Source organism: Micromonospora sp. URMC 103, from assembly GCF_051386435.1.
GTDB lineage: Bacteria > Actinomycetota > Actinomycetes > Mycobacteriales > Micromonosporaceae > Micromonospora.
In genome coordinates, this window is record NZ_JBPQTR010000006.1 from 625,211 (window position 1) to 680,713 (window position 55,503).

General features: G+C 72.5%; 56 protein-coding genes, 4 tRNA genes and 3 pseudogenes (1 of these 63 running past the window's edge). 22 read left to right on the plus strand and 41 right to left on the minus strand.

The annotated features are described in order from the left end of the window. Positions 1-11 precede the first annotated feature (11 nt). From nusG to ACSNOA_RS29225, 10 genes are all read right to left on the minus strand, one after another. The gene (gene nusG, locus ACSNOA_RS29180; protein WP_436662972.1) at positions 12-734 is read right to left on the minus strand and encodes a transcription termination/antitermination protein NusG; all 723 of its coding nucleotides are present in this window, start codon (positions 732-734) and stop codon (positions 12-14) included. A gap of 38 nt (positions 735-772) precedes the next feature. Next, entirely contained in the window at positions 773-1,165 is a 393-nt protein-coding gene (gene secE, locus ACSNOA_RS29185) for a preprotein translocase subunit SecE (RefSeq protein ID WP_436662973.1), read from the minus strand. Between the two features lie 212 nt (positions 1,166-1,377). Continuing rightward, positions 1,378-1,450, minus strand: a tRNA-Trp gene (locus ACSNOA_RS29190). A 129-nt stretch (positions 1,451-1,579) separates the two neighbouring features. Next, positions 1,580-1,972: a MaoC family dehydratase gene (locus ACSNOA_RS29195; protein ID WP_436662974.1), complete on the minus strand. Its 393-nt coding sequence runs from the start codon at positions 1,970-1,972 to the stop codon at positions 1,580-1,582. Between the two features lies 1 nt (position 1,973). Then, positions 1,974-2,420: an FAS1-like dehydratase domain-containing protein gene (locus ACSNOA_RS29200; RefSeq protein ID WP_436662975.1), complete on the minus strand. Its 447-nt coding sequence runs from the start codon at positions 2,418-2,420 to the stop codon at positions 1,974-1,976. A gap of 127 nt (positions 2,421-2,547) precedes the next feature. After that, on the minus strand, positions 2,548-2,715 hold the full coding sequence (gene rpmG / locus ACSNOA_RS29205) for a 50S ribosomal protein L33 (protein WP_007073056.1): 168 nt from the start codon (positions 2,713-2,715) through the stop codon (positions 2,548-2,550). Positions 2,716-2,848: 133 nt separating this feature from the next. After that, positions 2,849-2,921 (minus strand) — tRNA-Met (locus tag ACSNOA_RS29210). 24 nt (positions 2,922-2,945) lie between these two features. Then, positions 2,946-3,018 (minus strand) — tRNA-Thr (locus ACSNOA_RS29215). Between the two features lie 93 nt (positions 3,019-3,111). After that, on the minus strand, positions 3,112-5,640 hold the full coding sequence (locus ACSNOA_RS29220) for a putative bifunctional diguanylate cyclase/phosphodiesterase (protein WP_436662976.1): 2,529 nt from the start codon (positions 5,638-5,640) through the stop codon (positions 3,112-3,114). A gap of 56 nt (positions 5,641-5,696) precedes the next feature. Further along, entirely contained in the window at positions 5,697-5,924 is a 228-nt protein-coding gene (locus tag ACSNOA_RS29225; RefSeq protein WP_436662977.1) for a hypothetical protein, read from the minus strand. A 485-nt stretch (positions 5,925-6,409) separates the two neighbouring features. On the opposite strand from ACSNOA_RS29225, the gene ACSNOA_RS29230 reads away from it, so the two are divergent. The 3 genes from ACSNOA_RS29230 (at position 6,410) to ACSNOA_RS29240 (ending at position 8,153) form a co-directional block, all read left to right on the plus strand. Continuing rightward, positions 6,410-6,790, plus strand: a complete 381-nt coding sequence (locus ACSNOA_RS29230; RefSeq protein WP_436662978.1) for a VOC family protein — start codon at positions 6,410-6,412, stop codon at positions 6,788-6,790. 283 nt (positions 6,791-7,073) lie between these two features. Then, entirely contained in the window at positions 7,074-7,373 is a 300-nt protein-coding gene (locus tag ACSNOA_RS29235; protein ID WP_436662979.1) for a hypothetical protein, read from the plus strand. A gap of 36 nt (positions 7,374-7,409) precedes the next feature. After that, positions 7,410-8,153, plus strand: a complete 744-nt coding sequence (locus tag ACSNOA_RS29240; RefSeq protein ID WP_436662980.1) for a methyltransferase domain-containing protein — start codon at positions 7,410-7,412, stop codon at positions 8,151-8,153. 69 nt (positions 8,154-8,222) lie between these two features. Here ACSNOA_RS29240 and ACSNOA_RS29245 read toward each other — a convergent pair whose 3' ends face one another. The 4 genes and pseudogenes from ACSNOA_RS29245 to ACSNOA_RS29260 all read right to left on the minus strand — a co-directional run. Further along, positions 8,223-8,597, minus strand: coding sequence for a hypothetical protein (locus tag ACSNOA_RS29245; RefSeq protein WP_436662981.1), 375 nt, complete (start codon positions 8,595-8,597; stop codon positions 8,223-8,225). A 95-nt stretch (positions 8,598-8,692) separates the two neighbouring features. Then, entirely contained in the window at positions 8,693-9,052 is a 360-nt protein-coding gene (locus ACSNOA_RS29250) for a hypothetical protein (protein ID WP_436662982.1), read from the minus strand. A 510-nt stretch (positions 9,053-9,562) separates the two neighbouring features. Continuing rightward, positions 9,563-11,224 (minus strand): hypothetical protein, encoded by a 1,662-nt coding sequence (locus ACSNOA_RS29255; protein ID WP_436662983.1) that lies wholly within the window; start codon positions 11,222-11,224, stop codon positions 9,563-9,565. A gap of 378 nt (positions 11,225-11,602) precedes the next feature. Then, positions 11,603-11,746, minus strand: a pseudogene (locus ACSNOA_RS29260) (haloacid dehalogenase); the annotation flags it as partial. A 4-nt stretch (positions 11,747-11,750) separates the two neighbouring features. Here ACSNOA_RS29260 and ACSNOA_RS29265 point away from each other — a divergent pair. Beyond that, a pseudogene (locus ACSNOA_RS29265) lies at positions 11,751-12,371 on the plus strand (integrase); the annotation flags it as partial. Between the two features lie 41 nt (positions 12,372-12,412). On the opposite strand, the gene ACSNOA_RS29270 reads toward ACSNOA_RS29265, so the two are convergent. The 3 genes from ACSNOA_RS29270 to ACSNOA_RS29280 form a co-directional block, all read right to left on the minus strand. Then, positions 12,413-13,030, minus strand: a complete 618-nt coding sequence (locus ACSNOA_RS29270) for a hypothetical protein (RefSeq protein WP_436662984.1) — start codon at positions 13,028-13,030, stop codon at positions 12,413-12,415. After that, positions 13,023-13,319 (minus strand): type II toxin-antitoxin system HicA family toxin, encoded by a 297-nt coding sequence (locus tag ACSNOA_RS29275; protein WP_436662985.1) that lies wholly within the window; start codon positions 13,317-13,319, stop codon positions 13,023-13,025. Before ACSNOA_RS29275 ends, ACSNOA_RS29270 begins: the two co-directional genes overlap by 8 nt. Before the next feature lie 104 nt (positions 13,320-13,423). Continuing rightward, positions 13,424-13,507: transfer RNA gene (locus ACSNOA_RS29280), tRNA-Tyr, on the minus strand. Between the two features lie 147 nt (positions 13,508-13,654). Between ACSNOA_RS29280 and ACSNOA_RS29285 the strand changes: the two genes are divergently transcribed. After that, entirely contained in the window at positions 13,655-14,149 is a 495-nt protein-coding gene (locus ACSNOA_RS29285) for a YajQ family cyclic di-GMP-binding protein (RefSeq protein WP_436662986.1), read from the plus strand. A gap of 202 nt (positions 14,150-14,351) precedes the next feature. Here ACSNOA_RS29285 and ACSNOA_RS29290 read toward each other — a convergent pair whose 3' ends face one another. Beyond that, positions 14,352-14,753, minus strand: coding sequence for an Rv0361 family membrane protein (locus tag ACSNOA_RS29290; protein WP_436662987.1), 402 nt, complete (start codon positions 14,751-14,753; stop codon positions 14,352-14,354). Between the two features lie 550 nt (positions 14,754-15,303). On the opposite strand from ACSNOA_RS29290, the gene ACSNOA_RS29295 reads away from it, so the two are divergent. Beyond that, entirely contained in the window at positions 15,304-15,912 is a 609-nt protein-coding gene (locus ACSNOA_RS29295; RefSeq protein WP_436662988.1) for a class I SAM-dependent methyltransferase, read from the plus strand. A 154-nt stretch (positions 15,913-16,066) separates the two neighbouring features. Here ACSNOA_RS29295 and ACSNOA_RS29300 read toward each other — a convergent pair whose 3' ends face one another. The 9 genes from ACSNOA_RS29300 to ACSNOA_RS29340 form a co-directional block, all read right to left on the minus strand. Continuing rightward, positions 16,067-17,326, minus strand: coding sequence for an MFS transporter (locus tag ACSNOA_RS29300; protein ID WP_436662989.1), 1,260 nt, complete (start codon positions 17,324-17,326; stop codon positions 16,067-16,069). A gap of 144 nt (positions 17,327-17,470) precedes the next feature. Next, positions 17,471-18,346, minus strand: coding sequence for a zinc metalloprotease HtpX (htpX, locus tag ACSNOA_RS29305; RefSeq protein ID WP_436662990.1), 876 nt, complete (start codon positions 18,344-18,346; stop codon positions 17,471-17,473). Positions 18,347-18,472: 126 nt separating this feature from the next. After that, entirely contained in the window at positions 18,473-19,957 is a 1,485-nt protein-coding gene (locus tag ACSNOA_RS29310) for an NADH-quinone oxidoreductase subunit N (RefSeq protein ID WP_436662991.1), read from the minus strand. After that, a complete protein-coding gene (locus tag ACSNOA_RS29315; protein ID WP_436662992.1) occupies positions 19,954-21,462 on the minus strand; it encodes a complex I subunit 4 family protein in 1,509 nt (502 codons plus the stop codon). Before ACSNOA_RS29315 ends, ACSNOA_RS29310 begins: the two co-directional genes overlap by 4 nt. Further along, a complete protein-coding gene (locus ACSNOA_RS29320) occupies positions 21,459-23,435 on the minus strand; it encodes an NADH-quinone oxidoreductase subunit 5 family protein (protein WP_436662993.1) in 1,977 nt (658 codons plus the stop codon). Before ACSNOA_RS29320 ends, ACSNOA_RS29315 begins: the two co-directional genes overlap by 4 nt. After that, positions 23,432-23,863 (minus strand): NADH-quinone oxidoreductase subunit NuoK, encoded by a 432-nt coding sequence (gene nuoK, locus ACSNOA_RS29325; RefSeq protein ID WP_436662994.1) that lies wholly within the window; start codon positions 23,861-23,863, stop codon positions 23,432-23,434. The genes ACSNOA_RS29320 and nuoK overlap by 4 nt, the downstream gene beginning before the upstream one ends. After that, positions 23,860-24,387 carry an NADH-quinone oxidoreductase subunit J family protein gene (locus ACSNOA_RS29330; RefSeq protein ID WP_436662995.1) on the minus strand — a complete coding sequence of 176 codons (528 nt, stop codon included), beginning with the start codon at positions 24,385-24,387 and terminating at the stop codon, positions 23,860-23,862. Before ACSNOA_RS29330 ends, nuoK begins: the two co-directional genes overlap by 4 nt. Further along, positions 24,384-25,001 carry a NuoI/complex I 23 kDa subunit family protein gene (locus ACSNOA_RS29335; RefSeq protein ID WP_436662996.1) on the minus strand — a complete coding sequence of 206 codons (618 nt, stop codon included), beginning with the start codon at positions 24,999-25,001 and terminating at the stop codon, positions 24,384-24,386. Before ACSNOA_RS29335 ends, ACSNOA_RS29330 begins: the two co-directional genes overlap by 4 nt. Positions 25,002-25,148: 147 nt before the next feature. Further along, complete coding sequence (locus ACSNOA_RS29340) at positions 25,149-25,580, minus strand: ester cyclase (protein WP_436662997.1); 432 nt, start codon at positions 25,578-25,580, stop codon at positions 25,149-25,151. A gap of 97 nt (positions 25,581-25,677) precedes the next feature. Between ACSNOA_RS29340 and ACSNOA_RS29345 the strand changes: the two genes are divergently transcribed. Next, entirely contained in the window at positions 25,678-26,748 is a 1,071-nt protein-coding gene (locus tag ACSNOA_RS29345; RefSeq protein ID WP_436662998.1) for a glutathione S-transferase family protein, read from the plus strand. Between the two features lie 41 nt (positions 26,749-26,789). On the opposite strand, the gene ACSNOA_RS29350 is transcribed toward ACSNOA_RS29345, so the two are convergent. Both ACSNOA_RS29350 and ACSNOA_RS29355 read right to left on the minus strand, forming a co-directional pair. Then, the gene (locus ACSNOA_RS29350) at positions 26,790-27,752 is read right to left on the minus strand and encodes a complex I subunit 1/NuoH family protein (RefSeq protein ID WP_436662999.1); all 963 of its coding nucleotides are present in this window, start codon (positions 27,750-27,752) and stop codon (positions 26,790-26,792) included. Then, positions 27,752-28,609, minus strand: coding sequence for an NADH-quinone oxidoreductase subunit C (locus tag ACSNOA_RS29355; protein ID WP_436663000.1), 858 nt, complete (start codon positions 28,607-28,609; stop codon positions 27,752-27,754). The genes ACSNOA_RS29350 and ACSNOA_RS29355 overlap by 1 nt, the downstream gene beginning before the upstream one ends. Positions 28,610-28,768: 159 nt before the next feature. Between ACSNOA_RS29355 and ACSNOA_RS29360 the strand changes: the two genes are divergently transcribed. Next, positions 28,769-29,815: a glucose 1-dehydrogenase gene (locus ACSNOA_RS29360; RefSeq protein ID WP_436663001.1), complete on the plus strand. Its 1,047-nt coding sequence runs from the start codon at positions 28,769-28,771 to the stop codon at positions 29,813-29,815. 12 nt (positions 29,816-29,827) lie between these two features. Here the strand turns inward: ACSNOA_RS29360 and ACSNOA_RS29365 are convergent, their stop codons facing one another. After that, complete coding sequence (locus ACSNOA_RS29365) at positions 29,828-31,144, minus strand: DUF2252 domain-containing protein (protein ID WP_436663002.1); 1,317 nt, start codon at positions 31,142-31,144, stop codon at positions 29,828-29,830. A gap of 48 nt (positions 31,145-31,192) precedes the next feature. Further along, a complete protein-coding gene (locus ACSNOA_RS29370) occupies positions 31,193-31,771 on the minus strand; it encodes an NADH-quinone oxidoreductase subunit B (RefSeq protein WP_436663003.1) in 579 nt (192 codons plus the stop codon). 186 nt (positions 31,772-31,957) lie between these two features. On the opposite strand from ACSNOA_RS29370, the gene ACSNOA_RS29375 reads away from it, so the two are divergent. Together ACSNOA_RS29375 and ACSNOA_RS29380 are read left to right on the plus strand one after the other, a co-directional pair. After that, on the plus strand, positions 31,958-32,518 hold the full coding sequence (locus tag ACSNOA_RS29375) for a SigE family RNA polymerase sigma factor (protein WP_436663004.1): 561 nt from the start codon (positions 31,958-31,960) through the stop codon (positions 32,516-32,518). Next, on the plus strand, positions 32,511-33,731 hold the full coding sequence (locus ACSNOA_RS29380) for a hypothetical protein (protein WP_436663005.1): 1,221 nt from the start codon (positions 32,511-32,513) through the stop codon (positions 33,729-33,731). The genes ACSNOA_RS29375 and ACSNOA_RS29380 overlap by 8 nt, the downstream gene beginning before the upstream one ends. Positions 33,732-33,772: 41 nt before the next feature. On the opposite strand, the gene ACSNOA_RS29385 is transcribed toward ACSNOA_RS29380, so the two are convergent. From ACSNOA_RS29385 to ACSNOA_RS29395, 3 genes are read right to left on the minus strand one after another with little or no spacing between them, the layout of a single operon-like run. Then, entirely contained in the window at positions 33,773-35,278 is a 1,506-nt protein-coding gene (locus tag ACSNOA_RS29385; protein ID WP_436663006.1) for a pyridoxal phosphate-dependent decarboxylase family protein, read from the minus strand. A 27-nt stretch (positions 35,279-35,305) separates the two neighbouring features. Further along, positions 35,306-36,694, minus strand: a complete 1,389-nt coding sequence (locus ACSNOA_RS29390; protein ID WP_436663007.1) for an MFS transporter — start codon at positions 36,692-36,694, stop codon at positions 35,306-35,308. Between the two features lie 32 nt (positions 36,695-36,726). Next, positions 36,727-37,041, minus strand: coding sequence for an MGMT family protein (locus ACSNOA_RS29395; RefSeq protein WP_436663008.1), 315 nt, complete (start codon positions 37,039-37,041; stop codon positions 36,727-36,729). Between the two features lie 13 nt (positions 37,042-37,054). Between ACSNOA_RS29395 and proB the strand changes: the two genes are divergently transcribed. From proB to ACSNOA_RS29435, 8 genes are all read left to right on the plus strand, one after another. Further along, positions 37,055-38,212, plus strand: a complete 1,158-nt coding sequence (proB, locus tag ACSNOA_RS29400) for a glutamate 5-kinase (protein ID WP_436663009.1) — start codon at positions 37,055-37,057, stop codon at positions 38,210-38,212. Positions 38,213-38,222: 10 nt separating this feature from the next. Continuing rightward, positions 38,223-39,476: a glutamate-5-semialdehyde dehydrogenase gene (locus ACSNOA_RS29405; RefSeq protein ID WP_436663010.1), complete on the plus strand. Its 1,254-nt coding sequence runs from the start codon at positions 38,223-38,225 to the stop codon at positions 39,474-39,476. A gap of 115 nt (positions 39,477-39,591) precedes the next feature. Continuing rightward, a complete protein-coding gene (locus tag ACSNOA_RS29410) occupies positions 39,592-39,993 on the plus strand; it encodes a YbaB/EbfC family nucleoid-associated protein (RefSeq protein WP_436663011.1) in 402 nt (133 codons plus the stop codon). A gap of 2 nt (positions 39,994-39,995) precedes the next feature. Next, positions 39,996-40,322, plus strand: a complete 327-nt coding sequence (locus ACSNOA_RS29415) for a hypothetical protein (RefSeq protein ID WP_436663012.1) — start codon at positions 39,996-39,998, stop codon at positions 40,320-40,322. 61 nt (positions 40,323-40,383) lie between these two features. Then, positions 40,384-40,878, plus strand: a complete 495-nt coding sequence (locus ACSNOA_RS29420) for a hypothetical protein (RefSeq protein WP_436663013.1) — start codon at positions 40,384-40,386, stop codon at positions 40,876-40,878. Next, complete coding sequence (locus tag ACSNOA_RS29425; protein WP_436663014.1) at positions 40,871-41,500, plus strand: hypothetical protein; 630 nt, start codon at positions 40,871-40,873, stop codon at positions 41,498-41,500. Before ACSNOA_RS29420 ends, ACSNOA_RS29425 begins: the two co-directional genes overlap by 8 nt. Next, positions 41,497-42,114, plus strand: a complete 618-nt coding sequence (locus ACSNOA_RS29430; protein WP_436663015.1) for a hypothetical protein — start codon at positions 41,497-41,499, stop codon at positions 42,112-42,114. Before ACSNOA_RS29425 ends, ACSNOA_RS29430 begins: the two co-directional genes overlap by 4 nt. 27 nt (positions 42,115-42,141) lie before the next feature. After that, positions 42,142-42,657 carry an SUKH-4 family immunity protein gene (locus ACSNOA_RS29435; RefSeq protein ID WP_436663016.1) on the plus strand — a complete coding sequence of 172 codons (516 nt, stop codon included), beginning with the start codon at positions 42,142-42,144 and terminating at the stop codon, positions 42,655-42,657. On the opposite strand, the gene ACSNOA_RS29440 is transcribed toward ACSNOA_RS29435, so the two are convergent. The 6 genes and pseudogenes from ACSNOA_RS29440 to ACSNOA_RS29465 all read right to left on the minus strand — a co-directional run. Further along, on the minus strand, positions 42,641-43,492 hold the full coding sequence (locus ACSNOA_RS29440) for a squalene--hopene cyclase (RefSeq protein WP_436663017.1): 852 nt from the start codon (positions 43,490-43,492) through the stop codon (positions 42,641-42,643). The genes ACSNOA_RS29435 and ACSNOA_RS29440 overlap by 17 nt on opposite strands. Before the next feature lie 84 nt (positions 43,493-43,576). After that, on the minus strand, positions 43,577-44,797 hold the full coding sequence (gene moeZ / locus ACSNOA_RS29445) for an adenylyltransferase/sulfurtransferase MoeZ (RefSeq protein ID WP_436663018.1): 1,221 nt from the start codon (positions 44,795-44,797) through the stop codon (positions 43,577-43,579). A gap of 113 nt (positions 44,798-44,910) precedes the next feature. Then, positions 44,911-45,840 (minus strand): DUF3152 domain-containing protein, encoded by a 930-nt coding sequence (locus ACSNOA_RS29450; protein WP_436663019.1) that lies wholly within the window; start codon positions 45,838-45,840, stop codon positions 44,911-44,913. Between the two features lie 119 nt (positions 45,841-45,959). Further along, positions 45,960-46,955 (minus strand): DUF3152 domain-containing protein, encoded by a 996-nt coding sequence (locus ACSNOA_RS29455; protein ID WP_436663020.1) that lies wholly within the window; start codon positions 46,953-46,955, stop codon positions 45,960-45,962. Positions 46,956-46,960: 5 nt separating this feature from the next. Further along, entirely contained in the window at positions 46,961-47,935 is a 975-nt protein-coding gene (locus ACSNOA_RS29460; protein WP_436663021.1) for an alpha/beta fold hydrolase, read from the minus strand. Between the two features lie 23 nt (positions 47,936-47,958). Continuing rightward, positions 47,959-49,365 (minus strand): annotated as a pseudogene (locus ACSNOA_RS29465) (hypothetical protein); the annotation flags it as partial. Positions 49,366-51,306: 1,941 nt separating this feature from the next. Between ACSNOA_RS29465 and ACSNOA_RS29470 the strand changes: the two are divergent. Next, positions 51,307-51,945 carry a TetR/AcrR family transcriptional regulator gene (locus ACSNOA_RS29470; protein ID WP_091594816.1) on the plus strand — a complete coding sequence of 213 codons (639 nt, stop codon included), beginning with the start codon at positions 51,307-51,309 and terminating at the stop codon, positions 51,943-51,945. Between the two features lie 64 nt (positions 51,946-52,009). Next, positions 52,010-52,237 (plus strand): DUF3107 domain-containing protein, encoded by a 228-nt coding sequence (locus ACSNOA_RS29475; protein WP_120780983.1) that lies wholly within the window; start codon positions 52,010-52,012, stop codon positions 52,235-52,237. Positions 52,238-52,318: 81 nt separating this feature from the next. Here ACSNOA_RS29475 and ACSNOA_RS29480 read toward each other — a convergent pair whose 3' ends face one another. After that, positions 52,319-52,966: a ferritin-like fold-containing protein gene (locus tag ACSNOA_RS29480; RefSeq protein ID WP_436663022.1), complete on the minus strand. Its 648-nt coding sequence runs from the start codon at positions 52,964-52,966 to the stop codon at positions 52,319-52,321. 338 nt (positions 52,967-53,304) lie between these two features. On the opposite strand from ACSNOA_RS29480, the gene ACSNOA_RS29485 reads away from it, so the two are divergent. Both ACSNOA_RS29485 and ACSNOA_RS29490 read left to right on the plus strand, forming a co-directional pair. Beyond that, positions 53,305-54,984, plus strand: coding sequence for a DEAD/DEAH box helicase (locus tag ACSNOA_RS29485; protein ID WP_436663023.1), 1,680 nt, complete (start codon positions 53,305-53,307; stop codon positions 54,982-54,984). A gap of 415 nt (positions 54,985-55,399) precedes the next feature. Then, positions 55,400-55,503 carry the start of a class I SAM-dependent methyltransferase gene (locus tag ACSNOA_RS29490; protein WP_436663024.1) on the plus strand. It continues 1,045 nt past the right edge of the window, so 104 of the gene's 1,149 nt are visible here — the first part of the coding sequence; its start codon is at positions 55,400-55,402; the stop codon falls past the right edge of the window.

Consider the following 55,503-nt stretch of genomic DNA (forward strand, 5'->3'; position numbering starts at 1 on the left):
CGACCGGACGATCAGATCTTGGCGACCTGGTTGAAGTTCAGCTCGACCGGCGTCTCCCGACCGAAGATCGACACCAGCACCTTGAGCTTCTGCTGGTCGGCGTTGATCTCGCTGATCGTGGCCGGCAGCGAGGCGAAGGCGCCGTCGGTGACGGTGACGGAGTCGCCGACCTCGAAGTCGAGGACCTTGATCTCGGGCTTTGCCTTCTTCTGCTCGGTCTCCACCGCCGGGGCCAGCCACTTGAGCACCTCGTCGAGGGAGAGCGGCGCCGGCCGGTCCGCCCGGTCGGTCGCGCCCACGAAGCCGGTGACCCCGGGCGTGTTCCGCACGCAGGAGTAGGACTCGGCGGTCAGCTCCATGCGGACCAGGATGTAGCCCGGGAAGACCTTGGCCTGGACCTGCGACCGCTTCCCGTTCTTGACCTCGACCTCTTCCCGGGTCGGCACCTCGACCTGGTAGATGTAGTCCTCCATGTCGAGGCTCGTGATCCGGGTCTCGAGGTTGGTCTTGACCTTGTTCTCGTAGCCGGCGTAGGAGTGCACCACGTACCAGTCGCCCGGCGCGTAGCGCAGCTTCTGGCGCAGCTCGGCGACGGGGTCGAAGTCCTCGTCCGAGGCGGGCTCGGTGGTCGCGAATTCCGGCTCGCTGGCGGCCTCGACCGACTCGTCGTTCGCCGCCGTCGCCACCGTGGACTGCTCGTCCGCGGGGCCGGCGGTCTCGTCGTACTCAGGCACGCTCGCTCACTTCCGTCACTATCGGCTGGTACAGCCGGTCAGCTGGGGTTGCCGAAGACCCACAGCACGCCCTTGGCGAAGCCGTAGTCCAGGACACCCACGATCGTCAGCATCACCGCGACGAAGGTGATGACCACGGCCGTGTAGGTCAGCAACTCCTTGCGGGTCGGCCAGATGACCTTACGCAGTTCGGCAACGACCTCGCGGAAGAACCGGGCGATGCGGCCGAACAGGCCCACCCGGTCGGTCTCCGTCCGGGTCTTCGGCTTGTCGGCCGACTCGGCACGCGCGCGGGACCGCGTCGCGGTGCCGCCTCGGGAGACCGGCTCGTCCGCGCCGGTGGCGTCGTCGTCGTCGGCAACGTCGTCGACGATCTCGTCGTCCAGACGGTCGTCGCCGGCGTCCTCGCCGCGCCGCTTGTTGTCGGCCACTTCGCCCTCCGTCGCGGGATCTCGGGTTCGCACGTCGGGCGACGTGCGCGGCGTTGGTCACGCCGGCCGGACCAACCGTCCCGCGACGGGCCGCGGCCGGCGGATCGACCGGTGGCCCGATGCCTCGGAACCACCCCGCCGATGCCACCACCACGGGCCGGACGCCGCCGTCTTCGGCGGCGCGACCCACGGGAACGGTCAGGCCTGAGGCGCAGGGGTGACAGGACTTGAACCTGCAGCCTGCGGTTTTGGAGACCGCTGCTCTGCCAATTGAGCTACACCCCTGTGCGGCAACGCTCGCCCCACTCGACCACGCGCGGTCGAGCAGGGGTCACTTGCCCCACGGCGGACCAGTGTACGGGTAGGCACCCGACTTTCCCAACCGGTCCACCCATCGCGCGTCGGAGCCCCCGGTCAGCGGCCCGTCCGGACGGTGGCCCGGGCCTGGGAGAGCACCTTCTCCCCGAGGCAGGTGGCCGTGATGTCGAGCCGGGTGAGCCCGTCCTCCGTGACCTCCCGCACCACCGCCGTCACCTCGATCTCGGTGCCCTGGTCGTCGTCGGGCACCACGACCGGCCGGGTGAACCGGACCCCGTAGTCGACGACCGCGTCCGGCCCTCCGGCCCACTCCGTGACGGCGCGGCCGACCAGGGCCATCGTGAACATGCCGTGGGCGATCACCCCGGGCAGGCCCACCTTGGTGGCGATCCGGTCGCTCCAGTGGATCGGGTTGAAGTCGCCCGAGGCGCCGGCGTAGCGGACCAGGTCCGCGCGGGTCACCCGGAACGTCCTGGCTGGCAGCTCCATGTCAGGCCTCCCCACGTACGACGAGCTTGGACCAGACCGCGACCACCGGCTCGCCGGCGGCCGTGGTGATGTCGGTGCGGGTCGTGAGGAAGCCGTGCCCGCCCCGGCTGGTGATGTCCTCGATGGTGCTCACGCAGACCAGCTCGTCGCCGGCCACCACGGGCCGGGTGTACGCGAACCGCTGGTCGCCGTGCACCACGCGGCTGTAGTCGACGCCGAGGTCCGGGTCCTCGACGATCTGCCGGGTGGCGGCCATGGTCACCACGAAGGGGAAGGTCGGCGGGGCCACCACGTCCGGGTGCCCGAGCGCGCGGGCCGCCTCCGGGTCGTGGTGGGCCGGGTCGTCGGCGCCGATGGCGGTGGCGAACTCGCGGATCTTCTCTCGGCCCACCTGGTAGGGGGCGGTCGGCGGGTAGGTCCGGCCGACGTAGGACGGGTCCAGGGACATGCGGCGAACCTACACGGAAAGCACGAACGCCGATCCGGACGGTCGGCTGCGGCGGACGCCGCGCCGGCCGGTCGGATCGGCGTTCGGACGGAGCTTCGAGGATGGCCGGCGTCGAGCCGGCCGCAGGTCAGCGGGTCTCGCGGTGGACCGTGTGCCGACCGTCCCGGGGGCAGAACTTCTTCAGCTCGATGCGGTCCGGGTCGTTACGACGGTTCTTGCGCGTGATGTAGTTGCGCTCCTTGCACTCCACACACGCCAAAGTGATCTTCGGCCGGACATCGGTCGCCTTCGCCACGGCGGAGTGCCTTCCTCGCTAACGGATTACAACTACGGCGCATCAGCGTACGCGCTGATGGCGCGGACATGCAAAGTGGGCGCCTGTGGCGCCCCTCCCACTGACCACCGGGAACACGCCCGGAGGACGAGAGTAGCGGTGGCCGGACTTGAACCGGCGACACAGCGATTATGAGCCGCTTGCTCTGCCATCTGAGCTACACCGCCGCGGTGGGTCCAGCTGAACCCTAGAGCCCCCTTACGGAATCGAACCGTAGACCTTCTCCTTACCATGGAGACGCTCTGCCGACTGAGCTAAGGGGGCCTGCGCGATCTCCCCGTGGGGCGCGCAGAGGTAAGAGTACACGGCGCCGGGCCGCAGGTGAAATCGGATCCCCTGCAGGAGAATCTGCCCAGGTCAGGGCACGACACGCAGGCGCGGAAGCTCCGCTCCGGAGATCGACTCCGGGTCCACCTGGGCGCCGAACCACGCCTCCAGCCGCTCGTACGGCAGAGGCCGGCTGAAGAGGAAGCCCTGCCCGATCTCGCACCCGATGTCCTGCAGCAGCTCGAGGGTCAGCTCGCTCTCCACGCCCTCGGCGACCACGGCCAGACCGAACTGCTGGGAGAGGGTCACCACCGCGTTGACGATGGCCAGGTCACCCGGGTCGGTCGCCATCCCCTGGACGAAGGACCGGTCGACCTTGACCTCGTGCACCGGCAGCCGGCGCAGGTGGGCCAACGACGAGTCACCGGTGCCGAAGTCGTCGACCGACAGCCGTACGCCCAGGTCGCGCAGCCGGCGCAGGGTCGGGATCGGGCGGTCCGTGCCGTCGAGCACACCGGCCTCGGTGACCTCCAGGGTGAGCCGCTGCGCCGGCACCCCGTACTCGGTGAGCAGGTCCTTCACCCGGTCCGGGAAGTGCTCGTCGATGAGCGTACGCGGAGAGAGGTTGACGGCCACGGAGAGCGGCTGGTCGGCCTGCGCCCAGTCCCGGCTGCGCCGCAGCCCCTCGCGGAGCACGATCTCGGTGAGCCGGTCGAGCTGGCCGGTGTGCTCGGCCACCGCCACGAAGTCCTCCGGGGCCACCGTGCCGTGCGTCGGGTGCTCCCAGCGGGCCAGGCACTCGACGCCGATCAGCCGCCGGTCCCGCAGGGTGACCTTGGGTTGGAAGAAGACCCTCAGCTCGCCGTCGTCCAACGCCCGGCGCAGGTCGCCGGCGAGGCCCAGCCGGCGCAGCGAACGGGACTCCAGACCCGGGTTGAACAGTTGCACGCTGCCCGGGACGGACTTGGCCGCGGTGGCGGCGAGGTCGACGCGTTGCAGCAGCGTGGCCGGGTCGCTCCCGTGATCCGGGTGTACGGCGACGCCGACCGCCGTGTCGACGTCCAGGGTGAGCGTGTCGAAGATCATCTCGTCGCGGATCTGCTCGCGGAGCTGGGCCGCGAGGTGCAGGGCCGCCTCGGCGCTCTCCAGCCGCATCGTGACCAGGAACTCGTCGCCGCCCGCCCGGCCGACCAGGGCCGAGGACGGCGCCGACGCGCGTAGCCGGTCGGCCACCTCGGCGAGAACCTTGTCGCCGGCCGCGTGGCCCAGCGACTCGTTGACCTGGCGCAGCCCGTCCACGTCGAACAGGAGCAGGGCCACCACCTCGCCCGGCGCCCGGATCTTGACCGACTCGCCGAGGGCGCTGGTGATGCGCCGGCGGTTGGGCAGCTTGGTGAGGGTGTCGTGGTACGCGTCGTGCCGCAGCCGGTCGACGAGCCGGGAGTTCTCCAGCGCGACAGCGGCGTGCGCCGCCACCGTCTCGAAGATGGGTATGTCGCTGTCGGTGAAGTGGCCGACGTCGCTGAGGCGGTTGGCGACCTCGAGGGTGCCGATGACGGCCTGGCCCGACCGGAGCGGCACCACGATGACGTCTTTGATCTTGCCGTTCGCGAGCGCGCGCCGCTCGGTCGTTTCCCGGTCGAAGGCGCGACCCACCGCGACGGTCTGCCCCTGTTCGGCGGCCCGCTCCCGGAACACGGCCGGTGTGGGCACCACGTCGAGCAGACCCGGGTCGTCGACCCGCGCGGTGAGTAACACCTCGGGATGGCGGCCCTGGGCGGGCAGCCAGAGCGTCGCGTACTCCGCCTGCATCAGGGCCCGGACCCGGTCCAGGAGGGCGTCGACGAGCGTGCCGTCCTGGCCTCGCTCCGCGATCGCCCGGGTGAGGTCGTACATCTCGGCGAGCGTGCGGTGCTGGCGGAAGAACTGGGCATAGGACCGGTAGACCAGCATGAGGGCCGTCCCGAGCGCGGCCAGCAGCACGAGGGACCACCACGTGACGTCGACCGCGATCAGGATGATCAAGCCCATCGCGACGTTGATCGCGGGGGTCAGCAGCGCTGGCGGAAAGGTACGCAGGGCGTCACGGCCCGCCTGCCAGCCCTGCAGCAGCGTGTGCACACCGACGACGGCCGCGAGGCTGACGAGGATCACCGCCGCGACGGCGGCGAAGAGGGTGAGCCAGGTGGCGGGACCCACCCCGTCCACCGGCGGCAGGGCCTGGAGGACGAGAACCGCGAGCGAGGTCCCGGCGGCCGCCTTCGCGACGTTGAACCAGAACTTGGCCGGTGCGAAGCGGTGCCGGGTCTGCGTGAGCATCGACGCCGCCGTGTAGATCACCACGACGGTGAGCGGAGGCAGCAGGAACAGCGCGAGAACCAGGGGTATCTCGGTCAGGGTGATGCCGAACGACTGCCGCCGGACGACGAAGTTCAGGACCGGTATCCCACCGGCGATCATGACGACGAGCAACGCCGCCGCCAGAAGCCACTCGCCGAACGGCTCGTCGGCGACCAGCCCGGTTATCGTCGAGCAGATGATCGCGAGAAGGACCAGTGGCCCGGTGATCAACCAGGCATGGTCCGTCGACCGGCGTCGCGAGCGATCGCGCTGCGGCATGCCGCTCCCTACGGCTCGGACGGTCTCCGTGCGGCGCCGATGAGCAGTGGCAGCCGTCAGAGGCCGTTGTCGGTGGCGGGACGCTCCCCGACCACCGTCCAGATGATGTCGGCGGCCTGGTAGTCCACGGTGGAACGATCCGCGCCGAAGGTCCAGATGATGTCAGCGTTGTGGAATTCGCCCTCGATGCCGGAGTCGTGCGAACCGGCGTGGAGCCCGATGGTTGCAGCGGCGGCAAGCAGGAGGAGCGACCCGGACAGTCGGCCCAGCTTTCGACCAGACATGTTTGCTCCTGTCGGGGAAGTGTTGCGGGGTGGTAGAGGTTCCACGATCGTGCCACACCCCGGAGCGCACAGAAAAGCGGTGAGGCCACGCCCGAGCCGGGCGTCGGCGAGGTCGCGCCGTTCGGACAACCCCGCCGAACCGAGCCGTGCCAGATCAAGGCACCGACCACGACATGAGAGCGTTTCGCCTGACGCTTGATACGACCTTCAGTACATTTCGCCTCGCCGGTTCGGACGGCCCCCGATCCCACACCGCTTGATGACTGTGTGTCACGCCGACCGCCGGCGTGGTCTCGGCGGTCGCGAGTCGAACATCGACCACCATACCTGCCCCGTGCGACATCGCCAGGGCAACACGGAGTGATCAGTCATACCACTTACGACTGCCGCCGACCGGATGGTCGATCTGGGCCGTACGGATGACGGCCTCCGCATCGGGCCGATACGAGTTGACCTCGTCGCCGGGCAGGTACGAGGCTCACCGGATGGGGACTGTCATCCGCAACTTCGCATTCGACTGCGCCGACCCGTACGAGCTGGCGCACTTCTGGGCCAAGGTCTTCGACTGCCCGGTCGACCCCGACTCCAGGCCGGGCGACGAGGAGGTGGCCATCGAGCCGCCGACCGGTGCGAGGCTCTACTTCCAGCGAGTGCCGGAGCCGAAGAGCGTCAAGAACCGTACGCACATCTGCCTGGAGCCCGAGGTACTCCGCGATCAGGAGGTCGAGCGCATCCGCGCCCTCGGCGCCACCGTGGTCGCCGACCGGCGCGAGCCGGACGGCAGCGGCTGGGTGGTGTTGGCCGACCCGGAGGGCAACGAGTTCTGCGTGGTCCGCAGCGACGCCGAGCGCCACACCACCTCGTAGACCAGGTCGCAGCGGAGAAGATACGGCCCTTGACTCGCGCTTCCGTAGATCAAGGGCGTTCGGGTGGATGGGGACGGCCGGAGGCTTGCCGGTGGTTGGCACGATGCGATGTGGTGCCGAAACCACGAAGCGTGATTGCAGCGGCCTCCCCGTTCTCCCTCTGGAGGTGCCCATGGCTGCGACAGTAGGCGGGGTCCTCGCCGTGTTCGTTGCTGCGGCAGCGTTCGTGTACCTGGGCAGGAACGGCACGAGCCCCCGTGTCGTCGGTCGAGTGTGGAGGTTGATGGCCTTCGCCGTCACGCTGGGGATCGTCGTCGCGTTGCTGCCGTTCACGGTCGAGGACAGCGGCGCTGCCGCCACCTATCTGCTGGGCGTGCCGGTGGTGGCCGCCGCAGGCGCCCTTGTCGCAGATTTCGCCGGCCGCGCCGTGGGGATCACGACTGTGGTCGCGGCGCTGGCAATGCTGGTATGGGGACTCCTCCTTGCTCTGGGTATCGGACTGTGGTTCGTCCCTCCGGCCCTGCTACTGGGGACAGCCGTAATAGTCACCATGCCGTCGCGCCGCGCGGCGCCGGAGCGGTGAGCCGCCAAAGCGAACGGAGCCTGCCAGGCTGGCGGCATGTCTTCTGACCTTGAGCGCTCGCCCGGGCCCGCCGGCAAGCCTGTGGCCAACGACTACGACAGCTTCGCCGAGGCGTACGCGGTCGAGACCGAATCCAACCTCATCAACGGCTACTACACCCGTCCCGCGATGCTGGACCTGGCCGGAGACGTGGCCGGGCGGCGGATCCTCGACGTCGGCTGCGGAGCCGGCCCCCTGCTCGCGGCACTGCGCGACCGCGGCGCCACCGTGACCGGCGTCGACCCCAGTGCCAAGATGCTGGACCTCGCCCGCCAGCGGCTCGGCGGTGACGCGGCCCTGCATCAGGGTGGTTTGGGCGGCGATCCCCTGCCGTTCCCCGACGACGCCTTCGATGACGTCGTCGCCTGCCTGGTCCTTCACTACCTCGAGGACTGGAAGGGGCCACTCGCCGAGTTGCGGCGCGTGCTCGTACCCGGCGGCCGACTCATCGTGGCCGTCAACCACCCCTTCGTCTACCACCTGATCCGGCCCGAAGGCGACTACTTCGCGACCGAACAGTGGTCCGAGGACTACGTTTTCAACGGCCAGCCCGCCGTGCTGACGTACTGGCACCGACCACTGCACGCGATAACCAACGAGTTCATCGCAGCTGGCTTCCGGATCGCCGCCGTGAGCGAACCACCTCCCGCGCCCGGTGCCCGCGAGGCGTTCCCCGACCTCGTGACCTCCCCCTCGGGGCACATCCTGTGCTTCCTGTTCTTCGTCCTCGAGGCCGTCTAGCGCGACGGCGCGCGGCGCGTGGGCTGGTACATCCCAGCACGATAGACACGCCGTGAGTCAGTCGGCGGGCTACATCGGTCGCCGGAACACCCGCCGCCCGGCTTGGTGCCGTTGGTCGAGGTTGATGCACGCAACGACAGCAGGCTTTCCCGCCGACAGGAAGAGTTGAAAGTAGTAAGAAGGGTCGGCGAGCCAGACGGCTCCGACCTGCAACGGCTCCTCGCCCGATGCGTACAGCGCCTCGACGGCCTGAGCGAAGCCAAGGGTCGGAATGTCCCGCTTCCGCGTGTGGACCTCCCGTCGGCGATAGATCGCCGCGAAATGGCTCGCCGGCAGCGGACTGTCGGAGATGTCGAAGGACGCGCCGCTCGCCAGGGCGCTCCGGCATGCCTCGTACACGTCACCCTGCCGACAGAGCAGAGCGGTCAACTGGACACGGTCCACCCCGTGACCGTACAAGCCCAGCGGCAGTCCAGGCAGAGTTGGAGAGGAGCGGACCGTCACCATCTGCCTACAGGCGCAGATGCTCAATCGACCCGTCACCTGAGCATGTCAACCTCGCCGGTATCCGGGTCAACCGCCACGCTGAGCTTGAAGTGCCCCCGGGCCCTGGTCTCGCCCTGAGCAAGGAAGTCGACGACAAGGTAGCGCTTGCTGCCCCGGAGTCCCCGTACCTGCGCTTCGTACGGCTCGGAGATCCACCAGTCGTCAACTTGGAACCCGCCTCGGGGCTTGCCGGCGCGCATCCGCCTGGTGAACTCAGCGGTAGCCAGTTCCCGAACCTCATCCTGATTCACGGCCCCAGTATCAATCGACTCATCCGAGGGCGTCGCCGATCTTGTCGTTCGCCCGCGGAGCACCTTCTCGACGCCGGAGAGGGACACACGGAGGTACGCCATGTCGAGTTCCGACTGCCGCGCCAGTCCAACACCGGGACTGGCTTGCCCACGGCTTACCTTCCGCGGCCGGGCCACGTCCCACCGCGAAGCCCTCAGCCTGCCGCTACGCCCACGGACCGAGCCAGGCCCTGTTTTTCAGTTCCACGAACCCCAGCGTTCGTGGCCCGAGAGAGCCCTCGGGGGACGAGATCGACCCGCCCACGATCTGCCCACAACCAGTCGTCAACGGCTGGACCCAGCCGGACTATGCCAGACCAACGAGAACGACCCCCGATCAGCATCTCTGCTGGTCAGGGGCCGTTTTCGCACCTGGTGGCGGGTAGAGGATTCGAACCTCTGTAGCTTTCGCGACGGATTTACAGAGCGCCAAGCGCGAGCCCCTGACCAGCAAAAACATCGCCCGCCGACACTACGGCAACACGGATGCGACACGAAGTCGAGGTCTCGCCTCTAGATCGCTAGATCAACGTCACCGGCACTCTAATGCCTGGGCGGCGAGACTTGCCGGTCTCACATCCCCACCTCCGGGTCACCGATCAGGACCGCTGGTCTGAAAGGAACGGGAGGCTCACCGAACAGCTTACGAAGCTGAGCCCTTCTGAATGCAGGCCCCGATCGGTCCTTCTTTATGATGTCCGCCCGGCGAAGCGTCCACGCGAAATCCAAGAATCTTTGGTATTCGCGGTCCCTGCCAGGCTCGTCAACGTCAAACCAACTGACGATCTCTCCCATCGACCTAGCGAGCACCGCAGAGTGACGTCCGATTACGGCTACCGCCTCCTTGGCAAGAATGAGCGACATCCACGACAAGGCATGGCCTCTACCAGTATGCAGATAGTCCTCAATTCGAGACTCAGGGTGCTGAAGTTCCGCAAGCAAATCGCGTGCGCCAGACCAACTACCGTCGGCTCTTAAGTGCGCCATCTCGCCTAACGCACGGTTCAATGCCGCCAGACGGCGAAGACCCGCTGCTTCAAGCCAATCGCGCGGCATCGTTGCTGGCGAGGCCTCTAGACGGCGGGCCTTCTCAGGCTTCGTCCTCCAAGTTCGCACCCGCGCAACCTGCTCCAAGACCGTGCGAAGCATAGACATCGCACGGTCGTCATCTTCGAGCCATAGCCAAAATCCCGACCGCAGCGCCGAGGCCGAAATGGCAAGTCCGTCAGCAATCTCGCCTTGCTCCCAGCGACTTGCAAGTGCGGCGATCTCGGATGACAGGATGTAGTGGTTTTCACGGAACAAGAGATAGTCGAAGTCTAGGCGACCCACCTTCTCCTTCTCCTGGCTGAAAGCCCGGAGCGCGCCTGCAATTGCTCGCGCTCGGAACTCAAGGAAGCATATATCTAGCATCTCGTCATCTCGATACACCCTCCCCGCCGGCCTTTCACCCTTCAAGATTCGCTCAAAGACGGAGTGCACCGCCAGCGAGTCGGCCACCACCACGGGGTTTAAGCCAGTTTGCGGCGTAAGGGGATACAACATTTGCGATGGCGGCGGCTTCGACCCGGCAGGCGTGGCATTTGGCAATTGCCAAACCATCGACTCCATTTCCGCGCGGCCGGACTCGACAGCGTAGGTTCCTACGCACGCGCGGAGACGCTCAACAACAAGCGCCATGCCTTCCGCGATCAAGCGATAGGCGGAGCGGACTTCGGAATCGCCCATCCTACCCGGCGCGAGCAGTTCTACTGCGTCCCACGCTACCGCTTCTCGGTATAGCCGACCATGCAGAAATTCGCTTAGATCGGAGAACACTCGCCCAGGCGATCGAGTCGAGACGAAGGCAGGATAACGCCCGTTTGGCGTCTCGGCAGGCATCCTCCACGACTGCTTGGGAGCAACAGACCAAACGCGCTCGATGAAATCCGCACGATCCTCACCAGGCCTGTGGAAGGTCCCAGAGTTATAGGCAAGATTTTCCGTCCACCGCTCCAACTGCTGCCGGATGACCATGCCGGCTCCCAGTAGCTGGCCGACATAGGCAAGCCGAGCCGTCGCCATGACACTGTCGACACCCCAGGCGATTTGCTCAAGCCACGAACCGCCTCCGTGAGCTGGCATCCGTTCGGCCGAGCCACCGAGCATTCTTATCGCGATTCTTAGATGGATTGTCGGGCCCAGGGCAGCTCGGATAACGACAAAGCCCGCTGAATCGAGCCTCGGCAGCGTCATCATCCGATGGTTGTGGCGAGCAACGAGAGCTACCTTAGCCTCGGTGGCATTAGGTAGCGCTTCGTAGGCTTCAACAGTTGGAGGGGTCCGCCGACCCCTTTCATCCGCCCGCAACGCTGCGAGTATTTCTCGGTGTTGCTGGCGATGCTCTCTGCTTTGCGCCTTCCTGCGACTCGCTCGCCCCACAGCCATACCCTCCTGCCCGGTTCCGCTGCCACTATCCGCTGTCAGCTCAGACGGCACAAGGCGTTTCGGAAGCGAAGGCCCTACCGCACGGCCATTGCGGCATGGGACCTAGTGGGTCTAGTCACAACGTTCAGTCCGGCCGGTTTGTGGCGTAGACCAGTAAGGGCGTGCCGGCACCTGCGGGGCGGCGCATCAACTGGTGACGCGCTCGATCAGCACCCCGGCCATCATCCCCATGCTCGTGATCACTGCGTCCGCCCCGGCGGCCCGCATCACCTCAACCTTCGATGGCCGGTTGGCGTAGCCGATCACCCGTACTCCAGCGGCACGCGCTCCTTAGGCGTTCTTCGGATGTATGTACTACGCCGCGCTACGGCCCGAAGAGGTGCTCCACCTACGGGAAGACGAGTACGAGCGGCCCGCCCAGCGTGGGGGTTGGGGCGTGCTGCACTTGACCGGCTCAACGGTAGCCGTGGGCCGGGACTGGAGCGACGGAGACGACGCCGCCGAGGACCGAGGGCTTAAGCACCGGGCAAAGGCAGCGACCCGGGACGTGCCAGTGCCGCCGCCGCTCGTGCGGCTACTCGATCATCACATCAAGGAGTACCCGCCCGGCGCGAACGGCAAGCTGTTCGTCACCCGGCGCGGCCCCGGCGGACGGTACGTGCCCACCGCCGGCCAACCGATCCCGAACAACACCTACGGCAAGGCATGGCGGGACGCGCGAGCAAAGGTGCTCACACCGGCTCAGCAGCGCTCACCGCTGGCCCGGCGACCGTACGACCTGCGGCATGCTGCCGTGTCACTCTGGCTCAATGCCGGGGTTCCGGCTACCCAGGTCGCCGAGTGGGCAGGGCACAGCGTGCATGTCCTTATGCGGGTCTACGCAAAGTGCGTCTACGGCCAAGAGGAGGCTGCCCGACGACACATTGAAGCCGCCCTAGGCGGGCCTTCCGACTGACCTTTTACGAGTACGGCCCCCGCGATTGGCGGGGGCCGTACTCACACAGACAGGATCAGTCGCCTTGGGGAAGAGCGACCCGAGCTTTCTCGCATCATCTCCCCCATCGTCGTTTCCATAGAAAAACCAAGATCAGCCAGACTAAGGGCATCATCGGTCGCATCAGCCGGAGGGCCAGCCACAAAGTGGGTAGCCCAGATCATCTCCTCAGCAACGTTCATCGCTACTGCGGCTGCATCCCCTGACGGTCCAAACTGGTCTGTAAGCCAGCGAACGGTATCCGATGGAACCACGCAGACGTACAGGACCTCACCAGACAAAGTTCGCGGCACGGACAGGAGCCCTGGCCGTTGATCCTGCACAGCAAGAGCGGCAACAATCCGATTGGCGGTTGCTTCCCGCTCCTGCCGATGCTTGTCACCGGCGATCCGAACTACAAGATCACCCTCTGGGACAGAAATGACCTTTTCGATATGAGGCCGTCTTTCCACGGCAGAGAGGTCAACACCGGCGAACTCCAACAAACCAGGAAGGTCGGCGGAAAGCTCCTTGAGGGTGTCGCGAGCAGCGATGAGCCCGGGCACCTGGGGACTACGGACCGTCCACCCGAACTCGCCTTCATCACTGAAGATCAAATCAACCGGCTCTCGGTCAGGCACGCGTAATCACCTCCTCCGCTTCGGCCAAGCTGAGCCCAGCTTGCTTCACCAGTATGTCTCGTACTGTACGAGGGGCGACAGTAGCTCGGTCATGGAAGCTGAAGATCAGATCAGGCCTGCCCGGGGCGCTGAGCTTGCGGTGGGAGCCCACTTGGCTCACCACCTGGTACCCCAACTCCCTTTGAAGGAAGCGAAGCATCTTCTTGGCACCGAGGGAAGGCCACACGCTACTCAAGGCAACAGCCCTCTCGTCATGTCCGACGTCATCGCTTGCCGCGCCGACACGCATCCGACACGACCACAGAGCCGCAGTGGTCCCGCGTGAGAGCGAGTGGGACCAACGAGAACGGCTCCCGACCCGCGTTTCTGCTGGTCAAGAGCCGCTCCCGCACCTGGTGGCGGGTAGAGGATTCGAACCTCTGTAGCTTTCGCGACGGATTTACAGTCCGCTCCCATTGGCCGCTCGGGCAACCCGCCAGGGCGTACCACCGCGTCACGACGCGGCAGCGAAGCAAGGATAGCGGCTCCCACCCGCGGACGTGCAACCGGGTACCGTCAGAGGGTCGTACCGCTGGTCAGCGGACGACGGCCCGCCAGACACCGCCGGACAGCAGGAGCATGAGCATGGCAGCGAACCCGTCGTTCGACATCGTGAGCAAGGTCGACCGCCAGGAGGTCGACAACGCACTCCGCCAGGCGGAGAAGGAGCTCTCGACGCGGTTCGACTTCCGGGGTACGGGCGCCGAGATCTCCTGGTCCGGCGAGGAGGCCATCGCCCTCCAGGCCGAGACCGAGGAGCGGGTCCGTGCCGCGCTGGAGGTCTTCAAGGAGAAGCTGATCAAGCGGAACATCTCGCTGAAGTCGCTGGACGCGGGCGACCCGCGGTCCTCCGGCAAGGTGTTCAAGATCGACGCCAAGGTCATCCAGGGTATCGACTCGGACAAGGCCAAGGCGATCAGCAAGAAGATCCGCGACGAGGGCCCGAAGGGGGTCCAGGCCCAGATCCAGGGCGACCAGCTCCGGGTCACGGGCAAGAAGAAGGACGACCTCCAGGCCGTCATCGCTCTGCTCAAGGGCGAGGACTTCGGGGTGGCCCTCCAGTTCACGAACTACAGGTAAGAGGTCGCCAGACGTTCTGCTGGTCGGCCTGCTTACGTCCTGCTGCCTGGGCAGACGCCGTCACCGTTGGTCGTCGTAGGTACTAACGATCGGCCTGCGACGGCCTGGTGACGGCCTGGCCCAGCTCTTGCTGTCCTCGGCGCGTGGGCTGATCCAATACGTGCACCTGCGACGGGCGTCGCCTGGCCCGTTGGACGTGGGCTCAGTACGGCTGGCCGCACACCTTCCAGGCGCCATCCTCCTTCACCAGCGGGAACGTGTGCTGGTCGGTGAAGCCGCTGTCCAGCGTCAGGCCCATGTTCACCGTCGCCGACGTGCGGCCGTTGACGCTCGACACGTAGACGCCGTTGACCTTGTGGCCACGGATCCTCGGCTGCTTGGCGACGCCCTGGGCGAACGCGTCTCGCGTGTACCTGCTGCGCGTGTCGCTGCACAACAGCCCGTACGCCGCATCCGCGTCGCCGGCCTCCAGGTCGCTCACGAACGACTCGGCGGCCTGCCGGGCCGGATCCGTCGCGCCCTTGACCCCCTTGTACAGGAAAAAACCGCCGATGCCGGCGCCACCGCAGCAGAGCACGACGACCACGCCAACGATGATCAACACGGTTCGCAGCGTCCGCCGTTTCGGCGGTTGAGGCACCTGGTACGGGTAGGCCATGGATAGTGACGGTAGGGGATGCGAGAAATCCTCGATGCCCCATCGAAGTGACCGGCGTCTTTGGCCTGGCACCATGCGCCGGGCGACGGTCGAGATCCGGGCCTCATGAGGATGGCCGGGGGGCTACGGGCGCGCCGGTCTGGTCGCGCCACTTGCCCCCGTCGGCCTGGACGAGACGCCGGACCATCGACCGGGTGCTGACGGCCGGCGGCCCGGGCGGCGGCTCTGACCCCGGCGTTGGCCCGCATGAAAACGCAGGCTCCGCACAGCGCGGCAGGAACCCGCGCACACATGAAGCCGGGCCGCCACGGCCGCCGAACGTGGCGCACTCGACCCTGCCGAAGCGCGTGCCTTCGAAGACCAGTTCGACGAGGCCGTCGCCGCCCGCCGGTTCACGTACGCGGTCACGTTCGTCGTCACCGCCGCCACGGTCTGCTGACGCAAGCCGACGGACAGCTCGTCACGGCGCCGGCCCGCGGGCTCCTATAGTCGTGCGGTGCACACGGAACAGGTCCGGCAGGCGTACGCATCCGTCGCAGAGCTCTACATCGAGCTGTTCGGTACGCCCCAGAAGGTGCACGCCGACGACCTGGCCTTCATCGGGCGGCATCTCGCGGACCGACCCGGCACCGTGCTCGACCTGGGCTGCGGGCCTGGCCACATCACCGGTCATCTCCGCTCGCGGGGTGTCGACGCGACGGGGATCGACATGGTTCCCGAGTTCATCGCCCACGCGCGGGCGACCCACCCGGACGGTGAGTACCACCTCGGGTCGATCGACAAGCTCGACGTCGCCGACCACTCCGTCGCCGGCATCCTGGCCTGGTACTCCCTGATCCACCTGCCTCCGCAGAGCCTCGACGGCGTGCTCGCCGAGTTCCGGCGGGCGATGGCCCCGGCCGGCAGGTTAGTGGTCGGGATCTTCGTCGGTGACGAGGTCGCCGCCTTCGACCACAAGGTCGCGACCGCGTACCGCTGGCCGGTCGACGGATTCTCCGAGCGTCTGGCCCGAGCCGGGTTCACCGAGGTCGAGCGCCTGCTGCGGCTCGACGACCCCGCTCACCGCCCGCACGCCGCCATCGCGGCGGTCGTCACCGACGGGTGAGCGGAGCCGACGGATCGGCCGTCAGCGACTGAAGATCAGCAACAGCACCACGGTCAGGATCGCGCTGATCAGCAGCGAGCCGAGGCATCCGATCCGGTTCGAGAAGAAGAGGAACACACCCCCCGGCGTACCCGGCCCGGCCTCCGCCAACCCGTCAGGCGGGAACCGGCTCCTCGAGGCGTACCGCGGTGGCCTCCGCGCGGGCGATGGGCCCGGCGGGCAGCGCCGCGACGCCGGCCCCGACGGCGACCGCGGCCCCGGCGAAGAGGAACGCCCACGGCACGCCGCCGGCGTGGTCCACGATCACCCCGGCCACCGCGCCGCCGGCCGCGCTCGCCGCCACGGACATGGTGACCACCCAGGTGTACGCCTCGTTCAGCATGCCGGGCGGGGCGATGCGCCCGACCAGCGTGTTCTCGAGGGTCAGCGCGGGCGCGATGGTGGCACCGCCCACGACGAGCGCGACGCCCAGCGCCAGCGGGCCGGGCATCACCGCGAAGACGGCGAAGCTGGCGGCGAGCGCGGCCAGCAGGCCCGCGAACTGCCGGGTCATGTTCCGGGCCGGCTTGCGGACCCCGAACCAGAACCCGCCGGTCGCGCTGCCGACGCCCCAGACGGCCAGCAGCACACCGGCGACGCTCTCGGCGTCGGCCGGGTCGTGGTGGCTGGCGAAGGCCGGCACGATCACGCCGGCGGCGCCGAACGCGATGCCCAGGCTTGCCACGCAGACCAGCAGCGCGGGGAAGCCGCCGACCCGCAGCGGTCCGAGCCCGCGGGCGTGGTGCTCGCGGGGGTGTGGCCGCCAATCACGCATGACCCGGCCGAGGGCCACGGCCGTGGTGCCCACGAGGGTGACCAGCGCGGCGCCGACCAGGGCGGCGGTCGCGTCGGCGAAGAGCACGAAGCCGGCCACGAGCAGCGGACCGAGCACGAAGACGATCTCGAAGAGCGAGGTCTCGGCCGCGAGGGCGGTGTTGCGCAGGTGGTACCGGCCGGACGCCGGGGCCGTCAGGTCGTTCCAGGCGCCTCGGATGGCCGCCGTGAGCGGCGGATACGTGGCGCCGGCCACCCCGGCGGCCAGGTAGATCGCGGCCATTGCGTCGGCACCGGCCCGGCTCGCGAGCAGCAGCCCGACGAGCGCGAGCGGGTGGGCGACGGCGGTGGCCAGCAGTACGGGGCTGGGCCCGATCCGGTCGGCGATGCGCCCAGCCACGGGGCTGAGCGCGGCACCGGCCACGGCGTAGATCCCGCCGGCCACGGCGGCGAGGGAGTACCGCCCGGTCATCTGCTCGACGACGAGCAGCAGCGCCAGTGGCGTCATGCCGATCCCGAGCCGGCCGATGATGCCGGTGACCAGCAGCATCGGTGCGCCGGGAATCCGCCAGACGCCCAGATACTGGCGCAGAGCAGCCACGCGGACCTCCCGGGAGATGTAACGAGCGTCAGGTGTTTCGACCCTAACGCCCACGGGTGGTGCGGACGAAGCGGTTATCGCCACGCACACAGCACTCCGCCCGCACCCGGGCACCGGGTACGGGCGGAGTGGTGGATCGGTGCGTCAGCGCAGGAACTGCACCGGGCCGGAGTTCGCGGCCATGCGCTCCAGCCGGGCGACCCGCTCCTCCATCCGGGGGTGGGTGGAGAAGAGGGCCGCGATGCCGCCGCCGCGGAACGGGTTGGCGATCATCAGGTGGGCGGTGCTGGTCAGGTTGCCCTGGGCCGGCAGCGGCCGACGGCTCGCCACCGCGTCGATCTTGCGGAGCGCGTTGGCGAGGGCCAGCGGGTCACGGCTCAGCTCGGCGCCCGAGGCGTCCGCCTGGAACTCCCGGTTCCGGCTGATCGCCAGCTGGATGATCGTCGCGGCGATCGGGCCGAGGATGATGGTGAGCAGGAGCACGGCCGGGTTCGGGCCGTCCTCGTCGTCCCCGCCGGCCAGCGGAATGAACCAGGCGATGTTCGCCAGCGTGGTGATGATGCCGGCCAGGCCGGCCGCCACGCTGGAGATGAGGATGTCCCGGTTGTAGACGTGGGACAGCTCGTGCCCGATCACGCCGCGCAGCTCGCGGTAGTCGAGGATCTCGGTGATGCCCTGGGTGACGCAGACGGCCGCGTGCTGCGGGTTACGGCCCGTGGCGAACGCGTTCGGCTGCGCGGTGGGGCTCACGTACAGGCGCGGCATGGGCTGCCGGGCCTCGGTCGCCAGCTCGCGCACCATCCGGTACAGCTCGGGGAACTGTGCCTCGCTGACCGGTTGTGCCCGCATCGCGCGCAGCGCGAGCTTGTCCGAGAAGAAGTAGCTGACGCCGTTCATGACCAGCGACAGGAGAACGGCGATGACCAGGCCGCCACTGCCGCCGAACCAGTAGCCCACCGCGAGGATCAGTGCGGTGAGCAGGCCGAGCAGCGCTGCGGTCTTGAGGCGGTTGTGGTGCACGATCACTCCTTCGGTGCACGGATCTCCGGGATCCGTCGACCGGTTCAACACACCGGTACCCGTCAACCATCCGCGATATCGCTGTGAATTGACTGGGAGCGCGCCCAGAAGAAGGAGTGGGCCGCGTCAGCGGGCGGCCAGGTCGAGCACCAACTGAGGGGCGAACCCCACCACGGCGGCGGCGAGGGTGGCCACGGCCAGCACCGTCGCCACCGCCCGGGCCCGGGGCGCCGTCGAAGCGCTCGCCGGCCCGGCGGCCGGAGCCGCGTACAGGCCGGCGGCCAGCCGCAGGTAGTAGGCGAGCCCGATCACCGCGTTCACCGCCACGACGAGCGCGAGCCCGCCGGCGCCGCCGTCGAGCAGCGAACGGACCACGGTGACCTTGGCGAAGAGGCCGGCCAGCCCGGGCGGCAGCCCCGCCAACCCGACGACGGCCAGCGCGAGGCCGGCGCCGAGCCACGGGTGCCGGCGCGCCGCGCCCCGCAGGTCGTCGAGGGTGCCGCCGTCGGCGTCCGCCGGGCGCAGGGCGGTCACCCCCGCGAACGCGGCGAGTTCCAGCAGCACGAAGAAGACGGCGTACGCGAGCGCGGCCGCGTACGCCGTGGCCCGGGCCTCGCCGGTGCGCCCGGTGGCGAGCGCCAGCGCCCCGAGCGGGGCCAGGATGTAACCGGCCTGGGCCACCGACGACCAGGCGAGCAGCCGGATGGTCCGCCGCTGTCGCAGCGCCACCAGGTTCCCCACCGTCATCGTGAGCACCGCGAGCAGCGCGAGCACCGGGCCGGTCAGGTCGGCCGGCAGCGCGGTCGTCACCACGGCGAGCAGCGCCACCACACCGCCGAGCTTCGACGCCGTCGACAGGTACGCGGCGACCGGCAGCGGCGCGCCGTCGTAGGTGGCCGGCGCCCAGGCGTGGAACGGCACGGCGGCGACCTTGAACGCGAGCCCGAACACCAGCAGCGCCACCGCCGCCGTGGTGAGCGGCAGGTCGTGCAGCTCCGGGCGCTCCGCGAGCACCGTGCCGAGCCGGCCCAGGTGCAGCCCGCCCGTGACCGCGTAGAGCAGCGCCGCCCCGAGCAGACTCAGCGTGGTGGCCACCACGCTCACCACGAAGAAGGTGACGGCCGCCTCGGCGCTGGCCAGGCTGCCCCGGCGCAGCCCCACCAGCACGTAGAGCGGCAGGGTCAGCGTCTCCAGCGCCACGATCAGCGTGATGAGATCGCCGGCCGCGCCGAGCACCACGCCACCCGTCATCGAGCACGCCAGCAGGAAGCAGTACTCCCCCGCCGGCGCCCGGCCGGCCCGCAGGTGCCCGCCGGAGAGGCCGAGCACCCCAAGCGTGAGCAGGGCGAACACGGCTCCGACGAGAGCCGCCCGCCCGCCGAGCACGTACGAGCAGTCGGCGCCCGCGCAGAACGTGCGCCGCTCGCCACCGGCGCCGACCAGCGCCGACCCGAGCGCCGTGGCGAGCGCGCCCACCGCCGCCACCGCGACCGTCGCCCGGGGACGGGCCAGCACGAGATCGGTGACCAGGACGAGCACGGCGGTGCCGGCGGCCAGGTACGCCGGAAGCAGCGCCACGTGATCGACGCTCTGCACCACGCTCGGGGTCATGGGAGAACCTCCACGAGGGCCTCGACCGGCGCCTCCGCCACACCGAGCACCAGCACCGGGGCCAGCCCGATGGCCAGCGCGAGCAGCACGAGCGGCGCCCAGGCGGTGAGTTCCGCGCCGGCCAGCGTGGGGGCGAGCCGCCCCACGGCCGGGGTCGGCCGCCCGTGGGTCACCCGACGAAGCAGGCGCAGGAAGTACGCGGCGGTGAGCGCCCCGCCAACGGCGGCCAGCACGCCGAGGGTCGTCCAGAACGCGCCGCCCACCTCGACGGCGGCGATCACGGCGAACGCCTCGCCCCAGAAGCCGGCGAGCCCGGGCAGCCCCAGGGACGCGACGGCCGCGAAGCCGAGCAGCCCGGCGAGCCGGGGCGCGGTCTCCCGCAGGCCGGACAGCTCGGCGAGCGCCCCGGTGTGCGTACGGTCCTTGATGGCTCCGGCCAGGAAGAACAGCAGGCCGGTGATCACGCCGTGCGCCACGTTGCCGATCAGCGCCGCCTGGATGCCGGTGGTGGTGAGCGTGGCGACGCCGAGCAGCACGAAGCCCATGTGCCCCACGCTGGAGTACGCGACGAGCCGCTTCAGTTCGGACTGCGCGAGGCAGACCAGCGCACCCACGAGGATCGCGGCGACGGCCAGCACGCCGAGCACCGGCGCCGCCCAGCGGGCGCCCTCCGGCGCGACCCCGACGGCCACCCGGATCAGCCCGTACGTGCCCATCTTCAGCAGCACCCCGGCGAGCACCACGCTGCCCACGGTGGGCGCCTGGGTGTGCGCGTCCGGAAGCCAGGAGTGCAGCGGCCACAGCGGGCTCTTCACCGCGAACGCCAGCGCCAGCAGCGTGAACGCGAACAGTTGGGTGTCGCGGGGAAGCCCGCCGCCACCGGTCAGCGCCACGATGTCGGCGGTGCCGGCGGCGGCCACCACCACGTAGACACCCACGAGCAGCAGCACCGAGCCGAAGAGGGTGTAGAGCACGAACTTGCGGGCCGCCCGGCGCCGGTCCTCGCCACCCCAGCCGGCGATCACCGCGTACATGGGCAGCAGGACGACCTCGAAGAACAGGAAGAACAACACCAGGTCCAGGGCGAGGAACGTGCCCAGGATGCCGACCTCCACCACCAGCAGCAGCGCGACCAGCGCCCGGCCGCTGCCGCCGCCCTCGGGCACCCGCCAGAGCGTGTAGCCGCAGCAGAGCAGGGTCAGCAGCGCGGTCAGCACCACGAGCGGGTACGAGATGCCGTCGACGCCGAGGTGGAACCGCAGGTCCAGGGCGGGCACCCAGGGCAGGTCGAGCTGGTGCCAGGGGCGTACCGCGGGCGACGCCGCCGACCAGGCGAACCAGCCGCGGTCGCCGGCGACGAGCGGCGCCGCGGCGAGCAGGGTGAGCCCGGCGGCCACGGTGCCGACCACCCGGGCCACCCGGTCGGCGGGGGTCACGGCCACCGCGACCGCACCCAGCGCCGGCACCGCGAGCACCGCGACCAGCAGGAACTCGCCCGCGGTCATGCCGCACCTCCGATCAGGGCCGCCGCCAGGCCGATGAGCAGCGCGCCGGCCAGCACGGCGGCGGCCGCCCGGGGCAGCGCCGCCCGGTGCAGGGTGGCCAGCCCGGCGCCGAGGCCGGACGCGGCCCGGCCGCTGCCCTCGACGGCGCCGTCGACCACCCGCTCGTCACCGGTGCGCACCGCGCGGGCGAGCGCCCGGACGGGGCGTACGACGAGGGCGTGCTGGACGTCGTCGAGCCGGAACGCCGCCGCGAAGAGCGGCCGCAGCGGACCCAGCGCGGCGGCGGGATCGGCGGACGGGTCCCGACGCCAGCGCGCCCAGGCCAGACCCGCGCCGAGCAGCAGCAGCGCCAGCGGCAGCACGACGGACGGCGTGAGGTGGACGAGCGGCTCGGCGGGGAGCAGGTCGGACGGGCGCTCCGGGCTGGCCAGCGGCGCCGGCTGGAGCCAATCCGCGAACGGTGCGGCGAACCCGGCCAGGCCGAGCAGCGCGGCCGGCACGGCGAGCAGCAGCACCGGCCAGCGCAGCGTGCCCGGCGGGTCGTGCGGACTAGCCAGCGGTGTGCGGGGCTCGCCGAGGAACGTGCGCAGCAGCAGGCGGGTGGCGTACCAGGCGGTGACCGCCACGCCGACCAGGCCGGCGAGCCAGACCAGCCAGCCGAGCCAGGAGGGGGTGGGGCCCTCGCCGTCCAGCGCGGCGGCCTGCGCCACGGCCAGCACGCCGTCCTTGCTCCAGAAGCCCGCGAGCGGCGGCAGCCCGGCCAGCGCGCCCAGACCGACCAGCGTGCACCAGAAGGTGAGCGGCATGCTGCCGCGCAGCCCGCCCATCCGCGACATGAGCGTGGTGCCGACGGCGTGGATGACCGCGCCCGCCGCGAGGAAGAGCAGCGCCTTGAACGCGGCGTGGGTGAGCAGGTGGAACAGCGCCGCCGCCGGGGAGCCGACGGCGAGCGCGCCGGTCATGTAGCCGATCTGGGACACCGTCGACCAGGCGAGCACCCGTTTGATGTCGTCCTGCGCGGTGGCCGCGAACGCGCCGAGCAGCAGGGTGATCGAGCCGAGCACCCCGAGCACGGTGAGCGCGACGGGCGCGGCCTCGAAGAGCGGGTAGAGCCGGGCGACCGCGTACACGCCGGCCGCCACCATGGTGGCGGCGTGGATGAGCGCGCTGATCGGCGTCGGGCCGGCCATCGCGTCGGGCAGCCAGGTGTGCAGCGGGAACTGGGCGCTCTTGCCCGCCACCCCGGCGAGCAGCAGCAGGCAGGCGGCCGTGAGCGTGCCGGGGGCGTGGTCGTGGGCCAGCACGTCGGCGATCCGGAAGCTGCCCGCGGAGACGCCGAGCAGCGCGATGCCGAGCAGGAAGCCGACGTCACCCACCCGGGTGACGAGGAACGCCTTCACGGCGGCGGCGGGCGCCTCGGGCAGCCGGCGGTCGTGGGCGATGAGCAGGTACGAGCAAAGGCCCATCACCTCCCAGCCGACCAGCAGCAACAGCAGGTCGCCGGACACCACGACCAGCAGCATGGCGGCCGTGAAGAGGCTGATCTGCGCGGCGTACGGGGGGTAGCGGTGGTCGACGTCGACGTCGTCGTGCGGGCCGCGCTTGAGGTAGCCGATCGAGTAGACCTGCACGGCCAGCGCCACCGCGCCGACCGCCACCGCGACCAGCGCGGCGGCGCCGTCGAGCCGGACGCCCAGGGTGACCCGCAGCCCGGCCAGGTCGACCCAGGTGGTGCTCGCCTCGACCGACCCGTCGAGGGTGGCCAGCAGGGCGACCGCCAGGGCCAGCGCACCGGCCGCGCCGGCCACAGCGAGCGTGATGGCCGCCCGCCGCGCCCGCTGCTCGCCGGTCGCCGCGCCGCGACCGCCGTCGGCCGCGAGGCCGCGGGGCGACGGCGGCAGCAGCAGGCCCGCGAGACCCGCCGCCAGCGGTACGACGGGAAGCAGCACGCCGAGCAGGGTCGGGGCCGTCACCGCTCCTCCCTCGCGTCGGCGTCGCCGGTGCGGCCCGTGCCCGGGTCGGCGGGCGGGGCGCCGACAGTGGCCGGCAACCCGGCGGGCCCGTCGGCCCGCGGCTCGGCGGGCGCGCCGGCCGGCGACTCGGTGAGCGGCACCTCGTCGACGGCGACGCTGGCCCGCAGCCGGTAGAGCTGGAGCACGATGGCCAGCCCCACGCCGACCTCCGCGGCGGCCAGCACGATGACGAAGAGCGCGAAGACCTGCCCGCCGTGCGGCAGCGTCGCCCGCACCGTGGTGTCGGCGGTGACCAGGATGAGGTTGACCGCGTTGAGCATCAGCTCGACGGCCATCAGGACCAGCACCGCGTTGCGGCGGCGCAGCACGCCGTACGCGCCGAGGCCGAACAGCAGCGCCGCGGTGACGTACGGGACGACCGGCCTCACCTGGCCTCCGTTCCGCGCGTCGAGGTGGATCGCCCGATGTCCGGCCGCGAGATCACGATCGCGCCCACCAGGGCCGCGAGCAGCAGCACCGAGAGCACCTCGAACGGGAGCACCCAGTTGCGGAAGATCTCCCCGCCGAGCCGCTCGGCGGTGCCCGCCTCGGGCAGCTCCACGGCCGTCCACCGGTACGCGTCGACCAGCAGCGCGGCGAGGCCCAGCCCCGCCCCGCCGCCGATGAGCGCGGCCGGCCAGCCGGGCCGGTCCAGGTCGTCGGAGGCGCCGATCGGCGCCCGGGTGAGCATCACGGCGAACAGCAGCAGCACGACCACCGCGCCCACGTAGATGAGCACCTGCACCCAGGCCACCAGCTCGGCCGCGAGCACCAGGTAGTCGCCGGCCAGGGCGCCGAGGCAGACGACCAGGTATAGACCGGCCCGGACCAGGTGCTTCGTGGTGACCACGAGGACGCCCGAGCCGACCGCCACCGCGCCGAGCGCGAGCAGCAGCACGTCCGCACCGGTCATGGAGCCGCCTCGCCGGGCTCGGGTCGTACGGCCGGGGGCGTGGGCCGCGTGGCGGGGACCGCGGCCTTGCGGGCGGCGCTCGTCTCCTCCTTGGCCGGCTCCCCGTTCGGGTCGTGCGCGGGTGGCGGCGGGACGGTGCCCATCCACTGCCCGAGGTGGTCCTTGTCGTGCAGCAGGTCCTTGATGTCGTACTCGGCGTACTCGAACTCGGGCGTCCAGTAGAGCGCGTCGAACGGGCAGACCTCGACGCAGATGCCGCAGTACATGCAGAGCGAGAAGTCGATGTCGAACCGGTCGAGCACGTTGCGCTGGCGGGGGCGGGCGGCGCCGGGCACCGCCACCTCCTCCTTGTGCGAGTCGATGTAGATGCACCAGTCCGGACACTCACGCGCGCAGAGCATGCAGACCGTGCAGTTCTCCTCGAGCAGCGCGATCACCCCGCGCGAGCGGGGCGGCAGCTCGGGGGCCACGTCCGGGTACTGCTGGGTGGTGGCGCGCCGGGTCATCGTCTTGAGCGTGACCGCCAGCCCCTTGACCAGGCCCGCCCCGGGCAGGCCGCGGTCACCGGCGCCGTCGTCCGGTGTGCGCTCGCTGCGGTCGGTCATGCCGACCATCCTGCCCTGTGCCCCCGGCGCGCGCGACCACCCCCCGAGCCTGGCCGGCGGCACCGTGTCGACGGGGAGAACGACGCACCGGAAAAGGGCCCGCGAGTGACCGGCGACTGCCGGAGCCGTGGGAGATCGACATCCCGCGGGCCCGGATCACCCCGCGGAGCCGGTGACCCCGCCGGCGGGCGGCAGCATCTCGACGCCGAGCTGCTGGAGGAGCTGGAACAGCTCGTTGCAGCTCCACACGTCGGCGATCCGGCCGGTGTCGTCGAACCGCAGGAAGGTCGCCCCCGAGTAGCTGACCACCTGGCCGGTGGGCGGCACCGGGCCGAACCGCCCGGCCTGCGTGCCGGCGGCGCGCCAGTGCACGGCGACCCGGTTTCCGGCGGCCACCAGGTCGACGATCTTGTAGCGCAGGTCGGGAAAGGCCGCCCGCCGGTCCCGGTGCCAGGCGAGCACCGCCTCCGGGCCGGCACCGCCCAGACCCGGGCACTCCGGTGCCACGAGGTCGTACGCCGACTCCTCGCGCTCGGCGTTCCACACGTCGGTGATGAACCGCCGCGCCGCGCCCTCCGTGTCGGTCACCGGGGCAGCGTATCGCCGACGGGGTGAGTGCACTCACCGCGCCTACCGCTCCCCGAGCGGCCAGAATGGGGCGAGGCGACATGATCGGAGGAACGGCGTGGACACGACCAGCGAGGGTGGCGCGACCGAGACCGGGGAACAGGCGCTGCTGCGCACCGGCGGCAAGTACGTCGAGCCGGGCGGCGAGTTCACCCGCGACCAGCGGTACATCGCGACCCGGATCACCACCGACGGGCGGGACGGCTATCCGGTGGAACCTGGCCGGTACCGGCTCGCGGTCAGTCGCGCCTGCCCCTGGGCGAACCGCCTCATCATCGTCCGCCGGCTGCTCGGCCTGGAGGACGCCATCTCCATGGCGGTGGCCGGCCCCACCCACGACAAGCGGAGCTGGACGTTCGACCTCGACCCCGACGGGCGTGACCCGGTGCTCGGCATCGAGCGGCTGGCCGAGGCGTACTTCAAGCGGTTCCCCGGCTACGACCGGGGCATCACCGTCCCGGCCATGGTGGACGAGCCGACCGGGCAGGTCGTGACCAACGACTACGCGCAGATGAGCCTCGACCTGTCCACGCAGTGGACGGCGTACCACCGGGAGGGCGCGCCCGAGCTGTACCCGGAGCGGCTGCGCGCCGAGATCGACGAGGTCAACGACGTGGTGTTCCGGGACGTCAACAACGGCGTCTACCGGTGCGGCTTCGCCGGCAGCCAGGAGGCGTACGAGAAGGCGTACCACCGGCTCTTCGACCGGCTGGACTGGCTGAGCGACCGCCTGCGCGACCAGCGCTACCTGGTGGGCGACACCATCACCGAGGCGGACGTGCGGCTGTTCACCACGTTGGTGCGCTTCGACCCGGTCTACCACGGCCACTTCAAGTGCAACCGGCAGAAGCTCGCCGAGATGCCGGTGCTGTGGGCGTACGCCCGGGACCTGTTCCAGACGCCGGGCTTCGGGGACACCATCGACTTCGACCACATCAAGCGCCACTACTACGAGGTGCACCGGGACATCAACCCGACCGGGATCGTGCCGCTCGGCCCGGACCTAGCGAACTGGCTCACGCCCCACGGCCGGGAGGCGCTCGGTGGCCGCCCGTTCGGGGACGGCACCCCGCCCCCGCCGCCCCCGGCGGCGGAGCGGGTCGACCCGGCCCACACGCCGCTGCGCTGACCCCGGCCGCCGGCCAGCCTCGCCGGAGGCCGGCCGCGCGGTCAGATGGCGACGCGGACGGCGGCCGTGAGGACGAGCTGGGCGAGGGACGCGGGGACCAGCACCAGCCAGCACAGGCGCTGGAGCTGGTCCTCGCGCAGCCGGGGGTACGCCACCCGCAGCCAGATGATCAGGAACGCCACGGCGAACACCTTGATCAGGGTCCACAGCCAGCCGAGCTGCGCGTCGGCGAAGGGGCCGTGCCAGCCGCCGAGGAAGAGCACGGTGGTCAGCGCCGCGATCACCACGATGCCGACGTACTCGGCCAGCAGGAAGAACGCGAAGCGCAGCCCCGTGTACTCGGTCATGAAGCCGAACACCAGCTCCGAGTCGGCGACCGGCATGTCGAAGGGCGGGCGGCGGATCTCGGCGAGCCCGGCCACGAAGAACACGACCATGGCGGGCGCCTGCCAGAGCAGCCACCACGGCCGCCACGCCTCGACGATGCCGGAGAGGCTGAGCGTCCCGGCGGCCATCGCCACCGAGGCGGCCGCCAACACCAGAGGCAGCTCGTAGCCGAGCAACTGGGCGGCCCCACGCAGCCCGCCCAGCAGGCTGTACTTGTTGGCCGACGCCCACGCCGACATGAGCACCGCCACCACGCCGACGCCCACCACCGCGAGCACGAAGAAGAGCCCGACGTCCAGCGGCTGCCCGACCAGGTCGCCCGGGCCGAGCGGGATCACCAGCAGCACCAGCAGGTAGGGCACGAGCGCCACCGCGGGCGCCAGCCGGAACACCGGCCGGTCCGCCTCACGCGGGGTCACGTCCTCCTTCTGCACGAACTTGATCCCGTCGGCGACGAGCTGCGCCCAGCCGTGGAACGCACCCGCGTACATGGGACCGAGCCGGCCCTGCATGTGCGCCATCACCTTGTGCTCGGCCTGGCCGACCAGCAGCGGCAGGGTGAGGAAGGCGACCAGCACGCCACCCACCCGGATCAGCAGCTCCAGCCACAGCGGCATCAGGGCGTACCTCCGTCGTCGTCGTCGCCGCGCTCGGTCGCCGCCGGCCCCCGCCGGGACGGGCGGTCGGCCGGCGGACCGGAACGGGCCGCTCCGGCCCCGCGGCCGCCGGGCGCGCCCGGGAGGCGACCGGCGTCGGCGGCGGCCGGTCCGGCCGGCGCCGGGCCGTCGCCACGGGCCGCGGAGGCGGTACGCGGCGGGCGCGCCGGCCGCTCGCGGGCCGGACGGGCCGGCACGCCGCCGCGGGGCCCCTCACCCGCGCCGCCAGCGCCGGCCGGGGTGGGCACGACGCCCCACTCGCCCGGTGCCGGCACACCCGGCGGACGGATCGGCCGCCGGCCACCGCCGGCCTCCGACTCTCCCGGCTCCTTGGCGCCCGGCCAGGGCTTGGCCACCCGGGAGGCCAGCACGAACTCCTTGCGCAGCGGATGGCCCTCGAACTCCGGTGGCAGCAGCAGTGGCCGCAGCCCGTCGTGGCCCGCGAAGTCGACGCCGAACATCTCGTGCGTCTCCCGCTCGTGCCACCCCGCCCCCGGGTAGACGTCGACCACCGAGGCCACGGTGGCCGCCTCCCGCGGCACCCGGGTGCGCAGCAGCAGCCCGTGCCGGCGCCGCGTCGACCAGAGGTGCGCCACCACGTCGAACCCCTCGGCCAGCTCGTCGACGGCCGAGAGCCAGTCGAAGAAGTCGCACTCCAGTTCCGCGTCGTCGCGCGCCGCCCGGACCGCGTCCCGCCAACTCGCCGCCGGCACGTCGACGGTGGCCCGCGCGTGCCGCTGGCCGCCGGAGACCGACGGGGTGACCTCGGCCGGCGCGAGCAGCGCGGCCATCCGGGCACCGACCTCTTCCGGAGTCATGCCGCTGATCCTAGGCGTGCGTCGAAGCGCCCGGCCGGCCTGCGGCGCCCGGACGACGGGCGGGGCAGTCCCGGCAAGCCCGTCGCGGCGGCCGGCCCGCCCGTGGGCATCTGCCGCTTTGCCGCGCGGGCCGCGGGTGCGCGGGCCAAGATGAGGACTGTGCGCGCTGTGACTGTGACCCCCGGGGTCGCGAACTCGTTGGAGCTGATCGACGACCACCCCGAGCCGCCCCCGGAGGACGGCGCCATCCTCGTCGAGGCGCTGGCCGTCGGCATCTGCGGCACCGACCACGAGATCATCGCCGGGGAGTACGGGGAGGCGCCGCCCGGGGAACGTCGCCTCGTGCTCGGGCACGAGTCCCTCGGTCGCGTGCTGGAGGACCCCACCGGCACCCTCCAGCCGGGTGACCTGGTGGCCGGGATCGTGCGACACCCGGACCCGGTGCCGTGCACGAACTGCGCGGTCGGCGAGTGGGACATGTGCCGCAACGGCCGCTACACGGAGCACGGCATCAAGGGCCTCGCCGGCTTCGCCCGGGAACGCTGGCGGCTCCAGCCGACGTTCGCCGTCAAGCTGGACCGGTCGCTCGGCCAGGTCGGGATGCTCCTCGAACCCACCAGCGTCGTGGCGAAGGCGTGGGACCACATCGAGCGGATCGGGCACCGGGCCGAGTGGCAGCCGCGGAGCGTGCTGGTCACCGGCGCCGGACCCATCGGCCTGCTCGCCGCCCTGCTCGCGAGCCAGCGCGGGCTCGCCGTGCACGTGCTCGACCTGGCGACCAGCGGCCCGAAACCGGAGCTGGTCCGGGCTCTCGGCGCCACGTACCACTCGACGCAGGTCGACGACCTGGACTTCGAGCCGGACGTGGTGGTCGAGTGCACCGGCGCGCCGAAGGTGGTGCTCGACGTCATGTGCAAGGCCGCGCCGACCGGCATCGTCTGCCTGGCCGGGGTGTCCAGCGGCGGCCGGACCATCGACTTCGACGCGGGGGCGCTGAACCGGGCGCTGGTGCTGGAGAACAACGTGGTGTTCGGGTCGGTGAACGCCAACCGCCGGCACTGGGACCTGGCCGCCGAGGCGCTGCGCCGTGCCGACCAGCTGTGGTTGAGCGCGCTGATCAGCCGACGGGTGCCCGTCTCGGGATACGCCGACGCGTACCGGCCGGGGCCGGAGGACATCAAGGTGGTGCTGGAGTTCGCGGTCTGAGCGACCGCAGGGTCAGATCCCGGGCAGCTTCCCGTTGCGGAACACGTCCACGAAGAGCTGGTGATCCTCCCGTGCCCGCACGCCGTACGCGTGGGCGAACTCGACGAGGTGGCCCACGAACCCCGACTCGTCCTCCGCGACCGCGGCCACGATGGCCTCCTCGGTCGAGTAGTCGACCAGGTCGTGGCTCGACTCGTCGTCGGCCACCGAGTGCATCCGCGCCACGGCGCGGCCCAGGTCCGTGAGCACTCCGGCCAGCTCCTCGGGCTCGTTCACGTCGGCCCAGTCGAGGTCGGCGGCGTACGGGGACACCTCGGCCACGAGCTGGCCGGTGCCATCCAGCTCGGTGAAGCCCAGCCACGGGTCGGCGTGCGCCTGCAACGCCCGCTGCGACTCGGCCGTGCGGTGCCCCTGGTGCTGGAAGTAGCCGCGGACCGACTCGTCGGCGATGTGCCGCGCCACCGCCGGCACCTGCGCCTGCTTCATGTAGATGACGACGTCGTTCTCGAGCGCCTGCGTGTGCCCCTCCAGCAGCAGGTTGTACGACGGCAGCCCGGCGGAGCCGATGCCCACGCCCTTGCGCAGCACCACGTCCTTGATCCGCGCCTCGACGGGGCGCAGGCGCGCCGACGAGGCGGGCAGCGTGCCGAGGTAGTCGGCGAAGGCGGCGCACACCCGGTCCCGGGTGTCGGCGTCGACCTCGAACACCCCGTCGCCCAGGGAGAACCGCCGCTCGTAGTTGTCGATGGTGGTCTGCGTGGCGAGCAAATCGACGCGGGTGTTGAGCCGTGCCTGCTGGAGCACCCGGCGCAGCACCCCGTCGGCGTTGTCGAGGGTGATCGAGCCGATCGCGTCGTCCCCGCCCGCGGCGATGGCCCGCAGCTCGGTGAGGTACGACCGGGCGAAGCCGGTGACCAGCTCGGTGATCACCCGGTCGGAGAGCGCCTTGGCGTAGCCGAGCAGCGCCACGCTGGCCGCGAAGCGCCTCAGGTCCCAGGTGAACGGCCCGACGTACGCCTCGTCGAAGTCGTTGACGTTGAACACCAGCTGCCCGGAGGCGTTCATGTAGGTGCCGAAGTTCTCGGCGTGCAGGTCGCCGTGGATCCAGACCCGGCTGGTGCGGTCGTCGAGGAAGCTGTCGTCGGCGAAGTCGCCGCGCTGGTCGGCGTAGAAGAGGGAGGCGCTGCCCCGGTAGAAGGCGAACGGCGAGGCGGCCATCTTGCGGAACTTGCGTCGGAAGGCGGCCGGGTCGAGGGCCATCGACGGGCCGAACTCCTCGATCAGCACGTCGACGATGTGGGCGGCACGGCGCTCCGCGGAGTTGCTCATGGTGCGCAGGCTAACCCCCGCCCGCCAGGCAGGACGTCGGCCGCCCGGTCAGCTCCGGGGCGGGCGTACCGGTGGGGCGGTGAGCGACGCCACCGAACGCGGCGCGGCGCCGTCGCGGGGCGGCGCGTTGACGGGCGCGGCGAGCAGGTCCGGCCGGGGCACACCGCCCACGCCGGACCGCTCGGCGGCGATCTTCTCCTGGAGGCGCAGGATGCCGTGCAGCAGCGCCTCCGGCCGGGGCGGGCAGCCGGGGACGTAGACGTCGACCGGGATGAGCTGGTCGACGCCCTTCGTCACCGAGTAGGAGTCCCAGTACGGGCCGCCGCAGTTGGAGCAGGCGCCGAAGGAGATGACGTACTTGGGCTCGGGCATCTGGTCGTACAGCCGCTTGATCGCCGGCGCCATCTTGTCGGTCACCGTGCCGGAGACCACCATGAGGTCGGCCTGACGCGGGCCGTGCGCGAACGGGATCACGCCGAGCCGCATGAAGTCGTGCCGGCTCATGCTGGTGGCGATGAACTCGATGGCGCAGCAGGCCAGACCGAAGTTGAACACCCAGAGCGAGTAGCGGCGGCCCCAGTTGAGCACGAACCGGATGGGCTCGCCGAGCACTCCCGGTAGCTGCACGCCCGCCCCCTTCCCGAACCTCCCGCCCAGTCAACCACAGTCCCGGAGCGCACCGGCCGGCCGCTCGACCGGGCCGTGACGCCGGCCGCCGTCGCCGGTTTGCTGTCGGGTCTCTTGCAGGGCGGCCCGCAACCGGCCGTGCCGGGAGGAAGTGTTATCGGCATCGGTCAGCACGGGGAGGGGACAGTGACGGTGACCATGGGGGCACGCGCGAACGAACCGCCGGTCGTCGACGTCGGCGGGCACGCCGCGCCGGCGATCACCTTCGACGGCTTCTACCACGCGCACTACCGCGGCGTGGTGGCCCAACTGTGCGCGTACACCGGAGATCTGGGGCAGGCGCAGGACCTCGCCCAGGAGGCCTTCTGCCGCGCGCTCGCCCGGTGGGACCGGTTGATCCGCTACGACGACCCGGTGGCCTGGGTGCGGCGGGTGGCCTGGAACCTGGCCAGCAGCCGGTGGCGGCGCCTGCGGACCGCCCGCAACCACCTGCTCCGGCAGCGGCGGGTCGAGCCGCAGGTTTCCGGTCCCACACCGGACCGGGTGGCGATCGACGTCGCGCTCGCGGCGCTGCCGCCGAACCACCGGCGCGCCGTCGTCCTGCACTACCTCGCGGACCTCTCCGTCGCCCAGATCGCCATTCAGGAAGGGGTGGCCGAGGGCACGGTCAAGTCCTGGCTGCACCGCAGCCGGACGGCCCTGGCCACGCTGCTCGACGAGACCATCGAGGGGGTCGACCATGGCTGAGCAGGATCCGCTGCGGACCCACTTCGCCGCGTACCGGCACGAGCTGACCGCGCGGGTCGACGGGCCGGGCCCGGACGCCGCCCGCCGTACGCTGCGGCGCCGCCGGCGCGCCACCGTGGCCGCCGGCGCGGCGCTCGCCGTCGCCCTCGTGGTGGCGCCGATCGCCGCCACGGCCGCGCTGCGCGGCGACGCGACACCACCCGCGCCGCCCGCGACGACGCCGACGGTCGAACCCACCCCGACCCCCTCCTCCCCCTCGCCCAGCGCGTCGACCAGCCCGTCCGCGACGCCGTCGGTCCCCCGCACACCGGAGGCCCCGGACGGCCGCATCTCCGAACGCGAGTTGCTCGCCGCCCGCCTCGACCTGCCCGCCTGGCAGGTCGGCTCCCCCACGGAGTGTGCGACCGAAGGGGTGCGGCTCACCCTGCGGCCGCCGCTGCGCGAGGCCGAGGTCCCGCACCTGATCGCCATCGACCAGGGCGACGTGGACGCGGACGGCGCCGCCGAGACGGTGGCGCTGCTCGGCTGCCGGCTGGGCGAGACCGTCGGCAAGCAGGTCGTGGCGTTCGACCGGAACGATCGCGGGAAGATCGTGACACTCGGACGCGTCAATCGGACGGCCGAGCGCGGCGACAGGTCGTTCGAGGACATCCTGGCGGTCGACGTGACCCAGGGAGCCGTCCGGGTCCAGGTCGGCGACATCCAGCCGTGCTGCGGTGTGCCCGAGCACTGGCAGCGGCACCAGTGGCGGACGTACCGGTGGGACGGCGAGCGGTTCGGCCAGAGCGGCGGTCCGACGAGCTGGGGCAAGGATCCGCGACTCACCGACCTGAAGCTGACCAGGGGACCGGTCGTCCTGAAGCCGGTGGACGAAACGGGCACCCTCGCGGGGACCGTGGTCTTCACCGTCACCAACCGGGGACCGGTCGACGTCGACCACGTGGCCTTCACCAGCCTGGCGACCTTCGGCGACCTGGAGGGTGGTGACGCTTCGCGGTGCCAGCCGCCGAGGGACGGCGTGGAGTGGCCGGAGTGCCTCACCGACGGGTTGAAGGCCGGCGAAAGCCGGGGTTGGACGTTCCGGTTCCGCTTCGGTCCGGACCAGCCGTCCGAGAACGCGAGCGTGCATGTGGAGCATTACGACGCGGACTACCGTCGGTGGCCCGACCTGAAGGTCTCGGACAACACCGTGCCGGTCGCGATCGGGCGGTGAGCAACACGGCGGCGTCCCGGCTGGGACGCCGCCGTCGCTTCTCACCAGGCGGGTCGCTGGAGCAGCCCGACGAACTCGACCAGCAACCGCTCCCGCACCGCCGGCGGGGCGGCGTCCAGCAACGCGTTGACCGGCGCCATCCGTTCGGGCAGGGGGCCGGCCCCGGCCGATCCGACGCCCGCCCCGCCGCCCAGGCCGAGACCGGCCGCCAGGCCGGCGACCAGACCGGGCGTGAGCGCGTCCGGAGTCAGGGCGCCGGCGAGGGCCAGCAGGTCCGGGGGCAGGGCGACCGGGCCGGCCGCCCGGGCCGCCGCCACGGCGTCGGCCAGCGCCGGCCCGAACTCGGCCACCCGGGGCGCCACCGCCGCGGTCACCGTGAGGTGCACGCTCGCCGGCAGGCCCGCGTACGTGAGCTGGGGCTGGGTGTGCCAGCCGCGCAGTGTCAGCTCGTCGACCAGGACGAAGAGGTCGAGGGCCGGGTCGGTGGTCGTGAAGCAGACGACCGTGGACTCCGGCTCGGCCATCAGCCGCAGGCCGTCAACGGCACGTACGGCGTCGGCCAGCCCGGCCACCGCGTCCCGGGTGGTGGCCGCGAGGCGCAGGTACCCGTCGTCGCCGAGGTGCCGCAGGGTGGCGTACGCCGCCGCGATCGGACCACCCGAGCGGGTCGAGGCGATCGTCGGGTTGATCATCGTGTAGCCCGGCCAGTCGGCGTACGCGAAGTACTGCGGGGCGCGCAGCGCCGGATCGCGGTGGAGCAGCACCGAGACGCCCTTCGGGGCGTACGCGTACTTGTGCAGGTCCACGGACACCGACGTGACCCCGGGCACCGTGAAGTCGAACGGGGGCACCGGCGCGCCGAGCCGGCGCAGGTACGGCAGCGTCCAGCCGCCGAAGCAGGCGTCCACGTGGCAGCGCCGTCCCGCCTCGGCGGCGACGGCCGCGATCTCGGCGACCGGGTCGACCACACCGTGCGCGTACGACGGTGCGGAGCACGCCACGAGCACGGTGTCCGGCCCGATGGCGGCGGCCATCGCGGCGGGGTCGGCGCGCAGGGTGTCCGGGGGTACGGGCACCACGTCGAGCGCCACCCGCAGGTAGTGCGCCGCCTTGGCGAAGGCCGCGTGCGCGCTCGACGGCACCACGAGCCGGGGCGCGGTGATCTCGGGGTGGGCGTCCCGGGCGGCCTTGACCGCCAGGATCAGCGATTCGGTGCCGCCGCCCGTGACGCTGCCGACCACGTCCGGCGCGGCGCTGCCGGGCCCGCCTCCGAGCAGCCGGCCGGCCGCGCCCACGAGGGCGTTCTCCATGGCGAGCAGGGACGGGAAGGCGGTCGGGTCCAGCCCGTTGACGTGCGCGCTCTGCGCGTGGGCGGCGGCCGCCAGCTCGTCGAGGCCCGGCACCGCCGGGTCGTAGACGTACGCGAAGAGCCGACCGCCGTGCGTGGGCCGGTCCCGCCCCCGCAGCAGCCGGATCTCGTCAAGCACCCGCTCGGCAGCCATCCCCCGCTCCGGCAGCGCGGTCCCGCCCGTCTCCTCGTCGATCATGGAGTTGTGGTGCCCCTTCCGTGCGGATCAATGGCTTTCATCCCCCACCACAACTGCATGATCGACGGGAGTGTCGGGGGTGGGGGTCAGGTCGTACCGGCGGAGGGCCAGCAGGGGGGTTGCTACCAGGGCGGCGGGGAGGACACTGAAGCCGAGCAGGATGCCGAGGCGGGCCGTGTCGGACTGGGCAGCCGCCGTGCCGGTGTCGGACGAGACGTACCCGGCGACCTGGAGCACCAGGCCGTAGATGCCGGGCCCGAGCGCGAGCCCCAGGGTCTCCCCGGCCGTCCAGACGCCGGTGAAGACGCCGGCCTGCCGCCGCCCGGTGCGCCTCTCGTCCCAGGCGATGCAGTCGGGCAGCATGGCGAGCGCGAAGACCTGCTGGCCCGCGTACCCGGCGCCGACCAGCGCGACGACCGCATAGACCGCGGCGGCCGGCAACAGCGGCGCCGCCACGAGGGCAGCGACGCCCACCGTGAGCAGGAGCGACGCCGCCACGAGGGCCGCGCGCTTGCCCAGCCGGGCGCCGACCCGGGTCCACACCGGCATGACCAGCAGCGCGGGCCCGACGAAGCAGGCGAACAGGAGCGTGGCGCCGGTCTCCGGGTCGCGCAGGATCTGGTCGGCGAAGTAGTTGACGCCGGCCAGGATGGTGGCGACCCCGGCGGACTGCACCACGAAACACAGCAGCAGACCGCGGAACGGCCGGTTGCGTCCGGCCACCGCGAGCTGGGCGCGCAGCGTCGGCTCGCTCTGGCGCACCTCGCCGGTGGGCGCGGCCCGGGTGCCCAGGAACGCGCCGACCGCCCCCACGGCGATCAGCGCCGCCACGAAGAGCCCCATCCAGCGGTGCCCGGCGATCCCCTCGCCGCCCGCCGTCACCACGGCGGGAGCGACCGCCCCGGAAACCAGGATGGCCAGCGCCAGCACGGCGATCCGCCAGGTCATGAGCCGGGTGCGCTCGGCCTGGTCGTCGGTCAGCTCGACGGGCATCGCCACGTACGGCACCTGGAAGAAGGCGTACGCGGTGGCGGTGGCGAGGAACGCGACCGCCACGTACGCACCGGCCGCCGCGGCGGCTCCGAAGGGCGCCGCGAAGATGGCGGCGAACAGCAGGGCGAGTGCGAGCCCCGCGACGAGCAGGTACGGCCGGCGGGCGCCCCAGCGGGACCGGGTGCGGTCGGAGACGCGCCCGGCCACCGGGTTGACGAGCACGTCCCACGCCTTCGGCAGGAGCACGAGGAGTGCGGCCAGCCCGGCGGCCACGCCCAGGGTGTCGGTGAGGTACGGCAGCAGGAGCAGGCCGGGCACCGTGCCGAAGGCGCCGGTCGCCAGCGACCCGAGCGCGTAGCCGGCGTGCACCCGTCGCGGCAGGCCACCCCGGACCGGAGCCGGGTCGGCCGGCGGCGCGTCCATGGCGCCGAATGTTACTCACGTTGTGCCGCGGGTCACATCCCCTCTTCCGGCGACCAGCCGGCCGCCGCCATGTCCACCCCGGGGCCGCGCAACGGCGTCCCCTCGGCGCGCAACCGGGCCCGCGCCTCCCGTTCGTGGCCCGGCGGCAGGCGCCCCGACGAGGTCACCACCCGGTGCCAGGGCACGCCGCCTCCGTGCCGGGCCATGATGGTGCCCACCAGCCGGGCCGACGCGCGGCCGGAGCGTTCGGCGAGCGCGTCGGCCACCGCGCCGTACGACATCACCCGACCGGGCGGGATCCGCTCCACGAGGTCCAGCACCGCCTCGACGTACTCGTCTGGTGTCACAATCGGCCACCATATGGGAACGCCGCCGGGCGGCACGGCCCTGAGCACGCAGAATGGTCGGGTGCGCGAAGCGGTAACGGCGGCCCGACGGATCGTGGTCAAGATCGGGTCCTCCTCGCTGACCACCCCGACCGGCGGGCTCGCCGACGAGCGCGTCGACGCGCTCGTCGACACCCTCGGCAGGTTGGCCACCGGCGGCCGTGAGGTGGTGCTGGTCTCCTCCGGCGCGATCGCCGCCGGCCTCGCGCCGCTCGGCCTGACCCGGCGCCCGCGCGACCTGGCCACCCAGCAGGCCGCGGCCAGCGTCGGCCAGGGCCTGCTCATCGGGCGGTACGCGGCCAGCTTCGCCCGGCACGGGCTCACCGTCGGGCAGGTGCTGCTCACGGTCGACGACGTGACCCGGCGGGCGCACTACCGCAACGCGTACCGGACGCTGCGCAAGCTGCTCGACCTGCGGGCGGTGCCCATCGTCAACGAGAACGACACGGTCGCCACCGAGGAGATCCGGTTCGGCGACAACGACCGGCTGGCCGCGCTGGTCGCCGCCCTCGTACACGCCGACCTGCTGGTGCTCCTGTCCGACGTCGACGCGCTCTGGACGGGCGACCCCACGCGGCCGCACTCGACCCGGATCACCGAGGTGCGCGGCGAGGAGGACCTGGCCGGTGTGGCCATCGGCGGCGCGGGCCGCGCCGGGGTCGGCACCGGCGGCATGGTGACCAAGGTCGAGGCGGCCCGGATCGCCACCGGCTTCGGCATTCCCGTGGTGCTCACGGCCGCCCCGCTGGCCGGCACGGCGCTCGCCGGCGAACCGGTCGGCACGTTCTTCCACCCGCGGCGGCAGCGCCCGGCGGCGCGGCTGTTCTGGCTCGCGCACGCCACCTCCCCGAGGGGCCGGCTGCACCTAGACCCGGGCGCGGTGGCCGCGGTGGTCGGCCGGCGCAAGTCGCTGCTGCCGGCCGGCATAACCGCGGTCGACGGGGCGTTCACCGCCGGCGATCCGGTCGACCTGGTGGACGGCGAGGGCGCCCCGGTGGCCCGGGGACTTGTCAACTACGACGCGGTCGAGCTGCCCGGGCTGCTCGGCCGCTCCACCTCGGAACTCGCCGCGGCGCTCGGCCCGGCGTACGAACGGGAGGTCGTCCACCGTGACGACCTGGTGCTGCTGTGAGGAGTGCCGCATGAGTGCGACGAGTGTGACCGACCAGGCGCGGCGGGCCCGGGTCGCGGCGGAGGCGCTGGCCGTGGCCACGCGTACGGCCAAGGACGCCGCGCTGCACGCGATGGCCGACGCGCTGGTGGCACGTACGCCGGAGATCGTGGCCGCGAACGCGACGGACCTGGCGGCCGGCCGGGAGGCCGGGCTGACGGCGGCCGTGCTGGACCGCCTGGCCCTCGACGACGGCCGGGTGGCCGGCATCGCCGACGCCCTGCGGCAGATGGCCGCGCTGCCCGACCCGGTGGGCGAGGTGGTCCGCGGCTCGACCCTGCCCAACGGGCTGGAGCTGCGGCAGATCCGGGTGCCGTTCGGGGTGGTCGGGATCATCTACGAGGCTCGGCCGAACGTGACAGTCGACGCGGCCGGGATCTGCCTGAAGTCCGGCAACGCGGCACTGCTGCGCGGCTCCTCCTCGGCCGCGCACTCCAACGCGGCGCTGGTCGCCGTGCTGCGGGACGCGGTGGCCGGCGCCGGGCTGCCCGCCGACGCGGTGCAACTGCTCGACGCCACCTCGCGCGACTCGGTGAAGGAGCTGATGCGCGCCCGCGGCCTCGTCGACGTGCTGATTCCGCGCGGCGGCGCCTCGCTGATCCGCACGGTGGTCGAGGAGTCCACGGTGCCGGTGATCGAGACCGGGGTGGGCAACTGTCACGTCTATGTGGACGCCGCGGCCGACGTGTCGAAGGCCGTGGCCGTCACGCTCAACGCCAAGACGCAGCGGTTGTCCACCTGCAACACGGCCGAGTCGCTGCTCGTGCACGCGGCCGTCGCCGACGCCTTCCTTCCCGCGATGCTCGCCGCGTTCGCCGAGGCCGGGGTGACCGTCCACGGCGACGATCGCGTCGCCGCCCACTCCCCCGCCGTGGTCGCGGCCACCGAGGAGGACTTCGCCACCGAGTACCTCGCCGCGGACATCTCGGTGGCCGTCGTCGACTCGCTGGACGCGGCTGTCGCGCACATCCGGCGGTACGGCACCGGGCACACCGAGGCCATCGTCACCGATTCGGCGAGCGCCGCGCGGGAGTTCGTGGCCCGGGTTGACGCCGCGGCCGTGATGGTGAACGCCTCGACCCGGTTCACCGACGGCGGCGAGTTCGGCTTCGGCGCCGAGATCGGCATTTCCACGCAGAAGCTGCACGCCCGTGGCCCGATGGGCCTTCCCGAGCTGACCTCCACCAAGTACGTGGTGACCGGGAACGGCCACCTGCGCGGCTGACGTCCCGGGCGCGCCGGGCCGTGGGTGTCGCGAATGGACCGGCGGTGGGGTGCCGGGGATTGTGGCCGGCCGATAGTCTGGGGCCGGTTCGGCACGGCCTGTCTGGGGAGGCGACATGCTGGGCGAGAGCGCCCTGGAAGCGCAACTGGCACAGGCCCGGGCCGCGCTGCGCGAGGTGGGCCGCGGCGTCACCCCGCCGGAGCGCACCGAGTCGGTGGCCGAGGCGGCGGACGGCCGGATCCGGGTCACTGTGGGCACCGACGGTCGGGTCAGCGCCATCGAGATCGACCCCCGGGTGCTCCGCGACGGCTCGGATCACCTCGCCGACGAGCTGCGCCTGGCGGTGAACGCCGCGCTCGACGGCCAGGACGACGGCACCGCCGCCGCCGAGCCGATGCCCGACCTCGCCGCGATCACCGCCACCGTCGAGCGCCTCCAGGACCAGAGCCTGCGGCAGATGCGCGAGATGAGCCAGGCGATCAGCGAGACCATGCGGAAGCTGCAGCAGCGGAGCTGACGGTGGAGAACCTCGACGTCGACATCGACGCGCTGCGCCAGGGCGCGGCGGAACTGGAACAGGCCCGGGAGTCCGTCCGGCAGACCTTCGAGAGCTTCCAGGCCGCGGTCGCCGGATACGCCGCCGCGTTCGGCGGCGACGACATCGGGACGCTGCTCGGCGTCGCCCACCAGGCCTGCGTGGACGCGTTGACCGAGTGCCTGAGCACCAACATCGAGGAGCTGGGCAGCTACGCCGACGGGCTGCACCAGATGGCCGACGGCTACCGGGCCGTCGAGGAGGACGTGAGCGCCTCCTTCCGCTCGATGCTCGGCGCGCTGGGCCGATGAGCGCGCGGCGCCGCGGGCGGGCGCGCGACGGCCGGATGAGCGACCCAGGAAAGGAGTCACGGTGGGCCTGACCCTGCCGGGCGAGCTCGCCTCCCTGCTGTCGATGCTCGGCTACGACTGGCCGCAGTCCGACGAGACGGCGCTGTTCCAGCTGGCCGGCGAGTGGACCGGGATGGCCGGGCAGATCTCCGGCTCGGTCGCGCAGCTGGAGTCGGCGGCGCGGACGGTGCTCGACAACAACCGGGGCGAGAGCTTCACCGCCTTCGCCGGCGAGTGGAACGACGCCGAGTCCGCGGCGCGCAACATCGCCGACGTCGCCAACCCGGCGAACGTCATCGGCATCGGCCTCATGGTCGCGGCGGGCGTGGTGCTGGCCCTGAAGATCCAGGTGATCGTCCAACTGGCGCTGCTGGCCATCCAGATCGCGCAGGCCATCGCCACGGCGGTGGCCACCTTCGGCGCGTCCCTGCTGGAGATCCCGATCTTCAAGATGATCACCGGCATGATCATCGATGAGCTGATCGGCATGGCGGTGGACACGGTGCTCAATGGCTAGGAAGCGGACCGCGCCGCCCCGGCAGACACAGGCCAAGGGCGCCAAGATCGTCTCGGCGTACCTGGAGAACGCCGACGTCTTCCGGACCGCCAAGTCGGCCGGCACGAAGCCGAAGGGCCCGGCGGTGCTGGTGCTGCGCAACCGGCCGGACTTCGACAAGCGGGACTTCGAACGCAAGGCCCGCGACCTGCAACGGCTCGGCCAGGAGGGCCGGCTGAGCAAGGCGAAGTCGGACCGGACGGCCAACAACGTCTACCACCGGGGCGGCCGAGGGACGAAGCCCGGCACCAGGACCCGCACCAACGTCTTCCGGGACCGGGTGACCCGGCGGCTGACCAGGAACAAGCGGCTGACCCAGCAGCACGGCACCCCGGAAACCAACCAGTACCTGGCCAACAAGGGCCTCGTCGACCGCCTCTACGACGGCCGGGGGCCGATCACCGCCCGGGGCCAGGGGCTCGACCCGGACCACGTCCACGAGCTGCAACTCGACGGAAAGGACGAATACGCTAACCTCAGGCTGATGGACGCCTGGACCAACCGCCAGATCGGCAGCGACATCTCCGTGGCGCTGCGCGACGTCCCCGAAGGCACCCCGGTCATCGTGAAGGTCCTGCCGTGACCCGGCCGGATCCCGCCGTCGTCGCCCGGATCGCCGAGAAGGTGGAGCTGCTCACCCGGGTGGAGGCCGAGCACGGCTTCGGCGTACGCATCGAGGGGCCGGCGCCGCTGGAGCCGATCGCCGACCTGCCCGGCGTCGCCGAGGTCTACAGCCTGTTCCAGCGGTTGGAGGGCGACAACTTCCGGTTCCACGCGCCGAAGGAGATCCTCACCCCGCAGGCCTGGGCGGAGCACGAGGTCGACCCGGACGACCCGATGGGCAGCCCGCTGATCGTCGGCTACGAGATGGACAGCGTCCCCCCCGGCCTGCGCGCCGAGATCCGCGGCGGTGACCCCATCTACCTCGACCGGGAAGACCTGGACGTGTACTACATGGAGTCCAGCGCCTACGTCTACCAGTACGAGCACCCCGACGAAGACGTCGAGTTCACGGTCATCGCCCCCGATGTCGCCACGTTCTTCGACGAGCACGTGCTCGGCCCCCGCTACCCGGAGCTGACCTCCGTCGTCCTCGGTCCGGCGGCCCCCGAGCAGCGGCTGCGCAAGGGCCGGCACGCCGGCGAGTACGCCGACAACTGGCGACGGCTGCTGATCGCCGCGGGCCTGTCCTCCTGACCACCGCCGACCCCACGAAGGACCGTCATGGCAGCTGATCCGCGGTTCGCCGCGTTGTGGAACGAGGACGAGCTCGTCCTCTACCCGCGCGAGGCGTGGCTGGAGGGCGGCTTCACCCCCGACATGCTCCCCGAGGGCGACGAGATCCCGCTCGACGTGGCGGTGGTCTACACGGCCTACCTCGAAGGCGACATCGAGCTCTTCGACACCATCCAGCTCACCACCGAGGACGGCTCGCTGGACGTCCGCCTGATCGTGGTCGGCGCGGTGGCCGACAACACCGACCTGCTCTACGTGCTCGACCCGAAGACCGGCGAGATCCTCCAGTTCGACCTGGCCGTCCAGGACGTGCAGGCGGTCAACAGCTCCTTCCGCACCTTCGTCGAGTTCCTCTACCGGTTCGCGCTCTTCGTCGAGGCGGACGAGGGCAAGGCCGGCCGGGCCGAGCGTGCCGAGGTGCTGCGTACGGTGCTGGAGAGCATCGACCCCGCCGCGTTCGCGCCGGACGCCTGGTGGCCGCTGGTGATCAGTCAGCTGAGGTGACGGGCACGCGGCAGGCGCGGATCGCCCGCAGCGTGGTGTGCACGTCGAACTGGTGCCCGTCGTCGCTGTCCCAGCCGCCGTCGCTGCGCTGCGTCTCGGCGAGACGGCGGCGGGCCGACACGAGCAGCCACTGCTCCTCGCCCACCTCGACCCGGCGCAGCGTCGCGGCGAGCCACGCGGCGTCCGCGGCCGACATCCGCGGGATCCGCTCGGCCAGCACCGCCTGGACCCGCGCCGACTCCTCGTACATCCCCTGCCGGTGCAGCACGGCGGCGCACAGCCAGCCGGCCGGCAGGAACGACGGCCAACTGCCGTCGGGGCCGAGCTGCCCGGCGACGGCCTGCGCCGCCGCCTGCACCACCCCGGCGTACGCCCCACCGACGCGGTGGTCCAGCGGGCCGCCCGCCCGCGCGTCGAGGCCCGCCACGGTCAACCAGAAGCCGGCGTTGGCGGTGAGGTAGAAGCGGGCCTCCGGGTCGCCCGGGCGGGCCCACTCCGGCGCGAGGTCGGCGAGCGCGGGGGCCTCGTCCCAGCCGCCGTCGGGCAGTTGCCGCGCGGCGAGCCAGTCGAGCGCGTGCCGCGCCGCCGGGCGGCCGAGCGCGCCGAGGTCGTCCAGTTCGGCGAGCCGGTAGCAGGTGGCGTCGACCGAACCGACGGCGCCGTCGAGGATGGCCGGCCAGCCGCCGTCGGGCGCCTGCCCGGCCTCGGCCGTGTCGAGCAGCTCGACCGGCACCGGCGCGCCGGTGCGCAGGCGGGAGAGGCGGGCGCGTTCCACCGCGTCCCCGTGAGCCACGACGAAACCGATCGCGGCGTCCAAGTCGACCACGGCGGACACGCTACCTGCGCAAAGGCGATCCCGCCTCGGAGTATCGGCCGAGGTCGGGGCGGGTTGCGGCCCGCCCCGACCCCGCCCGGTCGGTCAGTACTCGGGCAGCGAGGGATCGATCTGCTTGATCCAGGAGAGCACCCCGCCCTGGACGTGCACGGCGTCGCGGAACCCGGCCGCCTTGAGCGCGGCGAGCGCCTCGGCGGAGCGGACGCCCGACTTGCAGTGCAGCACGATCTGCTTGTCCTGCGGGAACCGGGACAGCGCCTCGCCCGAGATGATCTCGCCCTTGGGGATCAGCGTGGCCCCGGGGATGCGGACGATCTCGTACTCCGCCGGCTCCCGCACGTCGACCAGGAAGACGTCCTTGCCGGCGTCCTGCCACTCCTTGAGCTCCAGGGCCGTGATGGTCGAGTCGACCACCGCCTCCTGGGCCTCCACCGACACCGCGCCGCAGAAGTCCTCGTAGTCCTCCAGCAGGTCGGTGACGGTCGGGTTCTCCCCACAGAGGACACAGTTCGGGTCCTTCCGCACCTTGATCTTGCGGTAGGACATCTCCAGGGCGTCGTAGACCATCAGCCCGCCGACCAGCGGCTCACCGATGCCGGTGATCAGCTTGATCGCCTCGTTCACCTGGATCGAGCCGATCGAGGCGCAGAGCACGCCGAGCACGCCGCCCTCCGCGCAGGACGGGACCATGCCGGGCGGCGGGGGCTCCGGGTAGAGGCACCGGTAGCAGGGGCCGTGCTCGGCCCAGAACACCGACGCCTGGCCGTCGAAGCGGTAGATCGACCCCCAGACGTACGGCTTGCCGAGCAGCACCGCCGCGTCGTTGACCATGTAGCGGGTGGCGAAGTTGTCGGTGCCGTCGACGATCAGGTCGTACCGGGCGAAGATGTCCCGGACGTTCTCCCGGTCCAGCGCGGTGTTGTGGATCTCCACGTTGACCAGGGGGTTGATCTCGCGGATGCTCGCGGCGGCGGACTCGGCCTTCGACCGGCCGACGTCGGAGACGCCGTGGATGATCTGGCGCTGGAGGTTGGACTCGTCGACGGTGTCGAAGTCGATGATGCCGAGCGTGCCGACGCCGGCCGCGGCGAGGTACATGAGGGCCGGCGAGCCAAGACCACCGGCGCCCACACAGAGCACCCGGGCGTTCTTCAGCCGCTTCTGCCCCTCCACCCCGACGTCCGGGATGATCAGGTGGCGCGAGTAACGGCGGATCTCGTCAACGGTCAGCTCGGCGGCGGGCTCGACGAGCGGGGGCAACGACACGGCGGACTCCCCGGGGATCGGCGATGCGAACCGGGCCATTGTCGCGCGACGGGTGGCCGGTCGGCCATGAGGGAGGACACGCCGCCCGCCATTCGGGAGCGGGAATAAAGCCGCGCTCCGATGGGCCGCCGGCCGGGGCACCCGCCGCGGCGTCAGGGAACGATCTCGCCCGCGTACCGGCGGCCGTCGACGTAGGGCCAGGCGTTCGCGAGACAGCCCTCCAGGCCGTACGTCTGCTGCTGCATCACGGGCGCCGGCCGACCGGGGCCCGGGCAGGCCTCGTGCCCCTCGCCGAACTCGTGCCCGACCTCGTGGTTGACGACGTACGTCCGGTACACCGACAGGGGCGCGCCGTAGTCGGGCACCGCCTCCATCCACCGGGCCAGGTTGATGATGACCTGCCCCGGCAGGCGGCAGGAGGTGTAGCCCTCGGTGCTGAGGCCGCCCTCGGCGCACATGCGCTCAGAGGTGACCGGGGTGGCGAGGTAGACCGTGAAGTCCGCCTCCGCCTCGTCGGCGACCCGCTGCACCCGCAGGTCGCCGGACGCGATCCAGCTGCGCGGGTCGGCGAGCGTCTCGTCCACGCTGGCCGCGAACGCGTCGACGTCCTGGCCGGTGCCCTTCTCGACGGCGACCCGGTAGCGGCGCAGTGGCCCGTCGTCGCCGTGCACCGAGGTGCCGCCGACGGCCACGGCGAAGCGGCCGGCGCCGACCGACGGGACGGCGTGCGGCGGAGCCGGCGTACCGGCGTGCGCCCCGGCCCCGCCGGCGTCGGGAAGCCGGCCCTGCACGGCGTCCGACGGCGCGGGCGGCGAGGCACCCGTGCGGGCCACGGCGACCCCGACGGCGGCCGCGAGGAGCAGCACGAGGCCCACCAGGCCGATCCGCCACCGGCGCCGGCCCGTCCGGCCGAGGGCCGTGTCGAGGCGCCTCCGGCCGAGCCCGGCGGGCGGATCCGGACGGCCGAGCCCGGTGGGCGGATTCGGACGGCCGAGCCCCGTGGGCGGATTCGGGCGGCCGAGCCCGACGGTACGGCCGGGCGGCTGGGGAGAAGGCGGGTCGTAAGGGGACGACGGCGTCATGAACCTGAGCGTGCCAGATTAAACGGGCATTTCTCCCCGTTTAACGCTAATGCCACCCTCTATGGGCTCGGTCATTAAACGAACAAAGCGCACATATGGCACAGAATGGCGGAACGGGGTCAGAGCGGCGGTCCGGCGTACCGGCGGCCGCTCCGGTAGGGCCACGGGTTGACCAGGCAACCGCTCAGGAACAACGTCTGCTGCATCATCACGGGCGCCGGCCGGCCCGAGCCCGGGCAACGTTCGTGGCGATGCCCCAACTGGTGCCCCACCTCGTGGTTGACCACATACGTCCGGTAGACCGACAAGGGCACCTTCGCCCGTACGAAGTGCGGCACCGAGAGCCGCCAGCGGTCGAGGTTGATGATGACCTTCCCGGGCGCCCGACACGAGGTGTAGGGCCTGCCACCCACCCGGATGTCCACCCCGCCGTCCGCGCACATCCGTCCCGCCGTACGGGCCGTCGCCAGGTAGACCGTGAAGCTCGCTGCCGTCCCGCCGGGCACCTGCTGCAACCGCAGCCGGCGACTGTCGACCCAACTGCCCGGCCCCCGGAGCGCCGCCCGCACGGCCTCGGCGAACTCCCGCGCGTCCTCCCCGCTGCCCGACTCGACGGCGACCCGGTAGCGCTGCAGCGACCCCGATGCCCCCAGCACCGGCCCGGTGCGGTCGTCGTGACCGAAGCGACCGGACCCGGCCGACGGCACCGGCCCGGGCAGCCGCAGCACCGGAGGCGGCGCGGAGGACGGCGACGGCGGCGCCGACGCCGTGGCCAGCGCCGGGCCCACCAACGGCAGTGGCGCGCTGGGTACCGTCGGCGCGCTGGCCTCCGCCGGAACCTCCTGCCCGGCCTCGGCGTCCGGGTGACGGGCGACGACGGTGAGCGCGGCGCCGATGGCCAGCAGCACCGCCGACAACTGCGCGACCGCCTGGAAGCCACAGCCACGCCGGCGCGGCGCATCCTCGGCTCGGCCGGCCGGCGTACGCCCCGCGCGGTGCGGTGGCGGGGAGCCCTCGTCCCCGGCGAGCGCGCGCGGGGCCGGCACCGCTGGCCCGCTCGGCGGCCGGACGGCGGCGAGCGGATCGCCGGTGCGGCGGGGCGCTGAGCTGGGCATCTGGCTCAGCCTGCCAGATCGCGCCGCCCCGCACCCTCCTCCGTTTCGGCGAGCAGCCCGAGCACCGCCCGGGCCACCACCCGCGGGACCTCGAGCTGCGCCACGTGGCCGACCCCGCGCAGCATGAGCAGCCGGCTGTCGGGGATCGCGCGGGCGGCCTGCGGCGCGACGCGTACGTCCACGAGCCGATCCTGGAGCCCGCCCACGACCAGGGTGGGCGCCCGCACCGTCCGGGCCAGCCGCCAGAGCGAGCGCGAGCCGGGCAGGTACGACTGCAGGAAGCTGGAGACCAGGCCGCGGAACGTCCGGACGTACGCGGCCGCGTAGTGCTCGGCCTCGTAGCGGATGCGGATCTCCTCCAGTGCTTCCTGCCGGCGCTGGTCGCAGATCCGGCTGACGTCGGCCACGCACGCCTCGATCACCTGCTCGGCCATCACCTCGGGAGCGATCTGGGCCAGCCGTCGTGCGGCCAGCTGCTCGGCGCGGGGCAGGGCGAGCAGCGGCAGCATCCGGCCCTGCACCGAGCGCCGGAAATCGAGGAACGGCAACGCCGGCGAGACCAGGGTGAGGGTACGCACCAGGTCGGGGCGCAGCGCCGCCACGCGGACGGAGACGGCGCCGCCGAGGGAGTTGCCGAACAGGTGCACCGGCCCCCGGCCGGAGTGCTCGATCCACCGGACCACCCGCTCGGCGAACGCCGGCACCGTGTAGCTGGGGCCCGGTTCGCTGCGACCGAACCCGGGCAGGTCGATCGCCTGACCGTCGAGCCGGCCGGCGAGCAGACCGGCCAGGTCGGTCCAGTTCTGCGACGAGCCGCCCAGGCCGTGCACGTACAGGGCCGGCTCCGCGTCCGGACCGGTGGCCGGCGTGTCCCGAACGTAGATGGCCGAGCCGTCGAGCCGGACCGCGCGGCCCGGCCACGGCGGCGGAACCCCGTGATCGGGGAGCAGCCGCTCCGGGCAGAGCATGGCGCGCTTCATCGCTCCAGTCTGCCCCGGGATGCTCAAGCCAGCAGCGCCTCGAGCCGCCGGTTCACCGCGGCCAGCGTCGCGCGGACGACCGCCTGCCGCGGGTCCCCCGCGACGAGGGCGGACCCGGCCAACTGCTCCACCCAGCCGTCACAGACCAGCAGCACCACCACGGTGGCCACCTCGCAGTTGCCGAACGGCACGACGGCGGCGTGCTCGACGAAGCACCGCCCGCGTTCGGCGTGGTCGGGGCGGCGGAGCAGCTCGTCGATGGCCGCCGCGGCGGCCACGGCGCAGAGCCGCAGGACGTACCCGTCGACGGCCGGGCCGGTGGCGTAACCGGCGGCGCTCTCCCCGGCCGCGATGAGGCGGACCTCCACGGTGGCGTCCAGCCCGAAGGTGCTCACCTGGACGTGGTCGATCACCACCCGGGGGCCTGGTACGCCACCGGTGTCCAGCGGCCGCGACGGCGCCGTCTCCGTCGTGCTCAACTGCGCTCCGGAGTACGACGCCCCGACGGTGGCCGGGCTGCCGGTGGCCGCGCCCGGTGAGATCGCGGAGGCGCTGGCGACCTCGTCCACAATGGCCCGGGCCCGCTGCGCCCCGGCCGACCGCCGCCGCCGGGTGGTCCCGGCCTCGGCCGCGGGCTGCCGCGCGGCGTCCGCGCGGGCCGTCTCCCCCGCCGGAACGGTCCCACCCTCGGCGCGCCCCTCGACCTCGGCCGACCGGACGCCGACCGGGGTAGCCCGGCCCTCGGCACGCCCCTCGACCTCGGCCGACCGGCCGCCGGCCCGGGTGGCACGGCTCTCGGCGTCGGTGGGCCGGCCCTCGGGAGGCTCGGCTGCGCGGCCGGCGCCACGGCGGCGCACCGGCGGCGCCGGCGGGACCGGCACGCCCGGCACGTTCTGCGGAGCGGCGGCGAGACCCATCCGCTCCTGGAGCAGCCGGGCGACGTGCCGGCTCACCTCGGCCGGGTCGGCGCCGTCGGCAAGGTCGAGGCGGAGGCTGTGCGCTCCCGCCGGGGTGCGGCGCAGTGACGCGTCGCGGACGCCGGCGACCTCGCGCACGGCGCCGAGGATCGCGTTGACGTCGAAGCCCTCGGGCCGCTCCTGCGGCGGCGCCGGCTCGTCGTCGCGGCGCAGGTGGGTGGCGATGCGGGCGAGTTCCGGGGTTTCGGCGGGTGGCTCCACGGCTGGCGGCTCCGGCACGACGGGCACGTCCGGCTCGGCGGGGACGCGCTGCGGCAGCACCGCCGCCGTCGGGTCCGGCCGCCGGTCACCGGCGGGACTGGCCGTCGGTGCCGGGTCGGAGGCGGATCGGCGTGCCGCGTAGGGAGGTGCGCTCGTCGGGGCGGGCGCGGAGGAGGTGCGGTCGTGTCGGCCGGCTCCGCTCGTGGCGGAGGCCGGGGCAGGACCCGTCGGGGACGATGGTTCGCCGGTCGCGCCCGGCGTCGGGGTGGTGTCGCGGCGGCCACCGGTCGTGGGCGGCGGGGCGTCCGGCGCCGCGTACGCCTCGGAGGGCTCCGGGCCCACCGCCCGCAGGCGGAACGGCCGGGTCGCGCGGCGGTCGGTGGCCTCGGGTGCGTCGGCCGGCGCGGCGGTGGCCGCCGGTGGGCCGCTCGTCGGCCGACCGCCGGCCCAGGACGGCCGGTTGTACGGCGCCGACCGCCCCCCGGCGGCCCAGGACGGGCGCGCGGAGGCGGCGGGCGGTGCGCCGCTCGGCCCGGCCGGAGCGGCGCTGGTCGGTGTCACCGGTGGGGCGCTGGTCGGCTCGGGCGCAGGGGCACCGCTTGGCGCGCCCGGAGAGGCGCCGCCGGGCACCGCCGGCGGGGCGCCGCCCGGCGTGCCCGGGTGGCCGACGCCCGGCACCGCGGGCGGGACGCCGCCCGGCGCCGCGGTGGCGGCGGGTGCCCAGGACGGCCGCTCGGACGGGACCGGCGGCTCGGGGGCGGGTTCGTCGGCGGTAGCCCACGCCGGCGGCTCACCCGGCGCGAACGGCGGGGTCGACTCGCCGCGCGGCGCCGCCGGACGGCCGGCGGCCCACGCCGGACGGTCGTCGGGCGCCGACCCCTCCGTCTCGGTGGCGTGGCCGGCCTCCGACTCCGGGCGGCCCGGCTCGTAGGGGCGGCCCGGCTCGGCGCGGACCGGTTCGTACGGGCGGCCCGGCTCGGCCCGCACCGGCTCGTACGGCCGGTACGGCTCGGTGGCCCAGGCCGGAATCGACTCGGGGCGCGCCCGGCGCCCGGCGGCCTCCTCGGCGTCCCAGGCCCGGGGCCCCGCCGGCTCCTCGGCCGCCCGCGGCGCGGCGGGCTGCTCGCTCTCGTCCACCCGGCGAACGGCCGGCTCGTCGCTCTCGCGGGAACGGCGCCCCACCGGCTCGTCCCTCTCACGGGCGCGGCGCCCGGCGAGTTCCTCGCCCTGCCGCGACCACGGGGGCGCCCAGGCGGCGCCCCAGCTCGGCCGGTTCCAGCTCGGGCCGGACCAGTCGGGCTCACCGGCGGGCGGCTCGGCGGCCGGTCCCGGCTGCGACGCGGCACGCGGCTGCACGGGCTCGCCGGCCGGCGGGTGCACGTCGGCCCAGCCGCGCGGCTCGGCGGGCGGCTCCTCGGCGGCGGCACGGTCGACGGTGGGCGCGTGGAAGCCGGGCGGCACCTCGAACCCGGACGGAGCCGTGCCGACCGGCGGGACCTGGACGGCCGGCGGGCCGGACGTCGGCGGCGCCGGGTCGGCCCAGCGCGGACGTGCGGCCGCGGCCTCCTCGGACGCGTGCCGGGCGGCGCCGGCCTCCGGGTCGACGAGACCCGGTGACTGCTCGATGGGTGGGACCGGCCGCTGGGCGGGGACGGCGAGCCGCTCGGCCGTGGGCTCGCGGTGTTCACCGGCGGTGCCGGGTGGAGCGCTCACCGGCGCGGGACGGCCCGCGTACGGCTCCTCGGGGGCGTGGCTCGCGCCGTTGGCGTGGTGCCCGTTGACCCGGGCGGGCGGCTCGGCGTCGCCCGCGGCGCCGCCGATCGGCGCCGGCAGGTCACCGTGGCGGGGTGAGGAGGCGGCCCAGCCGGGGGCCGGGTCGGGCTGCCAGCGTGCCGGTTCCCGGGAGGCGACGGTCTCGCCGGGACGGGGCCATCCGATCGACGGGGGTCCCCATCCGCCGGAGCGGGTCGGGTCGTCCTGCTGACCCGTCCCGTCGCCGTGTTCCCCCGGGTTGGCGGCACCGGGTTGCCCTGCTTCACTCACCGCGCGCTCCTTGGTCGCCCCCGCTGAGGCTACCGTGTGGTGACAGTGGCGATAAGTTACAGCGGCGGGCCAATTCCGCGACGGGTCGTCAGGACCCGACCGGTTCGGGGTAAAAGTGCCGGCTCGTACGCGAGAAACTCGGAGGTTCCCATGACCGCTGTGGGGAACGGTGCACAGACCGCCGGCCGGCCCACGCGTCTGCCGCGCTCGGCGCGCCGCAAGCAGCTGCTCGCCGCCGCGCAGGAGGTGTTCGTCGCCCAGGGCTACCACGCCGCGGCGATGGACGACATCGCCGAGCGGGCGGGGGTCTCCAAGCCGGTGCTCTACCAGCACTTCCCCGGCAAGATGGAGCTCTACCTCGCCCTGCTCGACACGCACTGCGACGCGATCGTGGCCAAGGTCCAGGACGCGATGCGCGGCACGAGCGACAACAAGGAGCGGGTCAGCGCCTCGGTGCGCGCGTACTTCGACTTCGTCGACCACGAGAGCGAGGCGTTCCGTCTGGTCTTCGAGTCGGACCTGCGCAACGACCCGGCGGTGCGCCAGCGCGTCGAGCGGGTGGAGCAGGGCTGCATCGCGGCGATCACCGACACGATCATCTCCGACACCGGGGTGAGCCGGTCGCACGCCGAGCTGCTCGCCTCGGGCCTGGTCGGCGCCGCCGAGACCGCGGCGCAGTTCTGGCTGGCCAGCGGCCGGCAGGTGCCGAAGGCCGAGGCCGAGGCGCTGGTGGCCGCGCTGTCCTGGCGGGGCATCGCCAGCTTCCCGCTGCAAGGTGAGTCAGCCTGACCACCGCACGCGTGATCGGATAGCCTTCCCACGGCGGCTCTTTCGCCCCAGTTGAGGAGGCACAGTGGAGGTCAAGATCGGCGTGCAGTACGCGCCGCGCGAGCTGGTTCTGGAGAGCGCGCAGGCGCCGGCCGAGATCGAGCAGATCGTGACCGACGCCATCGCCAAGAACGGCGGCACGCTGTCCCTGACCGACGAGAAGGGCCGGCGCGTGATCGTGCCGGTCGACAAGGTCGCCTACGTCGAGATCGCCGAGGCGTCCCCACGGGCGGTCGGGTTCACCGTCCGCTAGGCGTTCGCGGCGTCCGCGACGGGTGGACCGCTCGCCCGTCGCGGACGCCGACGCGCTGCCCCGGCCCGCACGGTCCGGGGCTTAGTTGTTCAACCCGGCGGTGGCCATCCGCGCCGTGTGCGCGGCGGTGAGCTGCCGGAAGAGGACCTGCACGTCAAGCCGCTCCCCCTGCGCGACCAGCGCGGTGAGGGCGCCCCGGTCGGCGGCGGCCACCCGGCCGGCCTGGGAGAGCGCCTCGCCGACCAACCGGCGGGCCCACATCGAGAGCCGGTGCGCCACCCGCGGATCGGCCTCGATCGCCAGTCGGATCTCCGCGGCCGCGAACTCGGCGTACCGGGACTCGTGCAGCACGTCGCGCACCAGTTGCCGGTCCGGTTCGTCCAGCGCCCCGGCGATCTCCCGGAGGAAGTCGTCGGTGATCGCGTCACCGACGTACGCCTTGGTCACCGCCTCGGCCCAGTCCCGCGGCTCGGTGGAGTCGTGGTACGCCTGCAACGCCTCGACGTACGGCTCCATGGCCGCCTCGGGCGGCACCCCCAGCGCGGTGAGCCGGTCGGCGAGCCGGCGGTAGTTGGTGATCTCGGCGACCGCCATCTCGCCGAGGGCCGCCCGGCGGCGCAGGTCGGGTGCGAGCCGCGCGTCGCCCGCCATGCGCTCGAAGGCGAGCAGCTCACCGAGGGCGACCAGGCCCAGCAGGTCGGCGACGGCGGATCCGGACGGCGCGGTCACGAGCGCAGGCTACCGCTCGGGACACCCGCGCGGGGTCCCGCGACGCACCGGGCCCGACGACCCGGCGCGGTGGCTTGCCGGACGACCGCTGCTGTGAGCCAGGCCACACGGAGCGGCCCCGGCGGATGTGCACGGACCGGAATCAGATCGTCATCCTGTCGGTTCAGGTAGTATGGAACAGTTGCCGTGGGCGCCGATCTGATCGAAGTGAAGCCCGCGGCGCGCGTGCGGCCCGGTCGGTCTCGGCGATCCGCCCCCCACCGTGTGGCCCGCGCCATACCGAACGCGCCCTGCGGACATGACGGGGCGCACCCACGAGAGGGCACCCCCAGATCCAGATGAGCGAGTTGACACAAGGCATCCCGGGAGGCCACGAACTGGCCCCCACCGCTCCGGTACGACCGGAGGCACCCACTTTCGCCGAGCTGGGCGCGCGTCAGGAGACCGTCGACGCGCTGGCTACGGCCGGCATCACCCGCGCGTTCGCCATTCAGGAGTACGCGCTGCCGATCGCGATGCGCGGCACCGACCTGATCGGCCAGGCGCCCACGGGCACCGGCAAGACGCTGGGCTTCGGCGTACCGCTGCTCGAGCGCGTGTTCGCGCCCGAGGAGGGCGGCGACGGCCTGCCCCAGGCGCTGATCGTCGTCCCCACCCGCGAGCTGGGCCTCCAGGTCGCGAAGGACCTGGCCGCCGCGGGCAGCACCCGGGGCGTCCGGGTGCTGCCGATCTATGGCGGCGTGGCGTACGAGCCGCAGATCGAGGCGCTGCGCAAGGGCGTCGAGATCCTCGTCGGCACGCCGGGCCGGCTGCTCGACCTCGCGAAGCAGAAGCACCTGCGGCTTGACCGCGTGCACGCCCTGGTCCTCGACGAGGCCGACCGGATGCTCGACCTGGGCTTCCTCGACGACGTCGAGAAGATCCTGGCGATGCTCCCCGAGGACCGGCAGACCATGCTCTTCTCGGCGACCATGCCGGACCCGATCGTCACGCTCTCCCGGCGCTTCCTGCGCCACCCCGTGACGATCCACGCCGGGCACACCGCCGAGACCGGGCCTTCGCCGCAGACCGAGCAGCTGGTCTACCGCACCCACTCACTGAACAAGATCGAGATCGTGGCCCGCATCCTCCAGTCGGAGGGCCGCGGCCTCACCATGATCTTCACGCGGACGAAGCGGGCCGCCGACCGTGTCGCCGAGGAGCTCGACTTCCGCGGCTTCGCCGTGGCCGCCGTGCACGGCGACCTCGGCCAGGGCGCGCGCGAGCGGGCGCTGCGGGCGTTCCGCGCCGGCAAGATCGACACGCTCGTCGCCACCGACGTGGCGGCCCGGGGCATCGACGTCAGCGGCGTCACCCACGTCATCAACTACGACTGCCCCGAGGACCAGGACACCTACACCCACCGCATCGGCCGCACCGGTCGGGCCGGGGCCAGCGGTGTCGCGGTGACCTTCGTCGACTGGGACGACATGCCGCGCTGGCGGATCATCGACAAGACGCTCGGGCTGGAGATGCCCGAGCCGCCGGAGACGTACCACACGTCCCCGCACCTCTACACCGACCTGCACATCTCGACGGACGTGTCGGGCACGCTGCCGACCGCCGAGCGCACCCGGGCCGGGCTCTCGGCCGAGGTCGAGGAGGACCTCGGCGGTGGCCGCTCGCGGCGCGGTGAGGGTCGGGGCGCCCGCCGCAGCGGCGGCCGGGGCGAGCGCAACAGCGGCGGCCGGGGCGAGCGCGGCCGCGACCGCGGCGAGCCGGCCACGCCCGCGCCGGCCGAGAGCACGGCCGAGGAGAGCACCGGGACTGCGCGCCGCCGCCGTCGCCGGCGGGCCGGTGAGGTCGTCGCGGGCGAGCCGACGGCCGTGATCGCCGAGGGTGGCGCCGCCGAGCCGGTCACGGCCGGGGCCGCCGCCGAGGGCGAGGCGTCGCCGAAGCCGCGTCGTCGCCGGCGCCGCCGTGGCGGATCGGGTGCCGGCGCGGGTACGCCCGCCGAGGCCAGCACGACCGCCGACTGACGTAGCACGAAGTTGGACGTCCCCCACCCCAGTCACGGGGCCGGGGGACGTCCCGTCTCCACCCTCCGCTTCACCGCCCCGTTTGCGCCCGAGCCCGGGCCGAGCCCGGGCCGTGGCGCTGCCCCGCCCCAATCCCGCCCGGGCCCCGGCGCTGCCCAGCCCCAGCCCCAGCCCCAGCCCCAGCCCCAGCCCCAGCCCCAGCCCCAGCCCCAGCCCCAGCCCCAGCCCCAGCCCCAGCGATCATGCAGTTGTGGTGCCTGACAAAGGCCCCATAAGGCCAACACTCGGGCACCACAAGTGCATGATCGACGGTTCGGGGCCGGCGGGGCTGCGGAAGTGGCGGGGTTGGGGCGGGGCCGGGCGGGGGCGGGACCCGGGGGGACCGGCAGCAGGGGGAGCAGGGGAGGATGGGGAGATGCCGGAACCGCTGGATGCCGCGTTGACCGAGGTGCGGGCGTTGCTGCTCGACCCCGCGCTGACCCGAGCGGTCGCCGCCGGGCGACGCCGTGGGCACCGCCC

Excerpts from the sequence above, each read along its gene's own strand:
- ACSNOA_RS29225 (WP_436662977.1), bottom strand. The coding sequence starts at position 5,924 with ATGTCTGGTCGAAAGCTGGGCCGACTGTCCGGGTCGCTCCTCCTGCTT.
- ACSNOA_RS29230 (WP_436662978.1), top strand. The coding sequence starts at position 6,410 with ATGGGGACTGTCATCCGCAACTTCGCATTCGACTGCGCCGACCCGTAC.
- ACSNOA_RS29390 (WP_436663007.1), bottom strand. The coding sequence starts at position 36,694 with ATGGACGCGCCGCCGGCCGACCCGGCTCCGGTCCGGGGTGGCCTGCCG.
- ACSNOA_RS29425 (WP_436663014.1), top strand. The coding sequence starts at position 40,871 with ATGGCTAGGAAGCGGACCGCGCCGCCCCGGCAGACACAGGCCAAGGGC.
- moeZ (WP_436663018.1), bottom strand. The coding sequence starts at position 44,797 with ATGGCCCGGTTCGCATCGCCGATCCCCGGGGAGTCCGCCGTGTCGTTG.
- ACSNOA_RS29195 (WP_436662974.1), bottom strand. The coding sequence starts at position 1,972 with ATGGAGCTGCCAGCCAGGACGTTCCGGGTGACCCGCGCGGACCTGGTC.
- ACSNOA_RS29315 (WP_436662992.1), bottom strand. The coding sequence starts at position 21,462 with ATGACCGCGGGCGAGTTCCTGCTGGTCGCGGTGCTCGCGGTGCCGGCG.
- proB (WP_436663009.1), top strand. The coding sequence starts at position 37,055 with ATGGGAACGCCGCCGGGCGGCACGGCCCTGAGCACGCAGAATGGTCGG.
- ACSNOA_RS29235 (WP_436662979.1), top strand. The coding sequence starts at position 7,074 with ATGGCCTTCGCCGTCACGCTGGGGATCGTCGTCGCGTTGCTGCCGTTC.
- ACSNOA_RS29410 (WP_436663011.1), top strand. The coding sequence starts at position 39,592 with ATGCTGGGCGAGAGCGCCCTGGAAGCGCAACTGGCACAGGCCCGGGCC.
- ACSNOA_RS29470 (WP_091594816.1), top strand. The coding sequence starts at position 51,307 with ATGACCGCTGTGGGGAACGGTGCACAGACCGCCGGCCGGCCCACGCGT.
- ACSNOA_RS29220 (WP_436662976.1), bottom strand. The coding sequence starts at position 5,640 with ATGCCGCAGCGCGATCGCTCGCGACGCCGGTCGACGGACCATGCCTGG.
- ACSNOA_RS29240 (WP_436662980.1), top strand. The coding sequence starts at position 7,410 with ATGTCTTCTGACCTTGAGCGCTCGCCCGGGCCCGCCGGCAAGCCTGTG.
- ACSNOA_RS29310 (WP_436662991.1), bottom strand. The coding sequence starts at position 19,957 with ATGACCCCGAGCGTGGTGCAGAGCGTCGATCACGTGGCGCTGCTTCCG.
- ACSNOA_RS29275 (WP_436662985.1), bottom strand. The coding sequence starts at position 13,319 with ATGCGTGTCGGCGCGGCAAGCGATGACGTCGGACATGACGAGAGGGCT.
- ACSNOA_RS29250 (WP_436662982.1), bottom strand. The coding sequence starts at position 9,052 with ATGGCGTACCTCCGTGTGTCCCTCTCCGGCGTCGAGAAGGTGCTCCGC.
- ACSNOA_RS29460 (WP_436663021.1), bottom strand. The coding sequence starts at position 47,935 with ATGAAGCGCGCCATGCTCTGCCCGGAGCGGCTGCTCCCCGATCACGGG.
- ACSNOA_RS29335 (WP_436662996.1), bottom strand. The coding sequence starts at position 25,001 with ATGGTCGGCATGACCGACCGCAGCGAGCGCACACCGGACGACGGCGCC.
- ACSNOA_RS29450 (WP_436663019.1), bottom strand. The coding sequence starts at position 45,840 with ATGACGCCGTCGTCCCCTTACGACCCGCCTTCTCCCCAGCCGCCCGGC.
- ACSNOA_RS29255 (WP_436662983.1), bottom strand. The coding sequence starts at position 11,224 with ATGACGCTGCCGAGGCTCGATTCAGCGGGCTTTGTCGTTATCCGAGCT.
- ACSNOA_RS29350 (WP_436662999.1), bottom strand. The coding sequence starts at position 27,752 with ATGCCGCTGTGGCTGGAGCTGCTGATCCGGGTGGGTGGCGTGCTGGTC.
- ACSNOA_RS29435 (WP_436663016.1), top strand. The coding sequence starts at position 42,142 with ATGGCAGCTGATCCGCGGTTCGCCGCGTTGTGGAACGAGGACGAGCTC.
- ACSNOA_RS29405 (WP_436663010.1), top strand. The coding sequence starts at position 38,223 with ATGAGTGCGACGAGTGTGACCGACCAGGCGCGGCGGGCCCGGGTCGCG.
- ACSNOA_RS29200 (WP_436662975.1), bottom strand. The coding sequence starts at position 2,420 with ATGTCCCTGGACCCGTCCTACGTCGGCCGGACCTACCCGCCGACCGCC.
- ACSNOA_RS29455 (WP_436663020.1), bottom strand. The coding sequence starts at position 46,955 with ATGCCCAGCTCAGCGCCCCGCCGCACCGGCGATCCGCTCGCCGCCGTC.
- ACSNOA_RS29380 (WP_436663005.1), top strand. The coding sequence starts at position 32,511 with ATGGCTGAGCAGGATCCGCTGCGGACCCACTTCGCCGCGTACCGGCAC.
- ACSNOA_RS29485 (WP_436663023.1), top strand. The coding sequence starts at position 53,305 with ATGAGCGAGTTGACACAAGGCATCCCGGGAGGCCACGAACTGGCCCCC.
- ACSNOA_RS29355 (WP_436663000.1), bottom strand. The coding sequence starts at position 28,609 with ATGACTCCGGAAGAGGTCGGTGCCCGGATGGCCGCGCTGCTCGCGCCG.
- ACSNOA_RS29365 (WP_436663002.1), bottom strand. The coding sequence starts at position 31,144 with ATGAGCAACTCCGCGGAGCGCCGTGCCGCCCACATCGTCGACGTGCTG.
- ACSNOA_RS29330 (WP_436662995.1), bottom strand. The coding sequence starts at position 24,387 with ATGACCGGTGCGGACGTGCTGCTGCTCGCGCTCGGCGCGGTGGCGGTC.
- ACSNOA_RS29385 (WP_436663006.1), bottom strand. The coding sequence starts at position 35,278 with ATGATCGACGAGGAGACGGGCGGGACCGCGCTGCCGGAGCGGGGGATG.
- ACSNOA_RS29285 (WP_436662986.1), top strand. The coding sequence starts at position 13,655 with ATGGCAGCGAACCCGTCGTTCGACATCGTGAGCAAGGTCGACCGCCAG.